Annotated in this window: 42 protein-coding genes and 1 other RNA gene (1 of these 43 cut by a window edge); 7 read left to right on the top strand and 36 right to left on the bottom strand. The window is 44.5% G+C overall.

The genetic code is table 11. The annotated features are described in order from the left end of the window. From ftsA to rsmI, 18 genes are all read right to left on the bottom strand, one after another. The coding region (gene ftsA / locus G511_RS0111855; RefSeq protein WP_028469812.1) for a cell division protein FtsA at window positions 1-738 on the bottom strand (738 nt) is incomplete at its 3' end. A 6-nt stretch (window positions 739-744) separates the two neighbouring features. Continuing rightward, the gene (locus tag G511_RS0111850; RefSeq protein WP_028469811.1) at window positions 745-1,578 is read right to left on the bottom strand and encodes a cell division protein FtsQ/DivIB; all 834 of its coding nucleotides are present in this window, start codon (window positions 1,576-1,578) and stop codon (window positions 745-747) included. A 1-nt stretch (window position 1,579) separates the two neighbouring features. Next, complete coding sequence (locus tag G511_RS0111845; RefSeq protein WP_051221958.1) at window positions 1,580-2,527, bottom strand: D-alanine--D-alanine ligase; 948 nt, start codon at window positions 2,525-2,527, stop codon at window positions 1,580-1,582. After that, window positions 2,524-3,969, bottom strand: a complete 1,446-nt coding sequence (gene murC, locus G511_RS0111840; RefSeq protein WP_028469809.1) for a UDP-N-acetylmuramate--L-alanine ligase — start codon at window positions 3,967-3,969, stop codon at window positions 2,524-2,526. Before murC ends, G511_RS0111845 begins: the two co-directional genes overlap by 4 nt. After that, the gene (gene murG / locus G511_RS0111835) at window positions 3,966-5,039 is read right to left on the bottom strand and encodes an undecaprenyldiphospho-muramoylpentapeptide beta-N-acetylglucosaminyltransferase (RefSeq protein WP_028469808.1); all 1,074 of its coding nucleotides are present in this window, start codon (window positions 5,037-5,039) and stop codon (window positions 3,966-3,968) included. The genes murC and murG overlap by 4 nt, the downstream gene beginning before the upstream one ends. Further along, the gene (gene ftsW / locus G511_RS22725; RefSeq protein ID WP_051221955.1) at window positions 5,032-6,312 is read right to left on the bottom strand and encodes a putative lipid II flippase FtsW; all 1,281 of its coding nucleotides are present in this window, start codon (window positions 6,310-6,312) and stop codon (window positions 5,032-5,034) included. Before ftsW ends, murG begins: the two co-directional genes overlap by 8 nt. After that, window positions 6,309-7,658 carry a UDP-N-acetylmuramoyl-L-alanine--D-glutamate ligase gene (gene murD / locus G511_RS0111825; RefSeq protein WP_028469807.1) on the bottom strand — a complete coding sequence of 450 codons (1,350 nt, stop codon included), beginning with the start codon at window positions 7,656-7,658 and terminating at the stop codon, window positions 6,309-6,311. Before murD ends, ftsW begins: the two co-directional genes overlap by 4 nt. An 83-nt stretch (window positions 7,659-7,741) precedes the next feature. Then, on the bottom strand, window positions 7,742-8,824 hold the full coding sequence (gene mraY, locus G511_RS0111820) for a phospho-N-acetylmuramoyl-pentapeptide-transferase (RefSeq protein ID WP_028469806.1): 1,083 nt from the start codon (window positions 8,822-8,824) through the stop codon (window positions 7,742-7,744). Between the two features lie 6 nt (window positions 8,825-8,830). Beyond that, window positions 8,831-10,210: a UDP-N-acetylmuramoyl-tripeptide--D-alanyl-D-alanine ligase gene (locus G511_RS0111815; RefSeq protein WP_245573984.1), complete on the bottom strand. Its 1,380-nt coding sequence runs from the start codon at window positions 10,208-10,210 to the stop codon at window positions 8,831-8,833. Next, on the bottom strand, window positions 10,200-11,711 hold the full coding sequence (locus tag G511_RS0111810; RefSeq protein ID WP_028469804.1) for a UDP-N-acetylmuramoyl-L-alanyl-D-glutamate--2,6-diaminopimelate ligase: 1,512 nt from the start codon (window positions 11,709-11,711) through the stop codon (window positions 10,200-10,202). Before G511_RS0111810 ends, G511_RS0111815 begins: the two co-directional genes overlap by 11 nt. After that, on the bottom strand, window positions 11,708-13,426 hold the full coding sequence (locus tag G511_RS0111805; RefSeq protein ID WP_028469803.1) for a peptidoglycan D,D-transpeptidase FtsI family protein: 1,719 nt from the start codon (window positions 13,424-13,426) through the stop codon (window positions 11,708-11,710). The genes G511_RS0111810 and G511_RS0111805 overlap by 4 nt, the downstream gene beginning before the upstream one ends. Next, on the bottom strand, window positions 13,416-13,763 hold the full coding sequence (ftsL, locus tag G511_RS0111800) for a cell division protein FtsL (RefSeq protein WP_245573981.1): 348 nt from the start codon (window positions 13,761-13,763) through the stop codon (window positions 13,416-13,418). The genes G511_RS0111805 and ftsL overlap by 11 nt, the downstream gene beginning before the upstream one ends. Window positions 13,764-13,806: 43 nt before the next feature. Continuing rightward, the gene (rsmH, locus tag G511_RS0111795; protein WP_036551930.1) at window positions 13,807-14,763 is read right to left on the bottom strand and encodes a 16S rRNA (cytosine(1402)-N(4))-methyltransferase RsmH; all 957 of its coding nucleotides are present in this window, start codon (window positions 14,761-14,763) and stop codon (window positions 13,807-13,809) included. 6 nt (window positions 14,764-14,769) lie between these two features. Beyond that, the gene (gene mraZ, locus G511_RS0111790) at window positions 14,770-15,222 is read right to left on the bottom strand and encodes a division/cell wall cluster transcriptional repressor MraZ (protein ID WP_028469800.1); all 453 of its coding nucleotides are present in this window, start codon (window positions 15,220-15,222) and stop codon (window positions 14,770-14,772) included. Between the two features lie 403 nt (window positions 15,223-15,625). After that, on the bottom strand, window positions 15,626-16,852 hold the full coding sequence (locus tag G511_RS0111785) for a surface lipoprotein assembly modifier (RefSeq protein ID WP_084629094.1): 1,227 nt from the start codon (window positions 16,850-16,852) through the stop codon (window positions 15,626-15,628). A gap of 6 nt (window positions 16,853-16,858) precedes the next feature. Next, on the bottom strand, window positions 16,859-17,773 hold the full coding sequence (locus G511_RS0111780; protein WP_028469798.1) for a transferrin-binding protein-like solute binding protein: 915 nt from the start codon (window positions 17,771-17,773) through the stop codon (window positions 16,859-16,861). A 421-nt stretch (window positions 17,774-18,194) separates the two neighbouring features. Continuing rightward, an RNA gene (gene rnpB, locus G511_RS23875) (RNase P RNA component class A) lies at window positions 18,195-18,568 on the bottom strand. A gap of 36 nt (window positions 18,569-18,604) precedes the next feature. Next, a complete protein-coding gene (gene rsmI / locus G511_RS0111775; RefSeq protein WP_028469797.1) occupies window positions 18,605-19,441 on the bottom strand; it encodes a 16S rRNA (cytidine(1402)-2'-O)-methyltransferase in 837 nt (278 codons plus the stop codon). A 34-nt stretch (window positions 19,442-19,475) separates the two neighbouring features. Here rsmI and G511_RS22720 point away from each other — a divergent pair, with 34 nt between their 5' ends. From G511_RS22720 to G511_RS0111755, 4 genes are read left to right on the top strand one after another with little or no spacing between them, the layout of a single operon-like run. Beyond that, window positions 19,476-21,284 (top strand): penicillin-binding protein activator, encoded by a 1,809-nt coding sequence (locus G511_RS22720; protein ID WP_084629093.1) that lies wholly within the window; start codon window positions 19,476-19,478, stop codon window positions 21,282-21,284. Between the two features lie 9 nt (window positions 21,285-21,293). After that, window positions 21,294-21,653, top strand: coding sequence for a YraN family protein (locus G511_RS0111765; RefSeq protein WP_028469795.1), 360 nt, complete (start codon window positions 21,294-21,296; stop codon window positions 21,651-21,653). Between the two features lie 15 nt (window positions 21,654-21,668). Beyond that, window positions 21,669-22,256: an SIS domain-containing protein gene (locus tag G511_RS0111760; RefSeq protein WP_028469794.1), complete on the top strand. Its 588-nt coding sequence runs from the start codon at window positions 21,669-21,671 to the stop codon at window positions 22,254-22,256. Between the two features lie 4 nt (window positions 22,257-22,260). Next, window positions 22,261-22,845 carry a BON domain-containing protein gene (locus G511_RS0111755; RefSeq protein ID WP_028469793.1) on the top strand — a complete coding sequence of 195 codons (585 nt, stop codon included), beginning with the start codon at window positions 22,261-22,263 and terminating at the stop codon, window positions 22,843-22,845. Window positions 22,846-22,884: 39 nt separating this feature from the next. Here the strand turns inward: G511_RS0111755 and G511_RS0111750 are convergent, their stop codons facing one another. From G511_RS0111750 to G511_RS0111675, 16 genes are all read right to left on the bottom strand, one after another. After that, a complete protein-coding gene (locus G511_RS0111750; RefSeq protein WP_028469792.1) occupies window positions 22,885-23,289 on the bottom strand; it encodes a ClpXP protease specificity-enhancing factor in 405 nt (134 codons plus the stop codon). Between the two features lie 72 nt (window positions 23,290-23,361). Next, entirely contained in the window at window positions 23,362-23,994 is a 633-nt protein-coding gene (locus G511_RS0111745; protein ID WP_028469791.1) for a glutathione S-transferase N-terminal domain-containing protein, read from the bottom strand. A gap of 98 nt (window positions 23,995-24,092) precedes the next feature. Further along, a complete protein-coding gene (locus G511_RS0111740; RefSeq protein WP_028469790.1) occupies window positions 24,093-24,857 on the bottom strand; it encodes a cytochrome c1 in 765 nt (254 codons plus the stop codon). Then, a complete protein-coding gene (locus G511_RS0111735) occupies window positions 24,857-26,104 on the bottom strand; it encodes a cytochrome b (RefSeq protein WP_028469789.1) in 1,248 nt (415 codons plus the stop codon). The genes G511_RS0111740 and G511_RS0111735 overlap by 1 nt, the downstream gene beginning before the upstream one ends. Next, a complete protein-coding gene (gene petA / locus G511_RS0111730; protein ID WP_028469788.1) occupies window positions 26,104-26,703 on the bottom strand; it encodes a ubiquinol-cytochrome c reductase iron-sulfur subunit in 600 nt (199 codons plus the stop codon). Before petA ends, G511_RS0111735 begins: the two co-directional genes overlap by 1 nt. Window positions 26,704-26,963: 260 nt before the next feature. Further along, window positions 26,964-27,356, bottom strand: a complete 393-nt coding sequence (gene rpsI, locus G511_RS0111725) for a 30S ribosomal protein S9 (RefSeq protein ID WP_028469787.1) — start codon at window positions 27,354-27,356, stop codon at window positions 26,964-26,966. 13 nt (window positions 27,357-27,369) lie between these two features. Next, window positions 27,370-27,798, bottom strand: coding sequence for a 50S ribosomal protein L13 (rplM, locus tag G511_RS0111720; RefSeq protein WP_028469786.1), 429 nt, complete (start codon window positions 27,796-27,798; stop codon window positions 27,370-27,372). Between the two features lie 265 nt (window positions 27,799-28,063). Then, window positions 28,064-29,170, bottom strand: coding sequence for a cell division protein ZapE (zapE, locus tag G511_RS0111715; RefSeq protein ID WP_028469785.1), 1,107 nt, complete (start codon window positions 29,168-29,170; stop codon window positions 28,064-28,066). A 125-nt stretch (window positions 29,171-29,295) separates the two neighbouring features. Then, window positions 29,296-30,006: an LrgB family protein gene (locus G511_RS0111710; protein ID WP_028469784.1), complete on the bottom strand. Its 711-nt coding sequence runs from the start codon at window positions 30,004-30,006 to the stop codon at window positions 29,296-29,298. Beyond that, window positions 30,006-30,389, bottom strand: coding sequence for a CidA/LrgA family protein (locus G511_RS22715; RefSeq protein WP_036551928.1), 384 nt, complete (start codon window positions 30,387-30,389; stop codon window positions 30,006-30,008). The genes G511_RS0111710 and G511_RS22715 overlap by 1 nt, the downstream gene beginning before the upstream one ends. Before the next feature lie 231 nt (window positions 30,390-30,620). Then, window positions 30,621-31,133: a molybdenum cofactor biosynthesis protein B gene (gene moaB / locus G511_RS0111700; RefSeq protein WP_028469783.1), complete on the bottom strand. Its 513-nt coding sequence runs from the start codon at window positions 31,131-31,133 to the stop codon at window positions 30,621-30,623. 15 nt (window positions 31,134-31,148) lie between these two features. Next, window positions 31,149-31,838 (bottom strand): hypothetical protein, encoded by a 690-nt coding sequence (locus G511_RS0111695; RefSeq protein WP_028469782.1) that lies wholly within the window; start codon window positions 31,836-31,838, stop codon window positions 31,149-31,151. 3 nt (window positions 31,839-31,841) lie between these two features. Next, window positions 31,842-32,576, bottom strand: a complete 735-nt coding sequence (locus tag G511_RS0111690) for a tyrosine-protein phosphatase (protein ID WP_028469781.1) — start codon at window positions 32,574-32,576, stop codon at window positions 31,842-31,844. Further along, the gene (locus tag G511_RS0111685) at window positions 32,573-34,783 is read right to left on the bottom strand and encodes a GumC family protein (RefSeq protein WP_028469780.1); all 2,211 of its coding nucleotides are present in this window, start codon (window positions 34,781-34,783) and stop codon (window positions 32,573-32,575) included. Before G511_RS0111685 ends, G511_RS0111690 begins: the two co-directional genes overlap by 4 nt. Before the next feature lie 31 nt (window positions 34,784-34,814). After that, the gene (locus G511_RS0111680) at window positions 34,815-35,381 is read right to left on the bottom strand and encodes a polysaccharide biosynthesis/export family protein (protein ID WP_084629092.1); all 567 of its coding nucleotides are present in this window, start codon (window positions 35,379-35,381) and stop codon (window positions 34,815-34,817) included. 51 nt (window positions 35,382-35,432) lie between these two features. Then, window positions 35,433-36,644 carry an outer membrane beta-barrel protein gene (locus tag G511_RS0111675; RefSeq protein WP_028469778.1) on the bottom strand — a complete coding sequence of 404 codons (1,212 nt, stop codon included), beginning with the start codon at window positions 36,642-36,644 and terminating at the stop codon, window positions 35,433-35,435. Between the two features lie 323 nt (window positions 36,645-36,967). On the opposite strand from G511_RS0111675, the gene galU reads away from it, so the two are divergent. The 3 genes from galU to G511_RS0111660 all read left to right on the top strand — a co-directional run bounded on the left by galU (window position 36,968) and on the right by G511_RS0111660 (window position 40,886). Beyond that, on the top strand, window positions 36,968-37,852 hold the full coding sequence (gene galU, locus G511_RS0111670) for a UTP--glucose-1-phosphate uridylyltransferase GalU (protein WP_028469777.1): 885 nt from the start codon (window positions 36,968-36,970) through the stop codon (window positions 37,850-37,852). A gap of 80 nt (window positions 37,853-37,932) precedes the next feature. After that, window positions 37,933-39,621: a glucose-6-phosphate isomerase gene (gene pgi, locus G511_RS0111665; protein ID WP_028469776.1), complete on the top strand. Its 1,689-nt coding sequence runs from the start codon at window positions 37,933-37,935 to the stop codon at window positions 39,619-39,621. After that, a complete protein-coding gene (locus G511_RS0111660) occupies window positions 39,618-40,886 on the top strand; it encodes a nucleotide sugar dehydrogenase (protein WP_028469775.1) in 1,269 nt (422 codons plus the stop codon). Before pgi ends, G511_RS0111660 begins: the two co-directional genes overlap by 4 nt. On the opposite strand, the gene G511_RS22710 is transcribed toward G511_RS0111660, so the two are convergent. Both G511_RS22710 and G511_RS0111650 read right to left on the bottom strand, forming a co-directional pair. Beyond that, on the bottom strand, window positions 40,861-41,232 hold the full coding sequence (locus tag G511_RS22710) for a VanZ family protein (RefSeq protein WP_156905206.1): 372 nt from the start codon (window positions 41,230-41,232) through the stop codon (window positions 40,861-40,863). The two genes, G511_RS0111660 and G511_RS22710, sit on opposite strands and share 26 nt — an antisense overlap. Before the next feature lie 23 nt (window positions 41,233-41,255). Beyond that, window positions 41,256-41,747, bottom strand: partial view of an MBL fold metallo-hydrolase gene (locus tag G511_RS0111650; protein WP_028469774.1) — the end only. Its footprint extends 909 nt past the window's final position; 492 of the gene's 1,401 nt are visible here — the last part of the coding sequence; its start codon lies beyond the right edge, outside the window — the gene reads right to left on this strand; the stop codon is at window positions 41,256-41,258.

Genomic DNA, 41,747 nt, shown 5'->3' with positions numbered 1-41,747 from the left:
TGTGCGCAACGCCATTGCAATGTCATTGGTGACCTGATCACCCGCAATAGGGATCACACCGGTGTGGCGAATAGAGCCGCCGGTAAAAATAGCAATATCTGTGGTACCGCCACCGATATCCACCATGCAGACACCAAGGTCTTTTTCATCTTCGGTCAATACGGCATAACTAGAGGCCAATTGCTCTAGCACAACGCCGTCGACTTCTAAGCCACAACGACGGACACATTTTTCTATATTCTGGATAGCATTAATGGCACCGGTGACCAAATGCACTTTGGCTTCTAAGCGAACACCCGACATACCCAAGGGTTCTTTAATGCCTTCCTGATTATCTATCAGGTATTCCTGCGGCAAGATATGCAGGATTTTCTGGTCAGCCGGAATAGCAACAGCACTGGCCGCATCAATGACACGCTCCAGATCATGATCCATCACTTCGCGATCACGCACGGCAACAATCCCGTGCGAGTTCAAACTACTGATATGACTGCCCGCAATGCCGACCGTTACCGAATGTATTTTGCAACCGGCCATCAGCTCTGCTTCTTCAACGGCACGCTGAATAGAACCCACCGTCGATTCGATATTAATCACAACACCGCGTTTTAATCCTCGCGATGGGTGCGAGCCGATACCGACAACCTCAATATGGCCATCCGGCATTACCTCGGCTACCAAGCACACCACTTTAGAGGTGCCGATATCCAGTGCGACGATCATGTTAGCATCTGACATTCTTTCTTAACCCGCCTTAACCTGTTCTTCAAGCTTACGCCACTTCACAGCAACACCATTGGTATAACGAATATCAACTTTTTCAATATGAGCAGCTCGTGAGGCCAACTCTTTTTTGTAGACATGTAAAAACCGTTGCAACCTTTCCCGCAATTGCTCTTTTCCCACAATAACTTCTATGCCATTATCCAAGACAAGTGACCAAGCACCACGAGCTTCCATTGAAAGCCCCGCCATTTTAACATTTGCGCCTTGAAATAGGCGGCTCAAATCATGATATTGCGCCATCAAATGTTGCGTTTCCGTTGCTGGCCCGTTTAAAACCGGCAAACTCAAATACTTGCCTGTCGTATTGGGCCAAAAAATATCACCCTGATGGTTTAACAGCCCTTTTTTCCCCCAGCGAGCTACCGGAATTTGCTCATCAACCACTACCTCTACAGCCGGTGGCCAATCACGCTTTATTTTAGCGCCATGCACCCAAGGCTCATCAAGTATTGTTTCTCTAAGCGATGATATATCCACATGCAACAATGGTGCATTAATTCCCACAGCCAACTTTTCAGCAAGCTGCCTCTTATTCAAATATTTGGTCTCACCTAAAACTCTAATTTGAGTAATAGGTTTATCCAACCATGTCATCACTTGCATATAACTACTAAACAGCAAGCTGCAAAAAATCAGAAGCGCCGTCAATATCAATAATGGTCGCCAATATTTTTCTGTTTCGCGCTCTGGCGCCAGCTCAGATGCTTGCTCAAGTACCGTACCATCACTTGCCGCTTGCGGCGGCAAAGATGACTGATCAAATACTTTTAGCTTCTGAAGACCAGCTGACATGTCAGTTAGCCTCTTTCAAAATTTCAACCACCAGCTGCTCAAAACTAATACCGGCTTGCTTGGCAGCCATTGGTACTAAACTATGATCAGTCATACCTGGCGTTGTATTAACTTCTAAGAGATAAAAATGCCCTTCTTTATCCTGCATAACATCGACACGCCCCCAACTCTTACAACCAATAGCGATAAACGCCTGTTCTGACAATCGGAGTAGCTCGCTATCTTTTTCTGGACTTAACGTGTCATCAAATAAATAGCGCGTATCATCCGCTTCATATTTCGCATCATAATCATAAAAGTCATGCGGGGTTTCCAAACGTATGGCTGGTAACGCTTGGTTATTCAAAATAGCAACCGTGAACTCTGCTCCAGTAATCCATTTTTCAGCAATAACACTTTGATCATAGCGGCATGCATCTTCCCAAGCAGACCTTAAATCTGATGCATTATCGACCTTATGCATACCGATGCTAGAACCCTCATGCGCAGGTTTGATCATCAAAGGGAAATCAAGTTCCGCAGCACAGAGCGATAAATCACTTTCTGAACGTAGTACCCTAAATGGCGGTGTAGGAAGGCCTGCACCAACAAATAACTGCTTGCTTCTTAGCTTATCCATACCTAAAGCGGATGCAGCAACTCGGCTTCCGGTATAAGGAATTGCCATCATTTCCAGCAAGCCCTGAATAACACCATCCTCGCCAACACGGCCATGCAGAATCAAAAAGGCAGCATCAATTTTTTCTTGTTGTAGCTGCTCAACAGGATTTAACTCTCCTGTTGGCCCATAAAGATCAAGTAAAAAGGCATTAACACCGGCTGCTGTCAGAGCATTATAAACAGCCTGACCACTGTTCAAGGAAACGGGACGCTCAGCTGAATTTCCGCCGTAAATAACAGCAACACGACCAAACATGTTTCTTTGTTGCTCACTAATCCGATATGTCATTCTTGCCCTCCAGTCAGATCAAGCCCCGATATCTGGTGCGCTAAAGCCGTAATATTCCCGGCACCCTGCGTAAGCAATAAATCACCAGGACGTAGAATATTTTTCAGCACTTCGGGTACTTCTTCTGCGGACTTAACATACACGGGCTCAACATTACCGCGCTGGCGTATGCTACGGCATAAACTACGACTATCGGCTCCAGCAATGGGCTCCTCACCTGCTGCATATACTTCCATTAACATTAACACGTCAACATCAGACAGCACCTGAACAAAATCTTCATACAAATCACGTGTACGCGTATAACGGTGAGGCTGATTAATCATCACCAGACGACGATCAGGCCAACCGGCTTTAACCGCTTTAATGGTTGCTTCAACTTCCCTTGGGTGATGCCCGTAATCATCCACCAACATGACCGAGCCACCTTCCACACTAAGCTCATCGAGCACCTGGAAGCGACGACCCACACCTGAAAACTGCTTAAGTGCAGTCGCAATTGCTTTACCATCAATCCCTTCATCAGTTGCAACGGCGATGGTTGCTAATGCATTAAGTACATTATGAACACCTGGCATATTGAGAGTAATATCAAGATCGCCATGCCCTTCTGGGCGCTTAACCGTAAAGTGAGTATGCATACCCGACTGGGTTATATTTACCGCCCGATAATCAGCGGATTCGTTCAAACCGTAAGTCACAACAGGGCGACTAATCTCTGGAAGAATCTCTCTAACAATTTCATCATCGGTGCACAAAACTGCCAAGCCATAAAACGGAAGGTTGTGTAAAAATTCGACAAAAGTACGTTTTAGTACATTAAAATCACCACCATAAGTATCCATATGATCGGCATCGATATTAGTGATGATAGAGACCATCGGCTGTAAATGTAGGAACGATGCATCACTCTCATCAGCTTCTGCAATCAAATAACGGCTAGCGCCCATACGCGCGTTAGTGCCCGCACTATTAAGCCGCCCACCAATAACAAAGGTAGGATCTAGGTCACCCTCAGCAAAAACGGAAGCAAGTAAACTTGTCGTAGTAGTTTTCCCATGCGTTCCTGCAACAGCAACGCCATGACGGTAACGCATCAATTCAGCTAACATTTCTGCACGACGCACTACTGGAATACGACCTTCTCGTGCAGCTTCTACTTCTGGGTTGCTATCATTGACAGCACTGGAGATAACAACAACATCAACACCTTGAATATTTTCTGGGGCATGGCCAATATGAATTTTGGCACCCATACCAACTAAGCGATCTGTTGTTACTGAGGCACGAATATCAGAACCAGAGATCTGATACCCCTGATTACATAAAACCTCAGCAATACCGCACATTCCTACTCCGCCAATACCGACAAAATGAATCGTGCGAATACGGCGCATCTCTGGAACTTCATATATGGTTGGCGCTTGTGATACAGAACTCATTTCATACTCTCCAGACAAATTCTAGCCACATCGATACTAGCATTAGGCTTAGCGACACCCCGCGCCTTTAATGCCATTTCAAGTAATGAGCTCCGATCAGTCTTGTTACGTAAAATTTTAACGAGATCATCCTTCTTTAAATCGGACTGCTGGATAATCCACGCAGCACCGGCCTCTTCAAGGTAACGTGCATTACCCGTCTGATGATCATCGACAGCAAAAGGGAAAGGAATTAACAATGCAGGCACACCCGCTATTGCTAACTCACTAACTGTTAGCGCACCAGAGCGACAAATAACTAAGTCAGCCCATCCATATGCTTCATCCATGTGTTCAATAAATGCATCTACACGTGCGGTTATATTAAGCGCACTGTACTTTTCTTGCGTGGTATCAAAGCTCTGCTTTCCTGTTTGATGCCACACGCATGGGCGTTCTTCTAAGCTTAATTCTGCTAATGCTTCAGGCACGATGTCATTTATAGCTTTCGCACCAAGGCTCCCACCAACGATTAACACATTGATAGCACCTTCTCGCTGGCTATAACGCATTTCTGGTTCAGGCAAATCTAGAATTGCACCTCGCACGGGGTTACCCGTTTGTTCAGTTTTAACTGAGCCTGAAAAAGCACCTGGAAAAGCTACCAAAATACGTTGCGCTAACTTTGCAGAAATACGGTTCGTCATACCTGCCACTGCGTTTTGTTCGTGAATAACTAAAGGAACCCCCAGCAAGCGAGCAGCGACAGCACCAGGGCCAGAAGCAAAACCTCCCATACCCAACACCATATCTGGTCTAACTTTACGTACAACCTTTACAGCTTGCCAAATAGCTTTTACCAACTTAAAAGGCGCCAACAACAAACTCAACCGCCCTTTACCACGTAACCCTTGTACATCGATGGTATGCAATTGAATACCCGCATTGGGGACAACACTCGATTCAATACCCTTTTGCGTTCCCATCCAATGAATCAATACACCCTGCTGCTCAAGACAACGAGCCGTTGCCAAAGCAGGAAAGACATGGCCTCCGGTTCCGCCGGCCATCACTAGTGCAGTTTTATGCATGCTCGAGTTTCTCCTCTTTTTGTTTTTGCGAAGAGAGCTTTTTTACAGGTGCTTTAGATTTTTTTTGTTTAGTGTTTGTAGCTTCAGACCTGCCAGCATCAGTTTTTTTAGCTGCTCTTAAACGCTTCAGCTCAAAATCTATGCGAATAATAATAGCGATCATTGCTGCACAAACTAACAAACTACTACCGCCATAACTTAGCAACGGCAACGTCAGACCCTTTGTAGGCAACGCTCCGACATTCACACCAATATTAATTAATGCTTGAGCGGCAAACACAAGGCCAAAGCCATATGCTACATAGCCCATAAAAAACTGTTTTTGCTTTTCGGCCTGACGCCCAATAAGAAAGATACGACATATCATAACGGCGTAAAGCACGACCACCAGCAAAGCACCGATCAAACCAAACTCTTCCGCTAATACTGAATAAACAAAATCGGTATGCGCTTCAGGTAAATAAAACAACTTCTGAACACTGTTACCTAAACCCGTGCCAAACCACTCACCACGACCGAAAGCAATTTGTGCTTGTGATAATTGGTAACCACTACCAAAAGGGTCCGCCCAAGGGTCTTGAAATGACTTGAGTCGTGCCATCCGGTAAGGCTGTGCAACGGCCATCACCATAATGAGACCGACAGCACACGAGAGCACCATGATGAACTGTGTAAACCGCATCCCGCCAAGAAATATCATTCCCATCACAGTACCCATTAAAACAACAGCAGCACCATAATCTGGCTCTCCCAATAACAGAGAAACAAAGAAAGCCAGCGGTAGTACAGGCTTTACTACACCACCCCAACTCGTTCTTACTTCAGATAAACGGCGCACTAAATACCCAGCGACATAAATAACCATACAAAACTTAGCAATTTCTGAGGCCTGTAAATTCAAAGGCCCTAAACGGATCCAGCGCTGGCTGCCGTTAACCTCTTTACCAATCCCTGGAATAAGCACCAGCAATAATAAAACAAAACCAACACCCAATAAGATCGGGCCATATTTTTCCCAATATTTAATAGGTATGCGTACAACAATGATTGAAGCAATTAACGCCAGTATGATAAAGATGCCGTGTCGTTGAGCAAAGAAAAATGGCCCTCCAAACTTTTCAGCGGCGACATCCATCGAGGCTGAAGTAATCATCACAAAGCCTGTCAACACTAATGTCACAGCTGTTCCCAACAACCACGGATCAAAAGGGGATACCCCCTGCTGGGGAAATGACAACCATTTCGGCTGCCCCAATGAGCTCAGCGCATTCATAAAGCATCCACTAACGCGACAAACTGATCACCACGCTGGGTGTAGTTTTTGAACATATCAATGCTTGCGCACGCCGGAGATAGCAACACAATATCACCCGGTTTTGCGACGTTCACAGCTTGTTGAACAGCCTCCTGCAGAGAAACTTGAATAGAAGATTCTACGCCTAAAAGCGTTTGGCTAATTTTATTAGCATCTTGTCCGATTAATACCACAGAACGCACAAAGCGCTTCACAGGTTTAATTAAGTCATCAAAGCTTGCACCTTTACCGTCACCTCCAGCAATCAACACGATTCGCTGGTCCGCGGATAAGTCGGCACCTAACCCGTCCAATGCAGCTACTGTAGCGCCCACATTAGTACCTTTGGAATCATTGTAAAAATCAAGACCGGTTTTATTAGCAACCCATTGGCAGCGATGTGCCAAACCACCAAAGGTTTTTAAGGTATCCAACATAACTGTCATAGGAATCTTCACAGCTTGCCCAAGCGCTAAGGCAGCTAATGCATTAGCAACATTATGACGCCCCGGCATTTTAATCTCGCGGCTAGGCAATAGCTTTTCATGACCAATAGCTAGCCATTCGACACCTGACTCTTCAAGTAAACCAAAGACCTTAAAGTCAGGTTTACTTAGCCTATAGCCGAATAGTTCAACATCTTTAGGAAGTAACGGATGTGTTAATGAATCATCACGGTTTTCAACAGCTGACATACAACCACGAAAGATACGGTGCTTCGCTTGATAGTAACCTTGCATGCCATCGTAACGATCCAAGTGATCAGGGCTGACATTTAAAACCGTCGCAACCTGAGCCCGTAAATCGTGTACCGTTTCCAATTGAAAGCTTGAAAGCTCTAATACATACAAAGACTGCTCACCTGCCGCTAACATATCTAAAACAGGCAAGCCTAAATTACCGCCAACACCTACATTAATACCCGCTGATTTCGCCATTTCGCCAACGAGCGTAGTCACGGTGCTTTTTGCATTTGAGCCCGTGATAGCAACAATCGGCGCACTGACTTCACGACAAAAAAGGTCAATATCGCCAACCAGAGAAACACCGCTAGCAACCGCCTCTTTGATGGCAGGTAATTGCTGAGAAACACCTGGGCTGAGAACAAGCTCGCTAGCCTGCATAAGATACTCAGGGTCAAGTATTCCTAAATGCAGGTCTACATCAGGAAACTCTGCTCTAATTTGCTCTAGATTCGGCGGGTTATTTCGTGTATCTACGAGTGAAAACCGAAAACCTTTTCTAGCCAAAAAGCGTGCACAGGAAAGCCCAGTCTGTCCTAAACCGATAACAACTTTTAACTGGTCTGATGTAATTAATGACATCGCATTTCCTGATAACCTATTTTTGACTACTTACGCTCTACACACGTTACAACTAATTTTTAGAGTGCAACTTTCAATATTTCTTAACGCACTTTCAACGTAGCAAGGCCTACCAATACTAAAATAACGGTGATAATCCAGAAACGAACGATCACTCTAGGCTCAGGCCAGCCCTTAAGCTCAAAGTGATGATGGATAGGCGCCATTCTAAATATTCGTCGCCCTGTCAACTTATAGGATGCTACCTGCAAAATAACGGAGACAGTCTCCATAACAAATACTCCGCCCATAATCACCAATACCAGCTCCTGGCGAACGACAACAGCAACAGTGCCCAATGCAGCCCCTAAGGCAAGCGCCCCAACATCACCCATGAATACTTGAGCTGGATATGTGTTAAACCACAAGAAACCTAACCCAGCCCCAACAATCGCACCACAGAAAACAATGAGTTCACCTGAGCCCGCAATGTAGGGAATATGTAAGTAATCAGCAAAACGAATGTGTCCACTAAGATAAGCAAATACCGCCAATGCTCCTGCAACCATAACCGTTGGCATAATAGCCAAGCCATCCAAACCATCCGTCAAGTTGACAGCGTTGGAGGTGCCGACAATCACAAAATAGGTAAAAACAATAAAGAAGATACCCATATCAATGGCAACATCTTTAAAAACAGGAACGATTAACTGTGTTTCTGCGGGGCTTTGCGCCGTGAAATACAAAACTAAGGCGGCACCCAACCCACCAACAGACTGCCATAAATATTTCCATCGAGCAGGAAGACCACGGGAGTTTTTTTCAACCACTTTACGCCAATCATCAACCCAACCAACGGCACCAAAAATTAAAGTAACGATCAACACGATCCATACATAACGGTTAGACAGGTCTGCCCACAATAAGGTACTGACTGCTATTGAAAGAAGAATCAGAGCACCACCCATCGTGGGCGTACCTGCTTTACTTAAGTGTGATTGAGGGCCATCGTTACGTACAGACTGTCCTATTTGCTTATCTTTCAAATAGCGAATCAATTTTGGGCCAATAAATAGAGAAATAGCTAACGCCGTCAATACACCTAAAATGCCTCGCAATGTTAAATATTTAAACACGGCAATTGCTGAAAAATGCTCTGATAAATAGTCAGCCAGAATTAACAACATAATCTTTTATACCTTTTCCGTTAATCGGGTCACGACTTTATCCATCCCAGCACTGCGGGATCCTTTTACTAGAACAACCATATTTTCATGCAACCTAGGAAGAACCCTATCTACTAAACCTTTCTGGTCAATAAAGTGTTCAGCTAATTGCTGTGTTGCCAAATTATTCGATGACTCAAAACCCTCAACTGCTGCTTTACTCAAGGAACCCACTGTTAATAATTTATCAATGTTATGCTCTGCAGCAAACAGACCTACTTCACGATGCATTTCTTCTGCATCAGGACCTAATTCGCCCATATCGCCTAACACAAAAATGCGTTCACCCTTTAATTCTCCTAACGCCTGAATGGCTGCTTTAACCGACCCTGGGTTAGCGTTATAACTATCATCAATTATTCGAGCGCCATTGAATCCTGGCAAACTACACATCCTGCCTTTAACTGCGCAAAAACGTTCTAAACCTGCAGCGGCTAACGATAATGGCAAACCCGCTGCGACGGTTAAAGCAACGGCCGCCAATGCATTCATGACATTATGACGCCCCATTACTTTTAACTGCACTTTTTCAGACGTATCGCCATGAACCACAACAAAACTGTAACAACCGTCATCTAATATCTGTATAGCAATAGCATTAATATCAGCTTTAGAATCCAAGCCAAATGTTAACAATGGCTTGTTAGCAACACGCTGAATCCATTGATTAGCATGTGGGTCGTCTATATTGACAACAGCAGTACCTGTAGGGCTTAAGCCGTCGTAGATCTCACCTTTTGCTTCAACAACACCTTGAAGCGACCCGAAGCCTTCAAGGTGCGCTCCCATGGCATTACTAATCAAAGCAATATCGGGGTGCGATAAACCTGCTGAATATGCTATTTCACCCGGGCCACTAGCCCCCATTTCTATCACTGCATATTGATCAGAAGGCGCTATCCTTAACAAGGTCAGAGGCACACCAATATCGTTATTCAAGTTTCCTTTGGTCGCGAGCACCTGGCCTGCACCGCTCAGTATTTCAGCCAACATCTCTTTAACAGTGGTTTTCCCACTACTACCAGTAATAGCGAACAAGGTACCATCAAAAAAGCTGCGATTATATTCTGCAATTTTACCTAAAGCGACACGTGTATCGGCAACTATTAACTGCGGAACATCTAGCGCGAGCTCTCTATCCACTACAAGTGCAGAAGCCCCAGCAGTTACAGCTTTATTAGCAAAGTCATGGGCATCAAAATGCTCACCCTTGAGCGCTACGAATAGATCGCCAGGTTGAATTGAGCGTGTATCAGTATTTACACGAGAAAACGCAATGTCTTTACCTAACAATTGCCCCGATAACGCGGTCAAAAGTTCACTTAATAGGAAGCTATTATGCATCATTAGCAAGCCCTCCCATCAAATCCTCTACAACTTGTTTATCACTAAAAGGATACTTCACACCCATTATTTCTTGATAATCCTCATGTCCTTTACCTGCTACTAACACCAAATCATCAGGGCCTGCTGATTGCAAAGCCATGGTGATAGCATCTTCTCTCGTGCTTATTTGAATCACATTTTCTAAACAAGAAAAACCCTGCATTATCATTTCAATAATTTCATCTGCAGCTTCAGTACGAGGGTTGTCACTGGTCACTATAACTTTGTCTGCAAACTTCTCTGCAATAATGGCCATTTCAACTCGCTTACCTGTATCTCTATCACCACCACAACCAAATACTATCCATAACTTCTGTTCGCAGTGCTTACGAGCCGCTTGTAGAGCCTTTTCCAAGGCATCAGGTGTATGCGCATAATCAATAATAGCTGCAGGAAACCCTGCTTTAACTAAGCACTCCATTCGCCCAGGAACAGCAGAAACCTGAGCCATGGCTGTCTCGATTTCTTCATTCGTAAAATCTAATTGAGCGAGTACGGACACGACCAACAACAGGTTCGAAATATTGAAGCCTCCCACTACCGCTGCGTCAAAATGAATATCCCCACTAGGTAGAACAATATCCAAAGTAACGCCTTGAGCGTTCAATACTGAGCGCTTAACCGAAACATCAACAGACACAGATGGATTGACGCTATAACGGAAAAAAGGTTGATTAGCTTGTTGCAACTGCTTCGCTAATTTACAGCCAAAATCATCATCAGCATTCAGCGCAATACGTACTGGTACGCCTGTTGCTGCACTACCCAAAAATAGTCGTGATTTAGCATCAGCATAAGCCTGCATAGACCCATGATAATCCAGATGATCACGGCTTAAGTTTGTTAAGGCTGCAGCATCAAACTGCACCCCAGCAACGCGCCCTTGATCCAATGCATGCGAACTAACTTCCATGACAACAGCGTCAGCACCTTGCTCATAAAAACCAGCCAATAACTGCTGCAATCGAATTGAATCAGGTGTGGTATGCGTAGCTGTTTCTAATGAATCGGGAAAACCATTACCAACCGTTCCTATTAATGCAGTCTTTTTCCCTAACGCCGTTAATGCTTGAGCAATATAATGCGCACAAGAGGTTTTACCATTTGTGCCCGTAATACCTATAACGGTCATTTTATGACTTGGATTGTCTAGCATCTTTGAGGCAAGGAAACCTGCTTTGTTAACTAGATCATCTACATGAAAAACAGGTATTGAAACGCTACTAAGCGCGCCACTCTTGCTATCAGGGCACTCAATAATGGCAGCTACTGCGCCTGCTTTGGCTGCTTGAGCAACAAAATCTATACCGCGGTGATTAACCCCATCACGCGCGACAAACAAATCACCTTGTTGCACATAACGACTATCAGAGCAGATGCCTGTCACTCGAACACTCGCATCAGCATGGTCCCGATCAACTATTGCAAGCTCAAACAATGTTGTTGGTTTGAATTTCATCATTTCATCACCATCGTCTGTACCGGTTTATCTGGCCACTGATCTGGTGCTACGTTTAGTAAGCGCAATGCATTACTAGATACACGAGAAAAAACGGGCGCAGCAACCTCACCACCATAGTATTCCTGGCCTTTTGGATTATTTACCATGACGACAACAACAATGCGCGGGTCTGAAACGGGAACAACACCAGAGAACACCGCGATATACTTATCATCTGAATAACCGCCCCTACTCGCTTTATGTGAAGTACCCGTTTTACCCGCTACTCGGTAGCCGTGCACAGCAGCACGGCGCCCCGTACCTCCACGTTGAGTGACGGTTTCCATCATTCTTAAGACACTATTTGCTATCGTCGTGGGCATAATGCGACTACCTTTAGGCGCTTCATCGAGCTTGATCAAGCTGGCAGGTAAAGCAACACCTTCATTTGCTAAAGGTAAATATGCCTGCGCTAATTGCAATGGTGTTACCGACAAGCCGTAACCATAAGACATGGTGGCGCGCTCAACCACACGTTTAGCTGGGTAATATGGCAGACTACCATTTCGCTCCCCTGGGAACCCTGTTCCTGAAGATTGGCCTAAGCCAACATTATGAAATAGGTTTCTAATCGCATCTTCGTGCAAGCTCAACGCAAGCTTCGTCGCACCTACATTACTTGATTTGGTAATAATTGACGTGAGGCTCAGCTTTCCATAGTTACGATGATCACGAATAGTACTACTGCGAATTTTCATATACCCCGGGGTAGTATCAACAACAGATTTGGTGGTGTATTTACCACTCATCAACGCCGCAGCAATGGTCAAAGGCTTCATAGTGGAACCCGGCTCAAACAGATCTGTTACAGCACGATTACGCAGACCTTTCACATCAATACTGCTGCGATCGTTTGGGTTATAAGAAGGCTGATTAACCATCGCTAATACCTCACCCGTTTTCGCATCTAACACCACAGCTGATGCAGAATCGGCTTTATGTGCCTGCACCGCTGCTTTCAACTCACGATACGCCATATACTGAAGACGCAAATCGATACTTAGTTGAATGTCTTGCCCTGGTTTAGCTTGCTCTATAGATTTAATATGTTTAATGGTGCGACCCAAGCGATCTTGCATTACCAATTTACGCCCAGGATCGCCGCTCAACCATTCATCATAGGCCAACTCCATCCCTTCTTGGCCGTTGCCTTCGATGCCTGTAAAACCAACTAAATGAGTCGAGACTTCACCCGCAGGATAATAACGCTTATAGTCCACATCTACGTGAACACCTGGCACTTTTAACGTATCAATTTGCTCTGCTAATTCAGGTGCTACCTGACGTTTAAGGTAGATAAACTGGCGACTACTATTTTTCTCAAGCTTAGTTACCAAGTCACTGCGCTTAACATCTAATAAAAAAGCAAGGCGCTTCAATCCTTGATGGTGCGTATCCGCTTTACTAGGATCGGCCCAGATAGTGGCTACAGGCGCACTAACAGCCAGAGGTTCTCCATTTCTATCGGTTATAATGCCTCGATGCGAAGGCACCAGTGTTGTTCTCAAACTACGAGCATCACCTTGGCGCTGCAAGAAATCTTGATCCAATGTGTAAAGAGAAACTAATTTAGTGACAATGCCACCGGCAACAAGGATCAATAACACAAATACCAAGATTAAACGCCAACTACGCCCTGCGGATTCAACAACGGGAAGATCAGTATTATCGTTCATATTGAACAATCTCTATCATGGCGGGCTGTGGCGTCATCATCTTCAATTGTTTTCGAGCGACCTGCTCAACTCGATTATTAGTCCCCAACGTGCTTTGCTCAAGAAGTAACTGCCCCCATTCAACCTGAAACTCATCCCACTGCTGCACCAGAATCTGTTGTTTATTAAACAAAAGTCTGTATTGAAAAGCAGAATAAGTAACAGATAATGAACTACAGACGATCAACACAACCAATACAGAAACGATAAAAACAGGTCGAGCTACTGCACCCAAGCCAAGAACCGGCAATGCAGTAACATCTTTGTTTCTGATCAACCATGCTGGTAATGAAAACAAAATGAATACCTTTAATACTTTATGTTTTCGTAGTGGTACTTCATCAAGCAATTTTTGTTGCTATACGCATAACAGCACTGCGTGAACGTGGATTTTCATCCACTTCCGTTGCACTCGCTTTAACCATTTTACCGACGGCTTTAAGCCGCTGATTCAGCATATCGTTAGTAATAGGAATACTCAGAGGCAAGTGGTCATCACCTTTCACGTGCTTGCGAATAAAACGTTTTACGATTCGATCTTCTAATGAATGGAAGCTAATAATCACTAAGCGCCCACCTACTTTTAGCGATTCAAGCGATTGATCCAGACATTTTTCCAAATCTTCTAACTCTCGGTTTATATGTATCCGAAAAGCCTGAAAAGCACGTGTAGCTGGGTGCTTGCCCTTTTCCCAAGACGGGTTAGCATCAGAAATTATTTTTGCTAATCGTCCAGTTGTTTCAATCGGCGCCTCCGCTCTGGCTTCCACTACCGCTTTTGCCATTCGTCGACCGTGCTTATCTTCACCGTAGGTGTAGATAACATCCGCTATCTCTTCTTGTGACGCCCGCATAATCCACTGAGCAACGCTTTCACCCGTCGTGGTATCCATACGCATATCCAGTGGCCCGTCGTTCTGAAAACTAAAACCACGTGTCGGGTCATCAAGCTGAGGGGAGCTCACGCCCAAGTCAAGCAAGATACCATCAACCTCACCGAACATATCCCGATCAGTCACAAACTGTTGCAGCTCTGAAAAAGAACCATGAGCAATATCAAATCGAGAGTCATCAGAAAATTTTGTGTTAGCACAAGCAATGGCTTCAAGATCTTTATCAATCGCCATCAAACGACCACTAGCCGACAGCTGATTAAGAACCAGTGATGAATGCCCACCTCGACCAAATGTACCATCGACGTAGAATCCATCAGGATCCTGAACCAATGCAGCCACGGCTTCATCAAGTAATACAGTAATGTGTTGTAATGATTCAGTGCTCACAGAAAGACCCTGCATAAAATATTAAAGTGACAAATTGAGTAGCGCATCAGGCAACTCCTCAGTTTCGACTTCCTGTAAGTATCTGTCGCGAGTTACGTTCCAATTCGCCTCGTCCCAAATTTCAAACTTCCGCCCCTGACCTAGCAAAATGGTCTTTTTCTCTAACCCAGCATATTCACGAAGCAGCGCAGGTATTAACAAGCGACCATGACTATCCATATCTAAATCTGACGCATGCCCAACTAACAAACGCTGTAAGCGTCGCGCTACAGGATTAAGACTCGGCAACGCATCAATCTTCGCTTGTATGATTTCCCACTCATCAATGGGGTAAAGCAACAGACAACGCTCTTCAGTATCAATCGTTAAAACTAGATGCCCAGCACACTGAACCGAGATCATCTCTCGGTAGCGGGCGGGAATGGCCATTCGGCCTTTCACATCCAGATTTATCTGATTAACGCCGCGAAACATCGTTTACCTACCCAATTTCTTCATAAAAAACCACATTTACCCACATTTACCCACTAATACATACTATAGAAACTACCCCCCTTTTTTGCAAGTGTGGTACAACGCCGACAACGCCCTAAATACAAGGAAAAACAGCATCGATTCTGCAGTAATTGAAGCACTATTATTCAAAGCCAGATAAAGCGCTTATAATTCAGTCAATTAATTGCAGACACGACAAAGACAAGACTTGCAGGATTTTTTTGGAATGAAGGAAGAAAAAAGAGATAACATAAGAAATATTCAAAAACAGCCAAACCACTACATCAACCAAAAGTAATACTTGCCTGAGATAAAACAAAAAAACCAAGCACAGAGAGACTCAGATCAAGTCATCGGCCTTATTCTAACAATAAAGCCAATACTAGTAACTTTCTTTAAGGCTAAAAACCAGACTAATTTTATCGTATTCGAAGAACGCCAGAGAAGAATCATTTTTCTCATATGTCACACCGACTTCGGGCTTATACCCATATGAATGAATCTTTTTATTGCTTAACAAGAAACCAAGCTTCTTATTAGTATCGCGGCGTCGCTCACCGAAAAATGGATCAACATCGCCATATAAGCGCATACCTAAAGAGCTAGATAACTTAAAAGCCCAATCGTTAACAGGTAAATCAAGCCCTAAAGACAAAACGCCTTCGTGATAGGAGTAAGGAACCTCTCGAGCAACTGATTTATCAATTGTTACTCCCCCATCAAGAAACATTCCGTTTTTCAATGGGTTAGTAAAAATCGTCGCAACTCTGTAGACATCGGCATCAAGATGAGACGCGCCATCAACAACAAGCTTAGCTATTCTCGCCTCATGACGAAAACTAAACTGATCGATAACACTAGGTGTATAAAAAACACTTAAATAAGAAAAGTCATACTGCTTCTTGCCATTTTTTTCCGAGTACTCCAATCCAGCCTTAGCTTTAACTTTAGGCAGCGCCTCAAAAGACGAAACAATCCCTACATCGCCCAACCAACGATCCAAGTCACCGCCCTGAAAGTCACTAAAGGAGACATTTAAAAAAGCCTGAGTGCGCGAATCCGATGACAAAGGAAGGCCGCTATTCATATTATAGCGAATACCTTTTACTTCCTGATCTCCTTCCGGGCGAACGACCTTGAAGGAGCGACCAGAAATACTGACCTCTTCACTTGAGGTAAAATTACTAGGGTTAGAGTCACTAACAAAAGACAGACCAAACTTAATAAAACCAATATCATTATCAATCTGATTAAGATACTGGCGAATATTTTGTTTCACCCCCCAAGGAACACCTTCCTTAAAAAGCACTTTCTGGAAATTTGCTTTACTCGCATTAAACTGACGATCCAAAAACAAAGAACGCGCCAACTCAAGCCGAACTCGCGGACTATCAGTTTGCTTTAGCATCTCTGAAAAAATCGCAATAGAAGCTTTATAATCCCTTTGCTCGAGAGTAAGCAACCCCATTACAAACAGTTTTTGAAGAGAACGCTGCTTAGCAGAAGCAACAGCAGCTTTATCTACAGTCACTTCACTTTCAGATGCAAACGAACACTGCCCAAAAACCATTAAGAAGGAGACAGTGCTTATTAGTGATACATTCTTCATTGGCTATTATTGAGCACCGAACGAGCCTGTATAAAACTCGATTCCTGAACTTGCCTTAACAGTAAAGACTCCACCAACCTCTTCAGCATTAGGGCCATAAAAAGCACCATTTGCCGTTCCAGACAATCCTGCACCTGCACCTGTAGCGGTTACAACCCCAGAAAACGAGTTAGCCCCAGTATATGTAAGTGCAGTAGTCGCTATATCTAAATTAGGCGTTAGCGTTGTGCCATCGAGCTTTGTATTACTTGTCGAGAAGCCTATAGTCCGCGCTGCAAAATCAGAATTAATAGCAGTCTCACCAGTCACAAATCGTCCCTGCCCAGCCGGGCTTATATATACACCAAGCAGCTTACCCGTAAAGGTTACATTACCTGTCGTTGGCACTGAAGCTCCAACCGTTTTCAAGCCAGCACTCAATACGCCAATTGCTCCTGCCGAAACACCAGCACCAGGTTTCCAAACACCAAATGTTTGATAGTCAAAAGCTGAAGACTTTGGGTCTATAGCCAATACATTATAAGTAGTAGCAGCATCAGTTAGCGCAACATGGTCTGCCAACCCAACCACTGCTTGCCTTGTATCAGTTGCCACATCCCAGCTTACCGACGAACCTGGAGATGAGTTAGGTGTAGTAATAACTAATTTGCTCAAATTACCACTGGCATCATAAGTCAGCCTAGCTGTTGAAGTTTCGCTAACACCCCGATCTACCGCCCCTGTAGCAATCGATGCAATAGCCGTGACATCAATCTCATTAGTAATAGTATCAAACGTTACTGGCGAATTGTCTCTTATAGTAGTCGGCGCTACCGGAACAGCAGCCACTCTAACAGACGAGCCTCCCCCTCCCCCACAACCGACAAGTAGCAAGGAAGTAGATAAAATACTTAATGGTATAAATAGAGCAGTTTTTTTCATATAGCGCCTCAGGAAATATCTATTCTTTATTATCTAGGATAAAAAAATCGTATTTGCATATACTACAAAGCTCGCCTCAGAAACGCCCTTTCACACTAAAATATTTTCAGTAGAGAAAGCTGCCAATCCATTAGCCTCACGAAGACTAGCTCAAATAGCGCGCGCTGTCGCCTAACAATATTTACTAAGAAATAAATACTCACAAAGCGGTTTGCTACATTACAAAGACTGACCTGCGCATACAATTTTATATATAGCCTTAGTTTCAGGCATAAAGCGTTAACATTCGCTGAAGATTTTACAATCTATTTAAGATAAAGAGCTTTATGCCAAACATTGATAATGAAAAGACCGCACCGGGTATGCAAGAAAGACTTAAAGCAGCTTGAATTAACAAGTATTTGAATTTTTAGAGGAAAAAAGTAAGAGTCCGCCTATAAGCCGGGTTTTGTAATAGACAGTCATTCATCTGGGACGCACATCACTGTACGCCTCAAGCAACCTACCCGGATCCAGTGCGGGTCACACCTATTGGATCCCTATTTGGTCTTGCTCCGAGTGGGGTTTACCATGCCGTGGAATGTTGCCACCCACGCGGTGCGCTCTTACCGCACCCTTTCACCCTTACCGTTATCCGAAGATACTTAGGCGGTCTTCTCTCTGCTGCACTTTCCGTCGGCTTACACCGCCCAGACGTTATCTGGCACTCTACCCTTTGGAGCCCGGACTTTCCTCCCTCCTACTTACTTACAACAAGTTGCAAGCAAGCAAGACAGCGACTGTCCGGCGAACTCTTGGGCGCAAGGATACCAACAATCAGACGAGAAGCAACTACTTACGAGATAAAGCCTCTTGATAAAGCGCATTCTTCTTCTCGCCTGTGATTTTTGCAGTCAAGGCCGCAGCCTGCTTGACTGGCAATTCACTCAGCAACACGTCCAGTACTTTCAAAGACTCCACGGATAAGCCTTCTTCTTCAACAAGCTCAACACCTTGAATCAGCACAACAAACTCACCCTTTTGCTGGTTAGCATCCTGCTTAACCCACTCAAGCAGAGCAGCAACATTATCACCGTGTATCGTCTCAAACGTTTTGGTTAGCTCTCTTGCCAAAACCACGTAACGCTCTGGACCCAATACTTCGATCATGTCCTGCAAAGAATCAAGAATCCGGTGTGTAGACTCATAATAGACCACCGTTCGAGTTTCAAATTCAATCATCGATAGTTTTTGCTGACGCCCTGATCTTTTCGCAGGCAGAAAGCCTTCAAAAATAAACCGATCAGTTGGCAAACCCGCTGCACACATAGCCGTAATTACAGCGCAACACCCTGGCACAGGTACAACTTTATAACCCGCCTCGCGTACTCCACGCACCACAATAAAACCAGGATCAGAAATTAATGGCGTCCCAGCGTCAGAAATCAGTGCAATACTGTCGCCAGCAGCCAATTTATCCAGTATTGTCTGCAGTCGTTGACGCTCATTATGATCATGCACTGAAATCATAGGAGTTTTAATGTTAAAGTGCGCCATTAAACGACCACTGTGTCTAGTATCTTCGGCAGCAATCAAGGCAACGGACTGCAAAACATCCACTGCCCGGGGCGTTAAATCTCCAAGATTGCCGATAGGCGTGGCTACAACATAAAAAACCGCGTCAGACATAATTTTTCCATCCATCATCAGGGTGATAGAGTATATGATGATTTTGAAACGCCTGTCTCTAATTGTTACCTTAACAAGCTTTATTGCTGGTTGTGCTATGCCGCCAATGTCACCACCATTGGTAACAGGCAGCCTGCCATCATCTTCCCAAGAAGCTAATATCGACTCACTGCTTTCACAAGCACAACGATCCTCACCTATTCGCGCAGCAGAGCTCAAGTTACAAGCAGCTCAATTACTCGCATCCCAAGGTGAACAGGGTCGCGCGAGCGATATCCTAAAAGATATCGACACTGCAAATTTACCACCAACACTGCAGTTCAATATCATCAAACTGCAGACACAACAGGCACTAGATAACAACGATGGCGAAAAAGCACTTAGCTACCTTGCTTATATGCCATCACTCAGCACACTACCTGAAGATGACGCCCTACTATCTGAGCAACTGTATGCTGATGCTTATGGACTCAATGGGCAATCTCTAGAAGAAGCCAAAATACTCATTGAAGGCACTGATTATATTCAGGACCAAGAAAAGCTACAGCTTCTACACGATCGAATCTGGCAAGCACTACAAACAACTAATGATGCAGAATTACAGAGCGCTCTACAGCAACCAAATAATAACTACCTACTACAGGGCTGGCTGGAATTAGCGCTAGCGTCTCGATCCATTGCCGATATCCAAACGCAAACCAACAATATTGAGAACTGGTTAAACCTATGGCAAGCCCATCCCGCGGCACAACTTATGCCCGGCAACCTTGCTTCCCCACAAAGCATTGATTTACTCAATGTTGCTCGCATAGGCATCTTGCTACCCACATCAGGCTCTTTAGCGAAAGTAGGCAAAGCAATACAAGACGGCATTAGTACCGCACACTTTGCCAACCAAGAACGCAACAGCGCGCCCGAACTCGTATTCTTAGATAGCGCTCTTTACGCAACAGCCGATGAAATACTACAAGCAGCACAAGAAAAAGACATTCAGCTGATCATCGGGCCACTTGAAAAAGACAAAGTCAGCGCTCTTAGTCAGTTTGGCGCACTACCTCTTCCTTTTTTAGCACTTAACTATACTAACGGAAGCGCAAGCAACCTTTACCAGTTCGGACTATCAGCAGAAGATGAAGCCCGCGACGCCGCCACTCAGGCAATTAATGCGGGCAAACGTTATGCTTTAATTCTCACCCCTAATAGCGCCTGGGGTAAGCGAGCAGAAACCGCTTTTGCAGATACGTTTAACTCACTTGGCGGCACCATTGTTTCTCGAGCATCTTTTAGCACAGAAGAACTTAATCAAAATATCTCTGAATTATTAAAAACAGATGAGAGTAAAGCGCGAGCAATCAAACTAAGAAAAGCAACAGGGCTCAATTTTGAGTTTGAAGAAAGACGCCGACAAGATGCAGACACCATTCTACTTGCTGCTCGCCCACAAGATGCACGACTAATCAAACCAATCTTGTCATTCTATTTCGCTGGCGACCTACCTGTTTATGCTACCTCGCAGATTTTTTCGGGCGCAACCAATACAGCGGCAGATATCGACCTCAACGGCATCATGTTTGGGGATATCCCTTGGGTACTATCTCCTCCGTCAGACAATAGACGTGCGCTTAATGCCATACGCAACAATACAGGCACTCGTTTTGGCAGACTTTACGCTTTAGGGATTGATGCATACAACTTATATCCGTACTTGCAACAACTAGGCGCAACTCAAGGCGCTCGCTTACAAGGCGAGACAGGTATGCTGTCGTTAACTGAAGAAAATAAAGTTAACCGACACCTACAATGGGCCATTTTTGAAAACGGCACCCCAAAACTTATTGAGTAATGACACTCTATGGACAGACAAACACGCGGCAAGGACGCCGAAACAAAAGCTTGGCACTGGCTTATTCAACAAGGACTTAAGCCAGTCACGAGAAACTACCTATGTAAATTAGGTGAAATTGATCTGATATTAGTTGATAACAACACACTGGTTTTTGCAGAAGTTAGATACCGCACGCATAAGCACTTTGGCGGAGCTGCAAATTCAGTAACAACAACTAAACAGAAAAAAATTATCCGCACTGCACAACATTTTTTAATGACTCATAGTCATTTTCAGCAGCATAACTGCCGATTTGATGTCATTGCGTACGAAACTCCTTCTGAAGAAAATAAACCAGTATGGTATAAAGACGCCTTCAGACTTTAAGACCGGAATTAGTGAATGGAACTTGAAGAGCGAATTGTTAACTTATTTCACAATTCGATGGACACAAATGCTCACACCATTGAGCAATACACACCGATGATCGCTCACGCCAGCGAGCTGATGCTCTCTAGCCTTGCCAGCGAGCTAAAAGTCGTGTGTGTTGGCAATGGTGGCTCAGCAGCCCTAGCTCAACACTTCTCTGCGTTACTGCTTAGCCGCTTCAGAAATGAAAGACCCGGCCTGCCCGCTATAACGGTAGGCGCAGACAGCGCCGTTCTTACCGGTATTGCAGAAGAAAGCAGCTTTAGTGAAGTGTATTCAAAGCAGATTAGAGCCATTGGGCAACCCGGAGACGTTCTGCTAGTCATCTCTAATCAAGGGCGTTCAAACAGCTTGGTACAAGCAATACAAGCCGCCCATGACCGCGACATGTCAGTCGTTGCTATTACCGGGCATGATAGTAGCAATATTTCTGCACTTTTAAGACCTGATGAAGTCGAAATATGCGTACCATCTGACGACAACGCAATGATTTACAGTGCACACCTGCTGATTCTTCACTGCTTATGCGATTTAATCGAATACCAATTATTTGGAGCCTGACGCTATGAACTCAACGCTTTTGAAATGTATTACGACCGCTTGCGTGCTCACGACACTTTCAGGCTGCTCGAATTTGATCAGCGCATCACGAGAAGAACCCATCCGCGAAGACCAAGGAAGCCGCACGGTCGGCGCCTATATCGAAGATGAAGTTATTGAAAACAAAACACTCGTCAATATCAACAAAGGCTCAGAAACGGTAAAAAACTCTCATATCAGCGTGACCAGCTACAACGGCATCCTATTACTCACCGGCCAAGTACCACACGAAAACGCAAAACTAGAAGCAGAACAAATTGCAACGCAGACTCGAAAAGTTCGCAAAATTCACAACGAACTCGAAATTTCAGGCCCAACATCGAGCATTGTACGCGCCAATGATGGATACCTAACTAGCCGTATTAAACTACAACTGCTAGCTGACGAAACAGTAGAAGGCAGCCGCATTAAGGTAGTCACAGAGAATAGCTCAACATATTTGATGGGCTTAGTGACAGAGCACGAAGCTGATACCGCAGTAAATATTATCCGCACCATCCCTGGTGTACAAAGAATTGTTAAGGTTTTCGAATATATTCCGCACCGCTAAACCATTAACACATAGCCGTCATTATTTAATGCGCGGCTATTACTTAACAACTTTCAATGTTGGCCGCCCACCGGAGGTTTTTGGTGGTTCTGGCTTCAGCTCTTCTTCTTGCTCTAACTCATAAAAATCAGCACCAGGCTCCATTCCAAAGCCCATACCAGCACCATTCTCACGCGCATACACAGCCAAAACAGCAGCCATAGGCACATAAACATTCATGGGTACACCACCAAAGCGCGCATTAAAGCTGATAGCCTCATCGTCTATCAAAAATTCTTGCACTGCCGAAGGGCTAATATTAAGAACAATCTGGCCGTCAGAAATAAACTGCTCCGGCACCATAACCCCTTTCACTGCAACATCTACCGCTAAATGCGGCGTGCAGTCATTATCAAGCAACCATTCTTGCAAAGCCTTGATAAGGTAAGGACGACTGGGTTTCATAAACACTCCAAACATAAAAAAGGGATGATATTATCATCCCTTTCTGAACTAAATATTCAAGCAGATATAGTACTAGTCACGCATTTCACGTTCAGCTTCCGAGAGACTCTCACGGAAAGATTCACGCTCAAATAAACGTTCCATATACTCATACAATGATTTGCACTGAGCTTCAGGCAAATCAACACCCAAATAAGGCAAGCGCCACAATAGCGGAGCAAGACAGCAATCAACCAATGTAAACTCTTCACTCATGAAGAATGGCTTTTCAGCAAAGATAGGTGAAATAGCCACTAAGCTATCACGCAAATCTTTACGTGCTGCTTCAACCTCATCATCTGTTGATTTAACTGACACCAAGACATCTACATGCTTACACCAATCTTTCTGGATTCGATGCATATATAAACGGCTTTCTGCGCGCGCAACAGGATAGACAGGCAACAACGGTGGATGAGGGAAACGCTCATCCAAATATTCCATCATTACATTTGGCTCATACAGCACCAAGTCTCTATCCAGGAGAGTAGGCAAGCTATTATAAGGATTTAAACCTGCCAAATCTTCAGGAAGGTCCTCAACATGACAATCAATAACGTCAACCGCTACTCCTTTTTCCGCCAACACAATGCGAACACGATGGCTGTAATGATCAGCACCATCAGAGTAAAAGGTCATGGAAGAACGTTTAGCCACAACTCCCATTAATATATCCCCGTATTACTTACCGTAGAAAATAAATAAGCGCGGCCTGAAACTCAGGCCGCGCAAAAAAACGATTCTAACAGATTTACGCTGTAAAATCAGTGAACATCTTTCCAGTATTCTTTTTTCAGCGCATAAGCGATGAAGAAGAACAAGAAGAGAAAGATTAACACTTTAGTTCCGATACGCTGAGAGTCTAATTTAGACGGCTCACCAATATAGGCCATAAAGTTCACCAGATCATAAACAGTTTTATCAAACTCTTCTGTGCTCTGCTGCCCTTTCTTACCGATAGACATACAACCGCCCATCATCTTACCTGTTAACGGATCAATTTTAGCCTCATGATGCTGCGCTTCTTCAGCTGAACAATGATTAATCTGCTCACCCTGCAAATACTCAAGCACGTTAGGCATACCTACATCAGGAAAGACTACGTTATTCACACCCCATGGACGTGAAGAATCTTTATAGAAGCTACGTAAATATGTATACAACCAATCCGGCCCACGCAAACGTGATTCAAGCGTCAAATCAGGTGGCGCTGTACCAAACCAGTTAGCAGAATCCTCTTTGAGCATAGTATTGGTCATCTGCTGACCTACTTTTTGGTTCCCCAAAAGTAGATTCTCTTCTACCAAGTTAATCGGCATGCCTAAGTCTTCAGCAGCACGCTGGTAACGTTGATATTGCGCAGAGTGACAACCCAAACAGTTATTCACAAATACCTGCATACCGCGCTGCAATGAAGCTTGATTATGCAGATCTACAGCCATGTGGTCCAATTTAGGACCCGCACCGCCCGCAGCAAAACTTGCCAATGGGAACAGTGCAATAACGAATGCAACTAAATACTTTTTCATTATCCTGTAACCCTCTCTGGTACTGGTTTAGTTTTCTCCATCTTGGTGTAAAACGGCATCAAGAAGAAGAAAGCAAAATAAAGAGCAGTACAGATCTGAGCCACCAATGTACGTTCAGGAGTAGATGCAACCACACCTAGGTAACCCAAGATCACAAAGCTAACAGCAAAGATCACCAACGCCACTTTGCTAAACATTCCTTTATAGCGAATTGACTTAACAGGGCTACGATCCAACCAAGGAAGAACAAACAAGATAGCAATCGCACCACCCATCACAACAACACCAGGGAACTGGGAAGCAGCAATTGGCGGAATCGCACGCAGCATTGCGTAGAATGGAGTGAAGTACCAAACTGGTGCAATATGCGGCGGTGTTTTCAGCGGGTTAGCCGGCTCAAAGTTTGGTGCTTCAATTAAGTAACCACCACCCTCTGGGAAGAAGAACACAATGATGCAGAAGACAAATAGGAAGACAACAACACCCACAATATCTTTCACTGTGTAGTAAGGGTGGAATGGAATTCCATCCAATGGCACGCCGTTTTCATCTTTGTTTTCTTTAATTTCGATACCATCTGGGTTGTTAGAACCAACCTCATGCAACGCAATAATATGCAGCACAACTAGCGCCAACAATACGATAGGTAATGCAACAACATGCAAAGAGAAGAAACGGTTTAGTGTCACACCAGAGATCAGGTAATCACCACGAATCCACTCAGCCAGCTCAGGCCCAACAAAAGGCACAGCCTGGAACAAAGATACAATTACCGCAGCGCCCCAATAAGACATCTGACCCCATGGTAGCAAGTAACCCATGAAAGCTTCAGCCATCAACGCAAGATAGATAGCCATACCGAATAGCCATATCAATTCACGCGGCTTACGATATGAGCCATACATCATGCCACGGAACATGTGCAGATAGACCACACAGAAGAATGCCGAAGCACCGGTAGAGTGCAAGTAGCGCAGCAACCAGCCGTAATCAACATCTCGCATGATGTACTCAACAGAAGCAAACGCGCCTTCTGCAGAAGGATTGTAGCTCATCGTTAGCCAAATACCGGTAATGATCTGGTTGACCAACATCAGCATTGCTAAAGAGCCGAAAAAGTACCAAAAGTTAAAGTTTTTTGGCGCATAGTATTTTGATAAGTGGTCTTCCCACATAGCAGTCGCCGGGAAACGGTCATCGACCCACCCCATAAAACCGCTTTTTCCTTTATTACGGTAACCAGCCATTATGCGTTCTCCTGATCCACGCCAACAATGATAATGTCTTCGCCTTCGTATTTATGAGGCGGAATCACTAGGTTTGTCGGTGCCGGTGAGCCTTTATAGACACGGCCCGATAAATCAAAACGAGAGCCATGGCATGGGCAATAAAAACCACCAACCCAATTGGCGTCAAATTCTTGCGGCCCAACCTCAGGCTTATAGCTAGGAGAGCACCCTAAATGCGTGCATATACCTACTAACACAGAGATATCAGGACGAATTGATCGATCCGCATCATGTGGAATGTACGGTGGCTGCTGAGGAACTTCCGAATCGGGGTCCGACAACTCACCTGGATCAATGCTATTCAAGGTCGCTAACGCTTCCTCGCCACGCTTAACAACCCAAACAGGCTTTCCACGCCACTCAACTATCATCTGCTGACCTGGTTCCAGCTTGCTAATATCAGCTTTAGCTGGTGCGCCAGCGGCTTTCGCCTTGGCACTTGGATTCCAGGAAGCCACGAACGGGACCGCCGCTCCTACAGCACCCACTGCCCCAACGGCAGAAGTGGCACCTATAAGAAGCCGACGCCGACCCTTGTTCACGCCGTCATTGCTCATCAAGTATATCCCCCTCACTCGGCCAGGCTATTTGCTTGTACAAATAATCACCAACCGTTCAGTATAAAAAAATCACGAAATCCGGTTCTGTAAAAATGGCCCAAATAGTAAAGAAAATACCCCTATTTTACAAGGTGAATTATCCCTTCCGAGGTATCTATAAGACTAAGTATTGACCTGATACACAGATAAAAAAAAACGCCCGGGCCATAAAGGCCACGAGCGTTTTCCAAATTGCATGCCGGATAACCGGCAAACAATTAACGTTTAGAGAATTGTGGTTTCTTACGTGCTTTACGTAGACCAACTTTCTTACGTTCAACTTCACGAGCGTCGCGGGTTACGAAACCAGCTTTACGCAGTGCAGGACGCATAGTTTCGTCGTATTCCATCAATGCACGAGTGATACCATGACGGATCGCACCTGCTTGACCGAAGTTACCACCACCTTTAACAGTAACGATTACGTCGAATTTTTCTAGAGTTTCAGTCAACTCTAATGGCTGACGAACAATCATACGTGCAGTTTCGCGACCGAAGTAAACTTCGATAGTACGATCGTTGATAGAGATTGTGCCTGTACCAGGACGCAAGAAAACTCGGGCTGTAGAAGTTTTGCGACGACCTGTACCGTAATACTGAGTAGCTGACATTATCTACTTCCCCTTAGAGTTTCAGTTCTTGAGGCTGCTGAGCCTGGTGTGGATGTTCGTTACCTGCATACACTTTCAATTTAGTGTACATAGCACGACCCAAAGGACCTTTTGGTAGCATACCTTTAACAGCCAATTCGATAACTTTTTCTGGCTGACTGTTAATCATGATCTCAAAGTTAGCCTGTTTAAGACCACCTGGGAAACCTGTATGACGGTAATAAATTTTAGCTTTACGCTTATTACCAGACACATGTACTTTTTCTGCGTTTACAACAACAATGTAATCGCCAGTATCTACGTGTGGTGTGAATTCTGGTTTATGCTTACCGCGCAGACGTCGAGCAATTTCAGTAGCCATACGGCCAAGAGTTTTGCCTTCTGCGTCAATTACGTACCAGTCGCGTTTTACCTCGGCTGGCTTAGCAACAAAAGTAGTCATCGATTGTTCGCCTATACTTTAATTAAGTCTAGATAACGGATCTGAAGATCAGAATTTCCGCGTCCGACTTACCTTATAATTATTAGTTGTTTGCTACTGAAAACAGTAAAAAACAACGTACGAAACCTCATCCTGAAATGAGGAGCGCGAATTATAGTCAAATTATCCAGCTAATGCGAGTATTTCTGTGCGCTTATTTAATATAAAAGCCAGAAAACATTTAACCCCAAGCCCTGCTCATTTTATTCACAAGCACAACGACAAATTAAGCTTTGTGAGCTTTTGCCAAATAATCGTGAGACTGCATCTCTAAAAGCCTACTTTGCGTGCGCTCAATCTCAAAAGACAAACGCCCACCCGTATAGATTTCATGGATAGGCACCGCAGCAGAAACAATCAATTTCACGCCGCAATCATAAAATTCATCAACCAGGTTAATGAAGCGGCGCGCTGCATCATCGTTTTTAGTGCCTAACTGTGGAACATTAGAAATAATTACCGCATGGTATATTTTAGCAATTTCAATGTAATCATTCTGCGAACGCGGCCCTTCACACAATGCAGGGAAATCAAACCAGACAACATCCTCACAAGTTCTTCTTGATGGAATACCACGACCATTAACATCGACTAGCTCATTTTCAACGGCTTCTTCTATGTCAGGCGCCAAGCTTTCAAAACTCGCATTCAAACTGTCGTCAGCCGTCGCATCCAATGGATAATGATACAACTCAGCCTGCTCCAACGCTCGCAACCTATAATCCACACCACCATCTACATTAATAACATCGGTGTGTCTGTTTAAAAGTGCTATTGCCGGTAAAAAACGAGCCCTCTGCAAACCATCTCGATACAAGCCGTCAGGAATAATGTTTGATGTAGCCACTAACGAAACACCATTAGCAAACAACTGCTCAAACAAGCTCCCCAAAATCATTGCGTCTGTTATATCAGAAACAAAAAATTCATCAAAACAGATAATACGCGCCTCATCTGCATATTTACGGGCAATTTCAGTAAGCGGGTTTTTAGTACCATCGAGCAAACGCAAATCTGCATGCACGCCCTGCATGAAGCGATGAAAGTGAGTACGTCTTTTCTGCTTAAACGGCAAGCTGTCATAAAAGGTGTCCATCATGTAAGTCTTACCACGACCCACGCCACCCCAAAAGTACAAACCCTGCACAGGCTCTACCGTCTGCTTTTTAAACTTCCCACTAAAACGCTGCATCAACGTCTGAGGCTGAACGCTGTCAACCGCAATCAGATCATCATACAAACGCTGAAGATGGCCGATAGCAATCTCCTGCGCAGGGTCGTATGAAAAGTCATCACGCAACAAGTCTTTTTTATAACGTTCTAATGGAGTCATTTTTCCACATCACCCTGATCAATAGGCACTAAAATACAGGGGCGAACTGTACCAGAAGCCCCCCACATTCAAATTCAACAATAGGCTAAACAATACAAAGCCTTTAAAACTCCACACACATTGAGCTAATTAAACCCCATCAACGAAATAACAACAGGCAATAAAAAGGCTGTTAACAACCCTGTCATCCCCATCGCCAATCCCGCAAAAGCACCCGCCAGCGCACTTGTCTCGAATGCATATGCCGTACCAAAGCCATGAGCAGCCAGACCAAGCGTAAAGCCTTTAACCGCGCCATCCTTCACATTTAGTAACTTAAAAACAAGTGGAGACAACAAACACCCCATCGCACCTGTAATTAACACGAGCCCAGCGGCTAATGAAGGGTAGCCGCCTATTTTCTCAACAATCCCAATAGCAATGGGAGAGGTAACTGACTTAGGCGCCAAAGACAGCAACACCTCTACTGGCAGATCAAATGCCAAGCCAACCAGCAACACCGATACAATCGCTGTCACCGCACCACTAATGCAAGCCACTAACAGCACAAACCACATCTTTTTAATGCGCTCAAAATGATCAAACAAAGGAACCGCCAGAGCAACCGTTGCTGGCCCCAGCAAAAAATGAATAAACTGAGCCCCCTCAAAGTACGTTTCATAGCGAGTACCTGTAACCAACAAAAAACTAATGATAATCGCCATCGATATCAAAACTGGATGCAATAACGGAGTGCCGCCCGAGCGCCTATTTAGCTCAGAAGCAAACATAAAAACAATTAAAGTGACGATCAACCAAAATAACGGCTTGGCGGCAAAATATACCCAAAACTCCATTACTTCACCCCCTCTGATGAGTCGCCTATCTCACCTTTTGCAGGGCCATTAAGCCTACCCAACAAACGAAACACGAGAGCTGTCACTACCAGAGTTACAAAGGTACTGACCAGTAAAGCAACCAAGATGGCCAACCAATAGTGAGAGATCATTTCCAGATGCACCATAAGGCCAACACCTGCAGGCACATATAAAAAAGCCAAATGCCGTAATAAACCCTCAGAAACCAGCCTCACAGACTTAGGAGTTTTTTTAAAAGCAATTAATACCAGTAATAACAAGATCATACCAAACACAGGGCCCGGCACCGGCACGCCTGAGGCCAACACCACCAGCTCACCTAATAACTGACAAAGCAGCAACACCAAAAAGCCATTAAGCATCACACTTCCCCACTAAATGATGACAAACAGAGTAATTACTTCATATAAAGCAACCCAACCGCTGCTAATTGGACTTACCACCAAACTCAGAGAAAAACCCCATCAACATATGTTCGTTTGGCTTTACGTAAATTACACACAATAAAAAGCCGGTATTATAAACCGGCTTTATACACGACCACTACCAATAACTACCGCAGCGCAACATAGTTTAGAAACAAACCCGCTTCATTAACCTCTTAGCATCACCATCTCTACAAAGTTACACGGCCGATGGCGACTATCTAATTGCTCACGAATAATTTTATGCCAAGCCGTTTTACAAGCACCCGTTGAACCCGGCATACAAAAGATAACCGTTCTATTGGCAACACCAGCAACCGTCCTAGACTGAATAGTGGAAGTACCTATCTCTTCATAAGAGAGCGATCTAAACAACTCACCATAACCTTCTATTTGCTTATCCAATAAAGGAATAACTGCCTCAGGGGTACTATCTCTTGCAGTAAAGCCTGTACCGCCGGTTATCAATACTGCATGAATATCACTATCGGCAATCCATTGAGAGAGCACCGCACGGATTTGATAAATATCATCTTTAACAATAGTACGCTGAGCAGCCCTATGCCCAGCCTCTTCAATGCCTTTTTGAAGAGTATCGCCAGATTTATCCGTTTCAGGCACACGGGTATCAGACACCGTTAATACAGCAATATTTAACGACTGCAACTCAACCGCCTCCATCACAACTCCTCAATATTATTGACAGACTTTTATCTGCTTAGTACTGCCCAGCATGTGAGCACAAACAGGTAAGCGCAACGCATAACTATCCAACAGCGAACGCACTACTTTTGGACGATGCTCAGTTGCACGCCCGGCCGCACCAACAATAACCGCACGCGACTCAGAAGACAATTGCTCCCACCCCAGTAAACCTGCCTCAAGAACAGCAAGGTTTGCACTTAATTCCCACGGCCCGGTTTTTTCTGCATGCTTTATAGCGTCAAAAAAAACCTCATCAAACTCACCTAAATAAGCTTTCATCAAAGCCTTATTAGCCCAGCTATAAGCCCAATTAGGTCGTAGTTTTATGGCTGATTCATGAAGAGATAACGCCTGGCGAATCTCATCCATATAGGAAGGAGATTCAGGCAAGCTCTCTGACAGCGCAGCTCTATATAGCATCAAGCGCGCTTTTAACTCGTAATACTCAGCATTACTCGAATTCCAGCTCAAAGCTGAGTCAATATCTTGATCAGCCTTATCTAACGAGAGCAATTCTACTGAGTTTGGTTTAGCTTGCCAGCGCTCAATAGCATAACGCACAGGGTATGCACTGATATCAGCGACAGCCCAACGAAAAGCAAAATAAACCAAGGGAATAGAAACAAGAATAACCAATATTGCCAACAAGCGCGCCAGACGATTTTTAAAGCTTGCAGTCACAGCTTATGCTTCGCTGCTGGCAGTAATACCAACAATCGTAAACGGATGATTAATAAACAAATCTTGAGCGCGCGCAGCGCCATACATTTGCTCTATTAAATGTCGCGCTTTAGACAATATAGGCGGGCGATGTTGGCGATTATGAGCATCGGTTGCAATAACCGTTACCCAGTCGTTCTCCAATATTTCATGCGCCCTCTGATAGGCAGGCGCACCAAACTCACCCGTCACAGACATGGCGGTAACTTGGAACAAACATCCCAAATTCACAAAAGGGAGAATTTTATCGAGGTTATGCACAATATCTTTATTACGTTCAGGGTGCGCAATCATGGGGATAATATTACGTGCCAACAACCACTTAACTAATTTATCACTCCCCGGCGGTATATGACTGTGCGGCAGCTCTAGTAATAAAACATCATAGCCATTCCACTTGCCTATAAACGGCAGCACATTAGTAGCAGCTAACTGTAGAACTTCAGCGCTTAACCGAACCTCACACGCCAAAGAGAGTGATAACGGAACTTGCTGCTCATCCAAAGCCTGCTTAAAAGCATCAAAGTGCGGCTGCAAACCTGCGAGTGAATTATCATAACGCCCAGGATGCAGGTGCGGAGTAAGCACCATATGGCGAATACCATCGGCAACCGCCATACGAGCAAGCTCCATTGCATCAGGCAAATTCTCTGCACCATCATCAACACCTGGTAACAGATGACAATGCAGATCAATCATGCTTTTTCGCTGCTGTAACCATAGACGTCATAGTAACCGCCGTACTCTTGCCCGTAGTACTTAGCACCCTTTTTCACATCGACCTGGTTAAGCACTACACCGATGATTGGTGCATTTACTTCGCGCAGGCGCTTCAAGCCATTCTTAGCATGTTGATAAGGTGTAGAATCAGATTTTACAACATAAATCATTGCACCAACCAATGGCGCTAGCACCATTGCATCACTAACCGCTTGAGATGGCGCAGTATCAATAATGATTCGATCATACTTTGTATTCAACATCGCCAACACATCAGCAAAACGCTTAGAAGAAAGTAACTCAGAAGGATTCGGAGGAATAACCCCTGCACAAATCACATCAATATTGCCTTCTTCGTAGCGCTGTATACACTCATCAACCGTAGCAGTACCGGCCACTAAATTAGACAATCCAGATGCAGCACGATCCAGCCCAAGCCCTTTAGCAACAGAAGGACGGCGCAAGTCTGCATCAATCAATAATACCTTTTCCATCTGCCCAGTAGAAAACGCCAAACCAAGCGCTAACGACGTTTTACCTTCACCCGGCACAGAAGAGGTTATAGATACAATTTTATGCGGATTATCGAGTGCAGATAAAATCAGACCGGTACGAATAGTACGTAATGACTCAGCATAAGCAGACTGAGGGTCATCAATAAACTGACCATAGCTCTGGTTAGGCGTTTTCTTCTTTTTAGGTAACAGCGGCAGTAAACCCAGCATAACAACGCCCAGCTTACTCTCAACTTCAGAAGCACTTTTAACGGTGTTATTAAGCGCCTGCAACACAAACGCAAACATTACTCCAAACATAGCACTTACAACAAAAGCCAATGCAACAATGAGCTTTTTCTTAGGTTTAGCAGGGCGCAATGGAACAACTGCTGGGTCAGAAACCCGCGCATTAGCTGTTTTAAGATCACCCGTGGCAGAGGTCTCATTAAAGCGAGTTAAAAAAGTATTAAAAACAGTACGCTTAGTTTCAACATCCTGCTGATACTCACTTAACTTATACTCTTTACGGCTAAGGCTTTGAATATTGCCTTTAGTACCCTTCAACGCAGCCTTTAATGAGTTTTCATTAGCGACAGCTACCTTGTAGTTTGTTTCTATGCCGTTTACGACAGACAATATTTGTCCATGAAGAGCCGACCTAGCATTGGCTAATTCTGAGTTAACGGCCTGCATAGTAGGGTGCTTAGCGCCATATCGTTTTGCTAACTCAGAGCGCTTCAATTCAACACGTGCATACGACTCTTTCATACGCTGCACCAAAGGGTGCTGCAATACTGTTGGCACCAACTCCAACCGAGAAGGGTTCTTTTTACCAATTGTACGCACCTGGCGATATAAACTTTCTGCTTCTAACCGATCGCGGCGTGCATCAACCAATTTGCCAGCAACCAACTCAAGCTCTTGGCCAGCAATATTTAAGCCGCCTTTCTCACCAACAATTTGCTCTTTCTCACGGTAGTTCTGCAAACGCTGCTCAGCTTTAGTCAACTCAGCACGAAGCCCTTCAAGCTGACCACTCAACCAAGACGAAGCCTTTAGCGTTAGCTGCAGCTTTGCATCAAGATTACTCTCGATATAACTCTCGCCTACCGCATTAGCAATTTGTGTTGCCAATACAGCATCAGAAGATTCGTAAGTGAGTTTTACAAGCTGCGTTTTTCTCAGTGGTGAAACTGTCAAACCACCCATAAACTGATCAACGACACTGCGAAACTTAGTCTCTGGTGTTTCTTCAACCACAGGCCCTGCAGGCAACTCAAATGGTAGCCAGTTACGCCAGTTAAAATCAAAAGGCAGTAACGACTCTTTTGGCTGATTAAAAACAGCGTGATTGACTAGATCTAGCTTATTAACAACTTTTTCAGCTAAATTGCGCGACTTTAAAATTTCAAACTGCGTGGTGAAATATTCTGAATTTCCACCATCAAGCCCATACACTTCTTCAATAGAAACAATATTGGCCTGCTGCGATTCAATCAATAAGGTTGCTGTTGCTCGATAGATTGGCGTTAGCGATGCCACCACTAACGCAGCTAGCAAGGTCACAATAAAAGAAAAGCCAATAATGCCCCACTTGTGGCGCATTATCGTTTGCCAGTATTGTCGTAAATCGATCACATCTTCTTGCAGCATGCGGTCTATCGCTCCCTGCTCTTTCTGAATATCCATGTTGTGTTTCATACTCTTAAATAAGCAGGGGTTAAAAAAAACTTTCTTCGATAGTGATCACATCACCAGGGGTGACTCGTGCGTTCAACTTAACTTTTTCGGGCTTAACATCGATTAGGCTTTTTTCATGGGAAAGGTAAAACTTGCTAGAGGATGCTCTCTCTGTAAAGCCACCAGCCAATGATACTGCGCGCTGTAATGTTAAACCTGGTTGATACGGATAAGCACCGGGGCTTTTTACAGCACCATTAATATAAAACTCACGATACTCAAGAACAGCAACACTCACACTTGGGTTAACCAAATAGCCATCTCTTAACTTAGTAGCCAACATGTCACCCAAAGCACCCGTCGTTAAGCCTTTGACACGTAACTCGCCTAGAAAAGGGTATGAGATTGTTCCTGCATCGCTCATCCGCACTTCAACGCTAAGATCATCTTCACCAAACACCTTAATGCCTAGTAAGTCTCCTGAGCCCAAACGATAATCGGATAAACCTTCAGAACGCGAATCTTCTACAACCTCAGAAACACTGGCGGAAAACGATAACTGACTGAATGTAAACAGACACAAAAAAACGCAAAAACGATGCCACATTTTAACTATTACCTCTAATCAGTTCAGACAAGAAAAACCACCACACTAACATTATAAAGAGCCTTGAATTGTCATGAATACACTATTGTTATCATAATCAAATGCAGACTGATTTGAGTCGCGCTCCACATGTTCAACATCAAACCCTAAGGCCAACCAACGACTAACATCGTAAGAAACACCCGCAGAAAAACTACTGGTATCATCTTCACGGTTGCTTAAGTCATATTCTTCATTAGCAAAACCATAAGCCAATTCAGTTTTCATACGACCATTCCACGCATGATCCCATGTTAAGTTTACAAAACGAGTATCGATAAAACTGTCATCACCCGTTGATTCTTCCAACTCCTGCCCGGTACGAAAGGCAAATGTAGAATAGGTACGTAGCGCCCAGCTCACCTCGGCATCCCATGTGAATGAGCCTTTATCGTCACGGCCTGAATCTGAAAATTGCTTGTGCGCATAACCCGCTTTAACCACACCGGTGGTTTTAGCTGTCGCATCCCACTTTGCCCCAACAAGATATTTCCACTCACTACTATCCAAACTAGACACGCTGGGCATCTCGTTGTGGTAATCAACACCTGTTCTGCGTGCTTCAAGCAGCAATAAGGTTTTTGGCATAACTCGATAGTAAAAGGTCAAACCGGTATGCAACGTATTGCGATCATGCTTACGTGTTAGGCTCCTAAAATTACTATGCTCGCGTACGGCATAAGAAAGCTTGCCAACAATGCGCCCTTGCGCGCCACTGGCACCGTATGTATAGGTTGCACCCACTCTTTTCTCATCCAACTCAACCGGGCCGCTATTAACAGTGGCATTTGCGCCTTCAGTTAAGCCGGTACCTCTTGCTTCATGCGCTTTAACGTAAGCCGCTAGCAAATCGAGTTTATTTCGCACATCAAAAATAAGGCGAGCATCACCCTGAAGTTGCACATCTGTGTAACTATCATCATGGCTACTATGATAAACACCGCGCTTTATATCTGCGGTCAATTTATAAGCATTGGCGCCATCTTCAGCAATAAATTGCACGGTTGGGTTGATAACCGTAACAGCAGAGCTTTTTTCATTTGTAGACGTGAGGAAAATATTATCATCATGACCTGCTTTAACCGTCAGCGCAGGAATCATGGAAACAGGCCCTAAAGAGATAGATGCAGGCTCGATAGCATGAGCCAACATGGGAGAAACCACAGCCGAGGTAAACAGTGCCATCGTGGCCAGCCGCGGCATGTACGTCTTCTTAAACTCCATGAAAGATAACTCCTATTATCTCTATGACTCCATAATGACAATCCAGTCATTTTTCATTCTGACAGCGCCACCTGTTTTTACTTTAAAACTGTCACTAAAAGGCAACAAAAAGTACAACTGTATTGCACTGCAAAATTTTTACGATTTTATCTGTTATCACAAATAATTAATAGCCCTATACCGCCAGCTCCACCTAATAAAAGTGTTGGCAGAATGCGCTCGTAGATAATACTTCAGAGAGTATTAAGGAAAGGTTTTTTGTCGCTTAAGCCATGTTAGAATGCAGCCATTATTTATAATTGATTGATAATGGGAGCAAATGGATGTCAGCACTAACCAAAATCGTCATACCTGTCGCAGGATTGGGCACACGAGTATTACCTGCAAGCAAAGCCATTCCTAAAGAGATGTTAACCGTTGTTGATAAACCGGTTATTCAACACGTCGTTGAAGAAGCTATCAAGGCGGGCTTTAAACAGATAATTTTGGTTACACGTAGCGGTAAATCTTCCATTGAGGATCATTTTGATAAGCATTATGAATTAGAAGCTGAGCTTGCTCGCAAAGGTAAAGACGCATTACTAAAAGCGGTGCGCGATATACTCCCCACGGATGTATCTATTTGTGCAGTGCGCCAAAATCAACCTCTTGGGCTAGGACATGCCGTTTTATGTGCAGCACCGGCGGTCGGTAATGATGATTTTGCAGTCATGCTCCCTGATATGCTTATTCATGGCACACAACCAGAGCAGTGCGATTTAACTGAGATGGTTGCCGACTACCACAGCAGCGGCGCAGCCCAGATTATGGTTGAAGCGGTTCCTTTAGAGCATGTAGAACGTTACGGTGTTGTTGACTGTGCAGGCAAACCATTAGCGCCTGGGCAAAGCCAACCTATCGTTGGCATGGTAGAAAAACCCCCACAAGCACAAGCGCCTTCTAACCAAGCCATTGTTGGGCGCTACATTCTCCCGGCCAGAGTGATGGAGTTATTAAAAGACACCAAACCGGGTGCTGGCGGTGAAATACAGCTAACCGATGCGCTTGACCAGTTAATCAAAGAAGCACCCATTAATGCTTACAGCATGCGCGGTAAAACATACGATTGCGGTAATAAGCTAGGCTTTTTACAAGCCAATGTTATTTTTGGTTTACATCACAGCGAAACCGCTAATGATTTTAAGGATTTTATAAAAGGCTTAATCTAACGGTCTAGTTTCTTCCTGTATTACAGCCCGCTAATACCTTTTGCTAGCGGGTTTTCATACTACTCATCGGAGATGGAATTTTGAGCGTAAAAGAATTACCCGCCTGGAAAGCACTCGAACAACACGCTGGCACAATGCGAACCACGCATCTACGCGATCTTTTTTTACAAGACACACCTATAGATGCCCTTACAGATACGCCTAAAACCAACAACAGATTTGACACATTCAGCGTATCTAATGAAAGCCTATTACTCGATTTTTCTAAGCAACGTATTACGCAAACAACGCTTTCGCTTTTAAAAAACTTATCAAAAGACTGCCAACTAGACAGCTGGAAAGAGCGACTGTTCTCAGGCGACACGATTAATACATCTGAAAACCGCCCAGCATTACACACAGCGCTTCGTCTTCCGTATAACAGCCAGTTATCGATCAACAACCACAACGTTGTGACTGATATTCAAGCAAACCTGGCACATATGAGCAGCATGGTCGCCCGCATACACGCTGGGCAATGGCGAGGCTATTCAGGCCTGCCCATTGATACCATCGTTAACATTGGTGTTGGCGGCTCAGACCTAGGCCCTCTGATGGCTTGCAAAGCATTAAGCGATTCACAACCGCCCGCTGGCCAGCAGCTCAAATTGCACTTTGTATCATCGATGGATGGTAGCCAGATAGCTAACCTACTGGACCAACTATCACCAACGACAACTCTATTTATTATTTCGTCTAAATCGTTCACCACTATCGATACCCTGTCCAACGCTAATACCGCACGACAGTGGTTAAAGTCAGCCAGTGGCGTTAAAGACGAGCTGCTGAACCGCCGACACTTTATTGGTATTTCGGCTAGCCTAGAAAAAATGAGCCAATGGGGCATCCCCGAAAAAAGCCAACTTAATTTTTGGGATTGGACCGGAGGACGTTACTCTTTATGGTCTGCTATTGGACTACCTATTGCGTTACGCATTGGAATGACCGGCTTTAAAGAGATGCTCCGTGGTGCACACGCTATGGATGAGCACTTCAAAAATGCACCTTTTGAAGAGAACCTCCCCGTACAACTAGGCATGATCGGTATTTGGAATATTAACTTTCTAAACATTCATGCCCACGCCATCCTCCCTTACGATGGTCGATTAAGCCACTTACCTGCCTACCTCGAACAGCTTGAGATGGAAAGTAACGGAAAAAGTGCTAATCGCCAGGGCAGCAGCATTGATTACCATACCTGCCCTATTCTTTGGGGTGAAATTGGCCCTAATGCCCAACACGCGTTTTATCAGTTACTCCACCAAGGCACCGAGTCAGTGATGTGTGACTTTATTACATCTGCCAGGCGCTATGATGGTTTTGAAAATAGCGAGCTTCAACAGCAGCACCAATTATCACTGGCTAACTGCCTTGCGCAATCTCGCCTTCTTGCACTGGGAGACTCTGCAATTGAAGGCAACGATACTGCCCCCATCCACAAACGCTACCGCGGTAATCAGCCTAGCACTACCGTTTTGATCAACGAGTTAACCCCATACTCGTTTGGCCAACTCATTGCCTTATACGAGCACAAAGTATTTGTACAATCCGTTATCTGGGAAGTGAACCCGTTTGACCAGTGGGGTGTAGAGCTGGGTAAAAAAATGGCGACCGAACTCCTCAAACCATTACTAAATGAAGATACGCCAGCCATATTTGATAGCTCAACAACAGGCCTGCTTAACAGTATTCTTTCGCTGCAAGCTCAAGACAAGGAATCTAAACAATGAAAATCGTTATCTGGGGGCTCGAACTAACCGCTTGGGCAACAGCAGGTATGCTGGCGCAGTCGGGTAATGATGTTTTTATTGTTAATGATACTCAAATTACTGACCCTGTAACATTAATGGGGAGCAGCATCAGTAATGAGCCCGGCCTAAAAGACCTGATTAATCAGCAGTTTGACAAAAATAACCTACAGTTTATCCAAAGTAGCTCAGCGGCTTTACTTTCTACGCATTTCATCAGCATGAATCCCGCTGAGTTTGAGCATGCCCAAAATACAGTTTCACAGATAGCCAAACAAGGTTTAGAGAAAGTACTGATCATCAACCAAAGCCATTTTGGTGTGGGCTACACTGACAAATTACAGAAGATCCTCGATATCGAAAAAGACCAAGCAGTGGTCTATCTAGCAGAGAATATTTCAGAAGGGGAAGCACTTAAAAACATACGTAAACCAACCTCCCTTACATTAGGCAGCACCAACGAGTGGGCTAGCATGATGACCCGCTCATTATTGCGGCCTTTTAGTAGCCAGCTTGAACAACTATTAGTAATGACACCTAAAGAAGCTGAGTTTGCCAAACTATCTATCACTGGCATGCTGGCATTACGTATTGGCTACATTAATGAACTCGCCAACCTAGCAGAACAACTGGATGTTGATATCGAAGTGATCAAGCAGAGCCTCGGTGCCGACCCTCGTATAGGACATCATTACCTCGCACCGGGCTGCGGTTTTGGCGGTAATACTTTTTCTCAGACGATTAAAGGATTGGCTAACCTGCTCTCTGAAAAGCGCCAGTCACAGCTACTAGATACCGTACTACAAGAAAATGAAAAGCAGAAAGAGCAGCCGTTTCGCAAATTATGGCGACATTATGAATGCGACATCCATAATCTTAATATAGCGATTTGGGGCGTATCATTTAAACCGGGTTCTGCAGCGCTTGATAGCGCGCCCAGCTTAAAGATAATCAGCGCGTTAACTGCGCAACAGGCCAATGTACACATACATGACCCGGAAGCACTAGAGAATATCGAAAAGCTTTACGGGGGGCATCCACAAGTGCATACATATCGGGATAAGTACGAAGCACTCAACAATGCAGATGCTCTGCTGTTACTGACTGAGTGGCCAGAGTATGCATCACCTGATTGTGAAGAGATGAAAGAGCGAATGCTCACACCGCTTATTATCGATGGCCGCAACCTCTTCAGTAAAGAACTACTAGAAAGCCTCGGTTTTACTTATTACGGAATCGGACGCTAGCGCGAAAGGAGATAACAAATAACAAAGCAATAGCTACGCCAGCAAGGTTCGCGTAGCTATCGCCCATGCTATAAACACGCAATGGCCGCCATGCCCCCTGAAGATATTCCAATAGTGGTGCCAACCCAAACAAGACGGGCCAAAAATAGAACCAACTTACCGATCTAAACGCGAGCCATGCCGTAAGCGATAAACCTAAAAAACCACATACATGCCCAATTTTATCTGAGCCATGGAATAACTGTGGAGGCGGTACGGGCCTAAAAATCCCATAAGCCACGCCAGCGGCACACAACAAAAAAACAGCCCAGCGAAACCAAGCCGAAGTAAAAAACTGACTATTCATTAAAACCATACTGCATAACAAGATTACTCATGCGGAACCCAGACTTTTGCATCGGGTACAATCGCTTGCAACTTTTTAACCAATGCCGCTTTAGCCTCTTCATCACCATGCACAACACGCACTTCATTAGGTTTTTTGTAAATACGTTTAACAAAATTAACTAAGTTAGCTTGGTCTGCATGTGCGGAGTAGCCACTAATCGTAAAAATACCGGCACGGATATCGATCCGCTCATTATCCAAAAACACATAACCGCCGCGTGGCCCATAGGTTTGAATATCACGCCCGGGAGTTCCCTTCGCCTGATAACCAACACACAACACTTCAGTGCGTGAGTCAGGCAACAGCGCCTTAAGGTGATTTTGTATACGACCACCGGCACACATACCGCTAGCTGCGATAACAATGGACGGGCGTCCTGAATCTTTAAGATGCTGCACCAGTTTCATATGTTGCTGATGGCTATCAATGGTTGTTAACTGATCAAAAGACAATGGATGGCGATTATCGGCTAA

It is taken from the genome of Neptunomonas japonica DSM 18939 (genome assembly GCF_000422765.1).
GTDB lineage: Bacteria > Pseudomonadota > Gammaproteobacteria > Pseudomonadales > Balneatricaceae > Neptunomonas > Neptunomonas japonica.
The sequence above is the reverse complement of the archived record's forward strand: the minus strand, read 5'-3'. Positions and strand labels throughout refer to the sequence as shown.

What these genes read in the sequence shown, in the direction of transcription:
- G511_RS22710 (WP_156905206.1), bottom strand. Translation starts at nt 41,232, where the DNA reads ATGAATAGTCAGTTTTTTACTTCGGCTTGGTTTCGCTGGGCTGTTTTT.
- G511_RS0111785 (WP_084629094.1), bottom strand. Translation starts at nt 16,852, where the DNA reads ATGAAGAATGTATCACTAATAAGCACTGTCTCCTTCTTAATGGTTTTT.
- mraZ (WP_028469800.1), bottom strand. Translation starts at nt 15,222, where the DNA reads ATGTTTCGCGGCGTTAATCAGATAAATCTGGATGTGAAAGGCCGAATG.
- ftsW (WP_051221955.1), bottom strand. Translation starts at nt 6,312, where the DNA reads ATGAATGCGCTGAGCTCATTGGGGCAGCCGAAATGGTTGTCATTTCCC.
- G511_RS0111760 (WP_028469794.1), top strand. Translation starts at nt 21,669, where the DNA reads ATGGAACTTGAAGAGCGAATTGTTAACTTATTTCACAATTCGATGGAC.
- mraY (WP_028469806.1), bottom strand. Translation starts at nt 8,824, where the DNA reads ATGTTGTTAATTCTGGCTGACTATTTATCAGAGCATTTTTCAGCAATT.
- G511_RS0111780 (WP_028469798.1), bottom strand. Translation starts at nt 17,773, where the DNA reads ATGAAAAAAACTGCTCTATTTATACCATTAAGTATTTTATCTACTTCC.
- moaB (WP_028469783.1), bottom strand. Translation starts at nt 31,133, where the DNA reads ATGGAGGCGGTTGAGTTGCAGTCGTTAAATATTGCTGTATTAACGGTG.
- rsmI (WP_028469797.1), bottom strand. Translation starts at nt 19,441, where the DNA reads ATGTCTGACGCGGTTTTTTATGTTGTAGCCACGCCTATCGGCAATCTT.
- G511_RS0111815 (WP_245573984.1), bottom strand. Translation starts at nt 10,210, where the DNA reads ATGATGCATAATAGCTTCCTATTAAGTGAACTTTTGACCGCGTTATCG.
- G511_RS0111660 (WP_028469775.1), top strand. Translation starts at nt 39,618, where the DNA reads ATGAAAATCGTTATCTGGGGGCTCGAACTAACCGCTTGGGCAACAGCA.
- G511_RS0111810 (WP_028469804.1), bottom strand. Translation starts at nt 11,711, where the DNA reads ATGATGAAATTCAAACCAACAACATTGTTTGAGCTTGCAATAGTTGAT.
- G511_RS0111680 (WP_084629092.1), bottom strand. Translation starts at nt 35,381, where the DNA reads ATGTGGCATCGTTTTTGCGTTTTTTTGTGTCTGTTTACATTCAGTCAG.
- murC (WP_028469809.1), bottom strand. Translation starts at nt 3,969, where the DNA reads ATGAGTTCTGTATCACAAGCGCCAACCATATATGAAGTTCCAGAGATG.
- G511_RS0111805 (WP_028469803.1), bottom strand. Translation starts at nt 13,426, where the DNA reads ATGAACGATAATACTGATCTTCCCGTTGTTGAATCCGCAGGGCGTAGT.
- G511_RS0111710 (WP_028469784.1), bottom strand. Translation starts at nt 30,006, where the DNA reads ATGGAGTTTTGGGTATATTTTGCCGCCAAGCCGTTATTTTGGTTGATC.
- petA (WP_028469788.1), bottom strand. Translation starts at nt 26,703, where the DNA reads ATGAGCAATGACGGCGTGAACAAGGGTCGGCGTCGGCTTCTTATAGGT.
- G511_RS0111755 (WP_028469793.1), top strand. Translation starts at nt 22,261, where the DNA reads ATGAACTCAACGCTTTTGAAATGTATTACGACCGCTTGCGTGCTCACG.
- murG (WP_028469808.1), bottom strand. Translation starts at nt 5,039, where the DNA reads ATGCATAAAACTGCACTAGTGATGGCCGGCGGAACCGGAGGCCATGTC.
- rpsI (WP_028469787.1), bottom strand. Translation starts at nt 27,356, where the DNA reads ATGTCAGCTACTCAGTATTACGGTACAGGTCGTCGCAAAACTTCTACA.
- zapE (WP_028469785.1), bottom strand. Translation starts at nt 29,170, where the DNA reads ATGACTCCATTAGAACGTTATAAAAAAGACTTGTTGCGTGATGACTTT.
- G511_RS22715 (WP_036551928.1), bottom strand. Translation starts at nt 30,389, where the DNA reads ATGCTTAATGGCTTTTTGGTGTTGCTGCTTTGTCAGTTATTAGGTGAG.
- G511_RS0111745 (WP_028469791.1), bottom strand. Translation starts at nt 23,994, where the DNA reads ATGGGAGTTGTGGCTAAACGTTCTTCCATGACCTTTTACTCTGATGGT.
- galU (WP_028469777.1), top strand. Translation starts at nt 36,968, where the DNA reads ATGTCAGCACTAACCAAAATCGTCATACCTGTCGCAGGATTGGGCACA.
- murD (WP_028469807.1), bottom strand. Translation starts at nt 7,658, where the DNA reads ATGTCATTAATTACATCAGACCAGTTAAAAGTTGTTATCGGTTTAGGA.
- G511_RS0111765 (WP_028469795.1), top strand. Translation starts at nt 21,294, where the DNA reads ATGGACAGACAAACACGCGGCAAGGACGCCGAAACAAAAGCTTGGCAC.
- G511_RS0111850 (WP_028469811.1), bottom strand. Translation starts at nt 1,578, where the DNA reads ATGTCAGCTGGTCTTCAGAAGCTAAAAGTATTTGATCAGTCATCTTTG.
- rsmH (WP_036551930.1), bottom strand. Translation starts at nt 14,763, where the DNA reads ATGCAGGGTCTTTCTGTGAGCACTGAATCATTACAACACATTACTGTA.
- G511_RS0111740 (WP_028469790.1), bottom strand. Translation starts at nt 24,857, where the DNA reads ATGAAAAAGTATTTAGTTGCATTCGTTATTGCACTGTTCCCATTGGCA.
- G511_RS0111675 (WP_028469778.1), bottom strand. Translation starts at nt 36,644, where the DNA reads ATGGAGTTTAAGAAGACGTACATGCCGCGGCTGGCCACGATGGCACTG.
- G511_RS0111735 (WP_028469789.1), bottom strand. Translation starts at nt 26,104, where the DNA reads ATGGCTGGTTACCGTAATAAAGGAAAAAGCGGTTTTATGGGGTGGGTC.
- G511_RS0111750 (WP_028469792.1), bottom strand. Translation starts at nt 23,289, where the DNA reads ATGAAACCCAGTCGTCCTTACCTTATCAAGGCTTTGCAAGAATGGTTG.
- G511_RS0111845 (WP_051221958.1), bottom strand. Translation starts at nt 2,527, where the DNA reads ATGACATATCGGATTAGTGAGCAACAAAGAAACATGTTTGGTCGTGTT.
- G511_RS22720 (WP_084629093.1), top strand. Translation starts at nt 19,476, where the DNA reads ATGATGATTTTGAAACGCCTGTCTCTAATTGTTACCTTAACAAGCTTT.
- G511_RS0111690 (WP_028469781.1), bottom strand. Translation starts at nt 32,576, where the DNA reads ATGATTGATCTGCATTGTCATCTGTTACCAGGTGTTGATGATGGTGCA.
- rplM (WP_028469786.1), bottom strand. Translation starts at nt 27,798, where the DNA reads ATGACTACTTTTGTTGCTAAGCCAGCCGAGGTAAAACGCGACTGGTAC.
- G511_RS0111685 (WP_028469780.1), bottom strand. Translation starts at nt 34,783, where the DNA reads ATGGATATTCAGAAAGAGCAGGGAGCGATAGACCGCATGCTGCAAGAA.